The organism is Pelomonas sp. Root1444 (assembly GCF_001426885.1).
Classification (GTDB): Bacteria; Pseudomonadota; Gammaproteobacteria; order Burkholderiales; family Burkholderiaceae_C; genus Pelomonas.
Map to the genome: position 1 here is coordinate 1,037,557 of NZ_LMFP01000003.1, position 55,505 is coordinate 1,093,061.

The window sequence follows — 55,505 nt, forward strand, 5'->3', positions numbered from 1 at the left end:
CTGGCACGGCGGAACTGACGGAGGTGGACGAGAGGCCGAGTTGCAGCACCGGCGCGCCGGGCGACGTGGCACTGACGACCTGCACGGGCTTGCTGTCCGTCGCGGCGATGCCCGCGACCGTCACGTTGGCTCTGACGACATCCGCCCCGTTGGACGTACCGGTCGCCGGCGTGACATTGACGCTGGCAACGCCCGTCGCGTCGGTCACCGCCGTGGACGCATCGAACTTCACCAGGCCGAACTGCGAGCTGAACTGCACGAGCTGCCCCGCTGCCGGATTGCCGCCAACGTCGCGTACCAGCACATTGGCTTTCGACGATGCGCCCAACCCGGAAAGGTTGGAACTGCTCAGCGTCATCGTTGCCGTGGGCGACTCGCCGACGATCTGCACGATGACGTTGCCGACGAGGGCCTGCTCCGCATAAGTGGCGCTCACGCGCAGCGCGTCGGTCGCGGACGTCGTACCCGCGGTGGTCGAGAGTTTCAGTGTGGTGCGTGCGACGCCGTTGGCGTCGGTCGGGGCCGACCCCGGCGTCACGGTCATGTTTCCTGTGGAGACAGGCGCGAAGGTGACGACCTGGTTCGCCACGGGCTGGCCGGCGGCGTTGCGCAGCGTGGCCGTCACTTCCGGCGCCGGCTGTGACAGACGCAGCGTGACGGAAGCCGGGTTGACGGTCAACGTCGGCAGCGCGTTCGTCACCGTGAAGGCCTGTTGCGCGCTGACCGTGGTGGAGCCGATGGCCGCGATCGCGGTCACGTAGTCGGCGCCGGTGACGCCGGACGGGCTGGCGGTCAGCTGGGCGGTCGCCTGGCCGTTGGCGTCGGTGCGCACGGTGGCCACCGACAGGTTGGCCAGGTTGCCACGGCCGGTGGCCAAGCTGACGACCACATCAGGAAGCGCGGCCCCTGTGGACGAGCGCAACTGCACCGTCACGGTCGAGCCCACGGCAGGCGTGATCTGCGTGGCAGAGAGCGCCACGGTCAACGCCGGGCCGGTGGTGTTGCCGGTCGGCGAGGGCGTGACCACCGAGATCTGCGCCGTCTTGGTGATCGAGCCGCTGGCCGCCGTCACCGTGATGGTCCGCTTCGATTCATCCGAGCCGATACGCACCGTGCCGGTCACGACACCGCTGGTGTCGGTCTTGGTGGCGGTCGTGGAGACCAGCGCGTTCTGGTCGACCGAGATCGACACGGGCACGTCGGCAATCGTGTTGCGCTTGGCATCGACCGCATAAACGGTGACGAGAACGGAACCTGTGCCATCGGTCGGCAGCGTCGAGCCGCTGAGCGTCACGACGAGGTCGGCCGCAGTCGGGCCGGTTGTCCCACCGCCGGGGCAGCTGGCCCCGGTACAAGGGAAGGTGGGGTCGCCGGCGCTGCCGCCGCCGCCACCGCAGGCCGACAGAAAGGCCGTCATGCCCAGCCCCAACGCAGCCCGCGCGAGGCGACGCCAGCCCTGCGTGACGATGGTTTGCAACATGCTCAAACTCCTGGATATCTCTGAATGTCTTAGCGCACCGCTGCCCGCTCGCTGACGACCTTGGGTGTCAGGAAGATCAGGAGTTCGGTCTTGGAAGTCGTGCGGGTCTTGTTCTTGAACAGGTTGCCCAGAACAGGCACATCGCCGAGCAAGGGCACCTTGTTGATGGTCTCGCCCTCGTCCTGCGTGTAGATGCCGCCGATCACCACCGTGCCGCCGTTCTCGACGAGAACCTGCGTCTGCACATGCTTGGTGTTGATGGCGTAGCCCTGCGGCGTCAGCGTGCCGCGGCTGTCCTTGTTGACATCGACGCTCAGGATGACGCTGCCCTCGGGCGTGATCTGCGGCGTGACCTCAAGCTTCAGGTTCGCCTTGCGGAAGGCGATCGACGTCGCGCCGCTGGCCGTGGCGACCTGGTAGGGCAACTCCTCACCCTGCTCGATCAGCGCCTTGACCTGGTCGGCGGTGATGACACGCGGGCTGGACACGACCTTGCCCTTGCCGTCGGATTCCAGCGCCGAGAGTTCCAGGTTCAGGAAGCGATTGGCTGTGGCGCTGAACAGCGACACGGCCACCGTCTGCGCCACCGCGCCGGCAAAGCTGTCCGACGAGGTGTTGGCCGGCAGGTTGACGAAGTTGGTGTTGTTGTAGCCGGGGTCGGTGGCCGTCTGACGCGTCTGCCAGCCCACCAGGTTGTAGTTGCTGCCCACGGTGAGGTAGTTGCTGCCGCCAACGTTGTAGCCGGGGATGCCGCCAGCCTGGCCCCGTGCGTCGTAACCGCCCAGCTTGATGCCCAGCGCGCGACCGAAACGGTCGTTGGCCTCGACGATGCGCGCCTCGATCAGCACCTGGCGCACTGGGATGTCGATCTTGGCGATCATGGCTTGGATCTCTTCGAGCTTGCTCGGGATGTCCGACACGAAGAGCTGGTTGGTGCGGGATTCGGAGATCACGCTGCCACGCGGCGAAAGGATGCGCGTGCCGCTGCCGGAGCCGCTGCCGCTGCTGCCACCACTGCCCCCGCTGCTGCTACCGCCGGATGAACTGCCTGAGCCGATGCTCTGGCCCGTCAACCCCTTGGCGATCTCTTCGGCCTTGACATAGTTGAGCTGGAAGGACTGCGTGCGCACCGGCTCGAGCTGGGCGATCGCCGCCTTGGCTTCGAGGTCGAGCTTCTCCTTGGTGGCCAGCTCTTCCTTGGGCGCGATCCACAGCACGTTGCCGGCCTTCTTCAGCCCCAGCCCCTTGGCCTGCATGATGATGTCCAGCGCCTGGTCCCAAGGCACGTCCTTCAGGCGCAGCGTGACGTTGCCGGTCACGGTGTCGCTGGTGACGACGTTGAAGTTGGTGAAGTCGGCGATGACCTGCAGCAACGCCCTCACTTCGATGTTCTGGAAGTTCAGCGACAGCTTGTCACCCGAATAGCCCGGCCCCTGGGTCAGCTTGTTGGGGTCGACCTTCTGCGGCCTGATTTCGAGCACGAACTGGTTGTCGCTCTGGTAGGCGCTGTGCTCCCAGCTGCCCTTGGGCTCGACCACCATGCGCACGCGGTCGCCCGCCTGCGTCGTCGCGATCGTCTGCACCGGCGTGCCGAAATCCGTCACGTCGATCCGGCGGCGCAGGTTGTCCGGCAGGCTGGAGCGCAGGAACTCCACGACGAGACCCTGGCCTTGCTGCTGGATGTCGACGCCGACCTGGTTGCTCGGCAGGTTGACGATGATGCGGCCCGCGCCATCGGCGCCGCGGCGGAAATCGACATCGCGAAGCGCCTGCGGCGCCGCGTTCAGGCTTTGCGCAAAGTGCACCGGCTGGCCGGGTGCCTGCGCCATGGGCGCTGACGCCCCCAGCACGAGGACCAACGCATTGCCCTCCAGCTTGGCGTTGTACGTGGTTGCCTGGCGCAGATTCAGCACGACGCGAGACCGGTCGCCGGCCTGGGCCACGGCCGCCGAGCGCAGGTTGCCCTGGTTGATGTCGACCAGATTGCGGCCAATGCCATTGACGACGCCAGGCAGGTCGATGGCGATGCGAGGCGGTGCCTGCACCGTGAAGCCATTGGGCAGCGCGGCCAGTGGCTCGCTCAACTCGATGCGGACGACATCGACCCCGGCCTGTTGGCTGGTGTTGATGGCACGGATCTGGGTTTGCGCCCAGGCGGCTGGGGCACCCAGCAGCGCGAAGGCGACCCCCAACAACCAGCTACGGCCCATCGGCTTGTTCTCCTGCAATGTCTTCATCGTCCCTTCTCCTGTAGCTGGAGGGTACTGGTGCGTTCAATCCACTCGCCCGCAGCGTCCTGGACGACTTCTCGCAACGTGATTTCGGTCTCGCTGATCTTGGTGATGCGGCCGAAGTTCTGGCCGAGGTAGTCCCCGGCCTTGACCTGGTAGAGCAGGTTGTCGACGCGCAGCAGCGCATAGCGCCGGCCTTCACGCGTCAGGCTGCCGACCATGGACATGGTGTCCAGCGGGTAGGCCTCCAGCGGCTCCTTGCGGCGGTTGATCTCGGCCGTCAGCAGCGAGTTGGGCTGCGCGGCTTCCTGCCTGATGGCGACGCTGAGCTTCTGCGTGCTGAAAGGGTCCACCCCGACGCCCGCTTCATAAGGCTGGGGCAGGAACTTCTTGGGTGGCAGCAACGGCGTGACGGTCGGCTTGGCTTCCTTGCGCTCCTGCTCCATCCACTGGCGCAGCTCGTCAAGGTCGCTGCCGCAGCCGCCCAATGCCAGCGTGGCGGCGATGGGGATCAACAGCCGCCTCATTTCTTGCCTCCGGCCTTGGCTGCGGCCGCAGCCTTGCGCTGCTCGGCCACTTCGGTGGAGTCCAGATAGCGATAGGTGCGCGCCGTGGCTTCCATGCTGAGCGCGGTACTCGCGTCACGACCGGTGGGCGCCTGCACGACAAGGTTGTGCAAGGTGACGATGCGCGACAGGTTGGACACATCGGCAGCAAAGGCCCCGATGTCGTGATAACGGCCCGACACGCGAAGTGCAATCGGCAACTCGGCGTAGTAGTCCTTGACCAATACCTGCCCGGGCCGGAACAGCTCGAACTGCAAGCCGCGCCCGACACCGGCGCTGCTGATGTCGGACAGCAGCGAGTCGATCTCGGCCTTGCCAGGCAGCTGCTTTTCGAGCTGGGTCACATACTCCTCGACCTGGCTCTTCTGCCTGCGCAGCTCCGGCAGGTTGACGGCCTGGGCGAGCTTGGCTCGGTAGTCCTGGCGAAGCTGGGGTTCGCGGTTCTGTTCGGCCTCCAGGGCGGCCTGTTCATCGGCCAGCAGCACGAAGTAGCCGACGATTACCACCAGCAGCATCACGCCGAACGACGCTGCGAGCTTGGGGGCCATCGGCCACTGGCCGGGCTCCTTGGGATTGAGCCCCTGGAACTGGCCGACGAGGTCCTGGAACCAGGCATTCAGGTCGATCTTTCGCATAGAAGTGGCCATGGTTCGATCAGCCCTTCTGCGGGGCAGAAGCGCCCGATGCGGTCTCGCGCGGCGGCGCCTTGATCGAGACCTTCATCGAGAAGTCCAGCAGCCGGCGCTGGTCGCGGCTGTTGGTGCTGACGTTCGCCAGCTTGACTTCGATGAGGTCCGGTTTTTCCAGCCATTCGGAGTTGCGCGAGACGTTGCGCAGAAACTCGGAAACGCGTTCGTTGGTCTGGGCGATGCCGCTGATGGTGACAACCTTGTTGTCCTGACGGATCGCCGTCAGGTAAACGCCTTCCGGCGACAGCCGGGCCAGGTCGTTCAGCAATTGCACCGGCGTGTTGCGATCGGTCTGCAGATCCTCCACCGCACGCTGGCGCGATTTCAGCGACTCGATCTCGGCCTTCAGGTTGGCAATGTCCTTGATCTGCGCCTCAAGCCGCGAGATCTCGTTCTGGACGTACTGGTTGCGCGATTGCTGCTCCGACGTGAGGAACTGCAGCAGCAAGTAAGCCGCAACGACCAACCCGGCGCCAAGCAGGCCCGCCAGGCCCAGGCCGGCAAAGAAGGCGGCCTTGCGCCGCTTGCGCCTTTCCTCGCGGTAAGGCAGCAGATTGATCAGGATCACTGGAAGAACCTCCGCATCGCGAGGCCGCAGGCGGTCAGGTAAGACGGTGCCTCACGCTGCAGCTTGGACTCGCGCACCGAGGAGCCCATGGCCATGTTTTCGAAGGGGTTCACCACCATGCAGGCGAAGCCCGTCAAGTCGGTCACGCGCTCCTTGAGGCCGGGCAGCGTCGCCGTCCCACCGGCCAGCATCACGTAGTGCACCTTGTGATGCGGCGTGCTGGTGAAGAAGTACTGCAGGGCACGGCCGATCTCCTGCGACAGGCTGTCGACGAAGGGATTCAGCACACCGGTCTCGTAGTCCTCGGGCAGCTCGTTGGAGAGCTTCTTCTGCTCGGCCTCCTCGAAGGAGAAGCCGTACTGGCGCGAAATGAGCTGCGTCAACTGGGAGCCGCCGAAGGACTGGTCACGGTCGTAAAGCAGTTCGTCGTCGCGCAACACCTTGAGGCTGGTCGTGTCGGCGCCGATCTCGAACAGCGCAACCAGCGCATCCTTGCCTTCGTTGGGCAGGGCCGCAACCAGGCGGCCCATGGCCATGCGCGAGGCATGCGATTCGATATCGAGCACGACCGGGCGCAGGCCGGCCGCCTCCGCCAGGCCCTGACGGTCCTGCACGCGGTCTTTGCGGGAGGCGGCGATCAACACCTCGACGTCGCCGACGGAGGTCGGGCTCGGGCCGATGACGCAGAAGTCCAGGCTGACCTCGTCCAGCGAGAAGGGGATGTACTGGTTGGCCTCGGCCTCGACCTGCAGTTCGAGTTCTTCCTCGCGCAGGCCTGCGGGCAACATGATCTTCTTGGTGATGACGGCCGACTGCGGCATCGCCAGCGCGGCGTCACGGGTCTTGCTGCCGCTGCGCGCGACAACGCGGCGCACGGCGTCGGCCACTTCGTCGAACTTCTCGATCTGGCCGTCGGCGATCCAGCCCTTTTCGAACGGTTCGCTGGCGAAACGCTCCAGCACGAATTCGCCGCTCGCGGTCTGGCTCAATTCCACCAGCTTGACGCTCGATGAACTGATATCCAGGCCAATCAAGGCTGGGTGCTTGCGACCCAAAAGTGCGTCGAGTATTCCCATGCCCTTTGTCTCCCGACACGTCGGCTTACGTATCGGACTATTAATAAGTTACTTGAATGCTAGCAGCAAAGCCGTTGACGCCGAACGCAAATCCGCCGCGAGCGCGTAACGCCACGTTGCTAAACATACACGAACCTACGAACTTGCAAGCTCCTGAAAAACACAGGGGAAGCGTTCATTTGACACGTCGTTTACAACCTCGCTTCGTATAAAAGATGGAATGCCGCGCTTCCTATAATCAACCGCCTCATCCCCTCGCGCCCTCACGGGCTTGCTCCGCCGGTACATGACAGACAAGCTCCGATCCGCTGCGTCCAGCCCTTCCACCGCAGCCGGCGCCGGCCCCGCCCCTCGCACCAAAGCTATCGCGCCCCGTCTGGGTCATCTGGCGCTGTGGGCGCTCGGCCTGCTGGCCGGCGGCGTCGCAGCTGCGGCGTTGCTGCTGGCGCTGGGCCTGGCCCTCGCCTACCCCAACCTGCCGGACATCAGCGGGCTGACGGACTACCGCCCCAAGCTGCCCATGCGGGTGCTGTCCAGCGACGGCGTGCTGCTTGGCGAGTTCGGCGAGGAGCGTCGCAGCTACCGGCCCATCCAGGAGATCCCCAAGGTCATGCAGGAAGCCGTGCTTGCCATCGAGGACGCGCGCTTCTACCAGCACGGCGGCGTGGACTACCTGGGCGTCATCCGCGCCGGCCTCGCCAACGTCGGCGAGTCGCGCAGCCAGGGCGCCTCGACGATCACGATGCAGGTGGCGCGCAACTTCTACCTGTCCACGGAGAAGACCTTCACACGCAAGATCTACGAGATCCTGCTCGCGCTGAAGATCGAGGCGGCCCTGCCCAAGGAGAAGATCCTCGAGATCTACATGAACCAGATCTTCCTGGGCCACCGCGCACACGGCTTCGCGGCCGCCAGCGAGATCTATTTCGGCAAGCCGCTGGACAAGATCAGCATCGCCGAGGCCGCGATGCTGGCCGGCCTGCCGAAGGCGCCGTCGGCCTACAACCCCATCAACAACCCCAAGCGCGCGACCATCCGCCAGCAGTACATCATCGAGCGGATGTACGAGACGGGCTACATCACCGAGGAGCAGCGCGACGAGGCCAAGGCCGAGAAGCTGCGCATCCGCCCGGTGCCGGAGTCGGTCTCGCATGCCGAATTCGTCGCCGAGGCAGCGCGCCAGTTGATCTTCAGCCAGTACGGCGACGAGGCCTACTCACGCGGCCTGAACGTCTACCTGACGCTGAACAGCGCCGAGCAGAACGTGGCCTACCGCGCGCTGCGCCGCGGCATCCTCGACTACGAGAAGCGCCAGGTCTACCGCGGCCCGGAGGCCTACGCCGACCTGCCCGGCGACGCCAAGGCGCTGGACACGCGCATCGCGGAAGCACTGGCTGACCACCCGGCCAACGACGAACTGCTGGCCGCCGTCGTGCTCGAAGCGGACCCGAAAAAAGTGACGGCCGTGTTGCAAAGCGGCGACGCCATCACCATCACCAGCGAAGGCCTCAAGCCCGCGACCTCGGGCCTGGCCGAGAAGGGCAACCCCAAGACACGCATCCGCCGCGGCGCCGTCATCCGCGTCGTCAAGGGCCCCAAGCAGAAGGACGGCGGCGAATGGACCATCACCCAGTTGCCCGAGGTCGAAGGCGCGTTCGTGTCGCTGGACCCGCACAACGGCCAGGTGCGCGCCATGGTCGGCGGCTTCGACTATGCGAAGAACAAGTTCAACCATGTGATTCAGGCCTGGCGGCAGCCGGGCTCCAGCTTCAAGCCTTTCATCTATTCGGCCGCACTGGAAAAGGGCTTCACGCCGGCCACGGTCGTCAACGACGCGCCGCTGTTCTTCGACGCCGGCACGACCGGCAGCCAGCCGTGGGAGCCGAAGAACTACGACGGCAAGTTCGAGGGCCCGATGCCGCTGCGCACGGCGCTGGCCAAGTCCAAGAACATGGTGTCCATCCGCGTGCTGCACTCCATCGGCGTGCGCTATGCGCAGGACTGGCTGACCCGCTTCGGCTTCGAGGCCGAAAAGCATCCGGCCTATCTGACGATGGCACTGGGCGCCGGCTCGGTGACGCCGATGCAGATGGCGCAGGGCTACGCGGTGTTCGCCAACGGCGGCTACCGCGTCAGCCCGCAGCTGATCAGCCGCATCACCGACAACAAGGGGCGGCTGCTCTACGAGGCTCTGCCGGTCGCACTGGCGGACAACGCCCGCGCCATCGAGCCACGCAATGCCTTCCTGATGAGCAGCCTGCTGCAGGAGGTCACGCGCAGCGGCACCGCCGCGCGCGCGCAAGCCACGCTGAAGCGCCCGGACATCTATGGCAAGACAGGCACCACCAACGACTCGATGGACGCCTGGTTCGCCGGCTACCAGAAGGATGTGGTTGCCATCGTCTGGATCGGCTACGACCAGCCCCGCAAGCTCGGCGACCGCGAAACCGGTGGCGGCTTGAGCCTGCCGGTCTGGATCGAATACATGCAGTTCGCGCTGCGCGGCAAGCCGGTCGACGAGATGACGCCGCCCGAAGGCATCACCAACATCAATGGTGAGTGGTTCTACGAGGAATACACCTCGGGCAGCGGCGTGCGCGAGTTGTCGAATGAACCGACCGTCCCCGGCACGACGACCGAGGATGAGAAGAAGTCCATCCTGGACCTCTTCAAACGCTGAGCCACCCTCAGCAGGCGCTGAACTTCAGCGCCTGCCCCGCCTGTTCGCTCGCGCTGCGCGACAGCCGTGCGCAGAACTCCTGGCCCTCGCGGTCCACCCACTGCGCGCCATCCCACTTGAAGTGGTAGCCGCCCGAGCGCGCGGCCAGCCAGATCTCCTGCAGCGGCGGCTGCGTGTTGATGACGATCTTGCTGCCGCCCGGCATGCTGAGTTCCAGCAGGCCGCCGGTGCGGTGGCTGTCGATGTCGACCACGTCCTCTTCCAGCCATGCATCCACTTGCGCCTCGATGCGGGCGAGCAGGGCGTGGGCCTTGGCGTGATAGTCGGCGTCGGACAGGGACATAAACTGGGCGGATGAAGAAGACTCCCGTCAGTGTAGGCGCGCCTACCCTAGCAAAGATCATCGCCTTGGCCATCACCCTTACCGCTCTCGCGGGTTGTGGCCAGAAAGGGCCGCTCACGCTGGCCAAGCCGGCCGACGCGGCGTCGGCGCCCGCCTCCGCACCGACGCGTTAGGCGCGCCCCTCCTCCACCGCGTGGCAGGCCACGCGCACACCACGAAGTTCGAGCAGCGCCGGCCGCTCGACCTTGCAGCGTTCATTGGACAACGGGCAGCGCGGATGAAAGCTGCAGCCGCTCGGCGGGTTGAGCGGGTTGGGCACCTCGCCTTGCACTGGCGTGCGAGCGCGGCCGCTCATGTGGATGTCGGGGATCGCGTCCAGCAGCATGCGCGTGTAGGGGTGCTGTGGGCGCGCGAACAGCGTGGCCTTGTCCGCCACCTCGACAAGCCGGCCGAGGTACATGACGCCGACCTGGTCGGCCACATGACGCACGACGGCAAGGTTGTGCGAAATGAAGAGGTAAGTCAGGCCGCGCTCGCGCTGCAGGTCCTTCATGATGTTGAGCACCTGCGCCTGCACCGACACATCCAGCGCCGAGGTCGGCTCGTCGCAGACGAGGAACTCGGGCTGGGTCGCGAGCGCGCGAGCGATGGAGATGCGCTGGCGCTGCCCACCGGAGAACTGGTGCGGGAACTTCTCCGCATCGGCCGGATTCAGCCCCACCGAACTCAGCAGCTCGCCGACCCGCTGGCGCGCATCGGCGTCGCCCTTCACCAGGCCATGCTCGCGCAGCGGCTCGGCGACGATGTCCAACACCGTCCAGCGTGGATTCAAGGACGCATACGGATCCTGGAAGATCATCTGCATGCGCCGGCGCAGCGGGCCAGCGCCCGGGCCGGCGAGCGTCTTTGCGATGTCTTCGCCGTCAAAACTGACGCTGCCGCGCGTCGGCCCGTAGAGGCCGACCAGCAGGCGCGCCACCGTGCTCTTGCCACAGCCGCTCTCGCCCACCAGCGCCAGCGTCTTGCCGCGCTCGATGGCGAACGACACGCCGTCGACCGCATGCACGAAGGCCCTGGGCTTGCGCTCCACGACCCGGTTCAGCCACGGCGGCGACACGTCGAAGACCTTGGCGAGGTCATGGACCTCCACGAGAGGCTTGCTCATCGCGCCACCTCCACGGTCACCGGGCGCCAGCAGGCGGCGCGCGTGGCATTGACGTCGAACAAGTCGGGCCGATCGATGCGGCAGCGGTCGACGACGCGCGGGCAGCGCGGGTTGAACGCGCAGCCGGGCGGGATGGCGGTCAGCCGCGGCATCGAGCCGTCGATCTGCAGCAGCCGTTCACGGTCCTCGTCCATGGCCGGGATGGAGCCCATCAGACCCACCGTATACGGGTGGGCGGGCCTGTGGATGATGTCGGCGACCGGCCCGATCTCGGCGACGCGGCCGGCGTACATGACGGCCACGCGGTCGCAGGTCTCGGCGATGACGCCCATGTCGTGCGTGACCAGCATGACGGCCGCGCCCTGCTCTTTGCAGACCTTCTTCAGCAGCGCAATGATCTGCGCCTGGATGGACACGTCCAGCGCGGTCGTCGGCTCGTCGGCCACGATGAGCTTGGGATTGGCTGCGAGGGCCAGCGCAATGACCACGCGCTGGCGCATGCCGCCGGAGAACTGGTGCGGGTAGTGGTCGATGCGGGCCGCGGGGGCCGGGATGCCGGTGGAGGCGAGCAACTCGATGGCGCGAACGCGTGCCTGCGAAGCCGACAGGTCCAGGTGCGTCGTGATGGTCTCGACGAGTTGCTGGCCCACCGTGTAAAGCGGATTCAACGACGTCAGCGGATCCTGGAAGACGGCACCGATCTCGCGCCCACGCACCCGGCGCATCTGCTCGTAAGGCAGGTTGTCGATGCGCCGGCCGGCCAGCTTGATCTCGCCCGCGGCAATGCGGCCCGGCGGGTCCAGCAGACCGATGATGGCCGCGCCGGTGAGCGACTTGCCGGCGCCGGATTCGCCGACGACACCCAGAATCTCGCCCGGGGCGATGGAGAAGGAGATGTCATCCAGCGCCAGCAGCGTGCCGCGGCGGGTCGGGAACTCCACCCGTAGGTGGCTGACTTCGAGCAAGGGAGCGGTCATCGCAGACGGGGGTTGAGCGCGTCGCGCAGCCAGTCGCCCAGCAGGTTCACGCTGAGCGTGATCAGCACCAGCGTCAGGCTGGGCCAGGCGGTGATCCACCATTCGCCCGAGAACAGGTAGTCGTTGCCGTTGCGGATCAAGGTGCCCAGCGACGGGCTGGTGGCCGGCACGCCGACGCCGAGGAATGACAGCGTCGCCTCGGTGATGATGGCCGAGGCGATCTGGATGGTGGCCAGCACAAGCACGGGGCCGAGCACATTGGGCAGCACATGGCGGCGCATGATGCGCAGCGACCCGACGCCAATCACGCGGGCAGCCTGAACGTATTCCTTGTTGCGCTCCACCAGCGTGGAGCCGCGCACCGTGCGTGCGTACTGCACCCAGCCGGTCAGCGAGATGGCCAGCACGAGCACGACGAAGGCCAGCATGTCGTGCGCATTCGGGAACAGGCTGCGGCCGATGCCGCTGATCATCAGCGCGACAAGGATGGACGGGAAGGACAGCATCACGTCGCAGATGCGCATGATGAAGGCGTCGACCCGCCCGCCGACAAAACCGGCCAGCAGGCCGAGCGTGACGCCGATCAGGATGGACAACAGCACGGACGCGAAACCGACCAGCAGCGAGATGCGCGCGCCATACATCAACGCGGACAGGATGTCACGGCCCTGGCCGTCTGTGCCGAGCAGGTACTTGGGCTCGCCCCCCTCCACCCAGGCCGGCGGCTTCAGTGAATCCATCAGCTCCAGCGTCGCGAGATCGAATGGGTTGTGCGGCGCAACCCCTTCGGCAAACAACGCGCAGACGAAACAGACCAGCGTGATGACGGCTGCCAGCACGGCAACCGGCGAGTTGCGGAAGGAATGCCAGACGTCGCCGTCGAAAAAGCCACGCAGAGCCGAAGCCGAAGCGGTGGGGTTGGAGTTGGCGTCAACGGCCATGGTCAATGCGCCTTGCCTTCGATCCGCAGGCGCGGGTCGACGGCGAAATAGAGCAGATCGACGCCGAGGTTGATGACGACGAAGATCAGCGAGATCAGGCACAGGTAGGCGGCCATCACCGGGATGTCGGCGAACTGCACGGCCTGGATGAAGAGCAGGCCCATGCCGGGCCACTGGAAGACCTGCTCGGTGATGATGGCGAACGCGATCAGCGAACCCAGCTGCAGGCCGGTGATGGTGATGACGGGCACCAGCGTGTTCTTCAGCGCATGGCCGAAGTAGACGCTGCGGTCCGTCAGGCCGCGGGCGCGGGCAAAGCGGATGTAGTCGGTGCGGAGCACCTCCAGCATCTCGGCGCGCACCAGCCGCATGATCAGCGTGAGCTGGAAGGCGGACAGCGTGAACGCCGGCAGGATGAGGTGCAGCAGGCCGTCGCGGGTCAGCAGGCCCGAGGTCCAGCCGCCGAAATCGACGACCTCGCCGCGGCCGAAGCTGGGCAGCCATTTCAGCTCGACGGCAAAGACCCAGATCAGCACGATGCCGATGACGAAGTTGGGCAGGCTGACGCCGAATAACGTGCCGGTCATCAGCAGCTGCGCACTGGCCTTGCCGCGGCGCAGCGCGGCATAGACGCCCAGGGGTATGCCGAGGCCCAATGCAATCAGGCCAGCGACGAGGGAAAGCTCCAGCGTCGCAGGGAAGCGCTCGACGATCAGCGTCGAGACCTTGCGGCCCTGGCGCAGGCTGATGCCGAACTCCCCCTGGGCTGCGTTGCCGGCAAAGCGCGCGAACTGCACGGGGAAGGGTTGGTCCAGGCCGAGGTCCTTGCGCAGCGCGATGCGCTGCTCCTCGGTCGCGTCCTGGCCCAGCAGATTGGTGACCGGGTCGCCGACGTACTGGAACAGCATGAAGGCGATGAAAGCCACCGACAGCATGACTACAACGGCCTGAGCCAGGCGGCGGAGAATGAAAACCAGCATGAAGATTCGAAAGCGTGCGGCCGCGTCTCTGCGCCGCACGAAGGCGCGATCATGGCGAAGGCGGGAGCCTTGAGAGCCCCGGGAAACCCCTAGCCTTCAAGTCGGGCGCCAATGAAAACGGGCCGCTGACGCGGCCCGTTGCAAGCACGGCAGGCCCAGCCTGCCGGGTCGATCAGAAGCGGTGACGCAGGCCCAGCATCGCGCCGCCACGCTTGGTGGCGCCGTTCAGGAAGCTCACTTCGCCGCGGGTCTTCGTGTAGTCGAATTCCAGGTAGGCGTCGGTGCGCTTCGAGAACGCGTAATCCAGCACCACTGCGAAGAAGTCGGCCTTCGACTTGGTGTTGGCGTTGGTGCTGAAGCCCGAGGCGCTTGCGCCGAAAGCCGCTGCAAACGGAGCGGCCAGGTTCTGCACGGTGCCGTAATGGGTCTGCTCGCTCAACCAGACATTGCCGCCGATGTTCAGCTGCGGGGTCAGCTGATACGTGGCGCCGAACATCAGCATCGTGCGCTTGTTGATGTCGAATGCATCGTTGTTGAAGATGCTGGCGCCAAGCAAGCCGGACGTGTAGGCACCGCGGGTGCCCAGGGCAACGGCGAACGGACCATTGGCAGCGGCCGATGCAGCGAATGCCGGGGCGCTCGTCTGGTTCAGCAGGCCGAAGGGGTTCTCGAACTTGTTCTGACCCCAGGACGCATGCACGTACAGCGGACCGGACGTGTACGACGCGCCGAGCACGGTGGCCTTGATCTTGCGGCCGGTCTGCTCGGTGGCTTGCAGATAGGCACCGCCCGCACCGAAGGTGCCGTCGCTGTAGCGCAGCAGGCCGCCGATGGTCTTGTTGGGCAGCTGTGCAGCCGCACCCGACTGGCCCTCGCCTGCGCTGACCTGAATCTCGCCATAGACATTACCCAGCTGAACCAGGTACTTGACCATGTTGTCCTGGCGCGCAGCCATGGACATGCCGATCTCGGGCTTGTAAGCCTCGATGTACGGCGAGTAACGGAAGGAGGCGAAGGTCGACGTGTAGAGGTCGAACAGGATGTTGTATTGGCGGCCGAGGCGGATCTGGCCGAATTCATTTGACTGGATGCCGACCCAGACCTGGCGCCAGAAATCCGCAGCGGCGACGGCGCCCGTATCGGAACTCAGGCGATGCTCCATGTTGGCCAAGGCCTTCAGGCCGCCACCGAGGTCCTCGGTGACATTGATGCCCAGACGGCTCTGCGACATACCGCCCGGAACAAGCTGCTTCTGTGCGACGCCCGGATTTGAATTCGTCGTGTAGCGCACGGCTGCGTCCACGATGCCATACAGGGTGACGCTGGACTGAGCCCATGCGGCGGAAGTGCTGGCTGCCAGAATGGCGACGGCCAAGGTTGCTTTTTTCATCAACGTTGTCTCCTGCGAAGAAAGGTGAACCGGACCATTCTCAGCGAACTGCCCTGCCATAACGCAGGGGCTGTTGTTCCTAGTACACAGCGATTCCCCTGTCCCGGACAGGACAAATAAAAAGCCGCCCGAAGGCGGCTTTGCTGATTGCAAGCGGCTGGGCCGCCGGGATCAGAAGCTGTGGCGGATGCCGACGTCGAAGCCGCTGGACTTCTGGCCGTTGGCAGTCGCGGCAGGAGCGCCACCGATGATGAAGCGTGCAGCACCGTCGTTCTTGAGTTGCGAGAACGTCGTGTACAGAGCGGTGCGCTTGGACACGCTGTGGATGTAGCCCACGGCGTAGAGCTTGGCATCGCCGATCGGGGTGTAGCCCGCGGCGGCCGTCTCGGCGACGCCATTGGCCTTGGCATCCGTGAAGGAGCCCCACAGTTGGCCCTGCTGGCCCAGCGGCACGGTGACGGCGGCCGTCCAGATCTTCTGCTCGCGCGACAGGTACTTGGTTTGGGTATAGGACAGCGACGGGCGAACCACGCCGAAGTCATACGCGCCGCCGAGCGAAGCCAGCTTGAACTTGCTGCTGTCAGCCGCATTGGACGTGCTGGCATAGGCGCCAGACACGTGCAGGGGGCCCTGCTTGTAGCCCAGACGGACCGACTGGCCCTTGTTGGTGCTCGTGCCTTCGCCGGCCGAGACGTCCACGCCGCCGTAGAAGCCGCCCAGATTGGTGGGCAGGGAATACGACGCCAGATTGTCGGCGCGACCGTAGGACGTGCTGTTGCCGCTGCCGAGGTTGCTGTACAGGACGCTGACGCTGCCCAGACCGGTGAATGAGGTCGGGTCGAAGTCCTCGAGGTGCAGACGCGAGACCGTCTTGTTGCGGCCCAGGCGCACTTCACCGAAGTCGCCCGACAGGCTCACGGTGGCGCGGCGGCCCCAGAAAGCGCCGGTGCCAGTTGTGCCGGTGTCGGTGTCGACTTGGGTTTCCAGCCAGAAGCCGGCCTTCAGGCCGCCGCCGAGGTCTTCCGTGCCACGCACGCCCAGACGGCTGGTGTTCAGGCCACCGGAGTCCAGCTTCTTCATCGTGAGGTCGCCGGTCTTGACGTACTTCAGGTCAGCATCGAGGACGCCGAAGAGGGTGACGGAGGATTGCGCCACAGCGGCGCCACCGGTCAGACCGAGGACGGCCAGGGCAATCAGAGCTTTCTTCATTCGATACTCCTAGGTATTCATCCGAGTCGCTGTCCCGAACAGACTGTCGACTCACCTCCTATGAGGAAGTGCGCGTATTCCACTACAGGTTGGACCCCCTGGGGAATTCACGGATATGAAATTGTGTGTTGCCGTTGCCTGACCACAACGGCGTCGCGGTTCATCATTTCTTCATGGAAACACTGCTTAACTGAATGCATCCGAACGCAAGCACACCTCTTCGGCGCTCCGTGAGTTTTGGAGACCGCTGCCTCGGCGCCCTCGATTCCGGATTGCGTACCGTCTTTGCTTCGCCCCACGCTGGGCGTCCTTCGCCAGCAACGGGCATGGCACGCCCCGTTTTGAAAGCCGCAGAAGCCGGCGAGGCCGGCGCTCTGATGCGCGTCAACCATGTCGGCGAAATCTGCGCCCAGGCGCTCTACCAATCCCAGGCGTTGTTCAGCCGGACCGATGAACAGCGCTGGCATTTCGAGCAAGCTGCTGAGGAAGAACTGGATCACCTGGCCTGGACGGCAGCCCGAGTGACCGAGCTGGGCACGCACACCAGCCATCTGGTGCCGCTGTGGTGGGCAGGCGCCTTCGCCTGCGGCAGTCTGGCCGGCTTGGCAGGCGACCGCTGGAGCCTGGGCTTCGTCGTCGAAACCGAGCGCCAGGTCGAAGCCCATCTCGCCTCTCACCTGGACCGCCTGCCCGAAACCGACGCGCCGTCGCGCGCCATCGTCGATCAGATGAAACGCGAAGAAGCGGCGCATGCCGATGCGGCACTCGCCGCCGGCGCCCTGCCCCTGCCGGCGCCGATCCGGCGGCTGATGCGCGCGGCCGCCAAGGTCATGACGACCGTGGCCCACCGGGTGTGATCAGACCTCGACGACCTCGAAGGAGGTCGTGATGGCCGAAGTCCTGGCCAGCATGGCAGTGGCCGAGCAGTACTTCTCGTGCGACAACGCGACGGCACGCTCGACGATTTCGGGCTTCAGCGCCTTGCCGCTGACGACGAAATGAAAATGGATGGCCGTGAAGACCTTGGGGTCGCTCGTCGCCCGTTCGGCCTTCAGCGCCACCTTGCAACCGCGCACATCGTGCCGGCCGCGCTTGAGGATCAGCACGACGTCATAGGCCGTGCAGCCTCCGGTGCCCGCCAGCACCGTTTCCATCGGCCGCGGTGCCAGATTGCGACCGCCACCGTCCGGGGCGCCGTCCATCGTCAATACATGACCACTGCCGGTCTCGGCAGCGAAGCTCATGCCACTCGGGCCGTCCGGGCCCAACCAACTGACGGTGCATTCCATGGTCATTAGGGGCAAAGCTCCAATTCGTTCACAGAAAAATATTGCAGCGCAGCATAACTCGGCGCTAAACTGTCAACCAAGCGAAAACGTTTTCGCACCGATTGTCTCCTCCACCGCCTCCATGGTGGATTCAACCCGAGCTTGCAAGAGCTCGGGTTTTTTTTGCCCTCATCACGGGCGCCGCGCCGCAAGACAGGCCTCCCCTATCATGCGGCGCCGCAACAAAATGCCATGGAGACCTGATGAGCGCCCCCTCGCGCCGACGCACCGCTGCCGCCAAGGGGTCGGCCCCCGTGCCTTCCCAGGTGCCCGCCATGCTGCCGCCGGGCGGCAGCTACCTGCAGCGCATCCTGAACGCCCGGGTCTATGAAGTCGCTCGTGAGACCGACCTGAGCGCCGCGACCAAGCTGTCCAAGCGCCTGGGCAACAAGGTCTGGCTCAAGCGCGAGGACGAGCAGGACGTCTTCAGCTTCAAGCTGCGCGGTGCCTACAACAAGATGGCCCACCTGACGCCCGAGCAACGCGCGGCGGGCGTCATCTGCGCCTCGGCGGGCAACCACGCGCAAGGCGTCGCGCTGTCGGCCAAGAAACTGGGCTGCCGCGCCGTCATCGTGATGCCGTTGACGACGCCGCAGGTCAAGGTCGACGCCGTCAAGGCGCTCGGCGGCGAGGCCGTGCTGTTCGGCGAGAGCTTCACGGACGCCTATGGCCATGCGCTGGAGCTCGAGAAGGCCCAGGGGCTGACCTTCGTCCACCCCTTCGACGACCCCGACGTCATCGCCGGCCAGGGCACCATCGCGATGGAGCTGCTGCGCCAGCATCCCGGCCCCATCGACGCCATCTTCGTGGCCATCGGCGGGGGCGGCCTCATCTCCGGCGTGGCGGCCTATGTCAAGGCGTTGCGGCCCGAGATCAAGATCATCGGCGTGCAGACGACGGACTCCGACGCGATGCTGCGCTCGGTCAGGGCCGGCCGCCGCGTTCAGCTGCAGGACGTGGGGCTGTTTGCCGACGGCACGGCCGTCAAGCTGGTCGGCGAAGAGACCTTCCGCATCGCCCGCGAGCTGGTCGACGACTTCATCGTGGTCGACACCGACGCCGTCTGCGCGGCGATCAAGGACGTCTTCGAAGACACCCGCTCCATCCTCGAGCCCTCGGGCGCGATGAGCGTCGCGGCCGTCAAGCAATACGTGGCGGCCACCGGCGCCAAGGGCCAGAGCTTGGTGGCCATCACCTGCGGCGCCAACATGAACTTCGACCGCCTGCGCTTCGTCGCCGAGCGGGCCGAAGTCGGCGAGCACCGCGAGGCGCTGTTCGCCGTCACCATTCCCGAGGCGCGCGGCAGCTTCAAGCGTTTCTGCGAGCTGCTCGGGCCGCGCAGCGTCACCGAGTTCAACTATCGCATCGCCGACGCCGATGTCGCCCACATCTTCGTCGGCATCGCCATCTCCAAGCCCGAAGAGGCCGCCAAACTGGCCCGTACCTTCAGCAAGGCCGGGTTCGAGACGCTGGACCTGACGACCAACGAGATGGCCAAGCAGCATCTCCGCCACATGGTCGGCGGCCGCAGCGAGCTGGCACGCGACGAGCGCCTGTACCGCTTCGTCTTCCCCGAGCGTCCCGGCGCCCTGATGAAGTTCCTGTCCAGCATGCATCCGGACTGGAACATCAGCCTGTTCCACTACCGCAACCAGGGCGCCGACCACGGTCGCATCCTTGTCGGCATCCAGGTGCCACGCGGTGATGCCGCGGCCTTGCGGGAGTTTCTTGCCAGCCTGAATTACCCGTTTGAAGACGAATCGGCGAACCCCGCCTATCGCTTGTTCCTGGCTTGAGTTGAAATCCGGGGGCCTGACAACGCCTGCGCCATGACCGTCGCCCAACAGTCGCTGATTTCCCCCACCGCCAATCCAGAACTGGAACGGGCGCTTCGCGACCGTGTCGACCGACGCTCGGCCATCGCTGGCGGGCTGGGCGAACTGGAGCCGCTGGCCGTCCGCCTGGGCCTCGTGCAGAACAGCCTGACGCCCCGCTTCCGTGACCCCGTGCTCGCGCTGTTCGCGGCCGACCACGGCATCGTCGTCGACGGCGTCGGCGCGCAATGGGGCCGGGCCACCAAGGACCAGGTCCAGATGGCCTTGCACGCGCAGCTGCCGGTGTCCGTCTTTGCGCGGCTGCAGGGCATGCACCTGACGGTCGTCGATTGCGGCGTCGCCGAGAACCTGCCGCCCCATGCGCGGCTGCTTGCCCGCAAGGTCGCACACGGCACGCGCAACGCGCGCACGGCCCAGGCCATGAGCCTGGAACAGGCCCACGCCGGCGTGCGCGTCGGCATGGAGATCGCCGACAACCTGCCCGGCAACGTGCTGGCCTGCGCCAGCATGGGCCAGGGCTCGGCGGAATGCGCAGCCCTCGTGCTGTCGCGCCTGGCCGACCAGCCGGTGCGCGACTTCGTCGTGTCCGGCCCGGCCATGCGCCAGGACGACCTCACCCACCTGCTCGACGTGCTGCACGGCGCTCTGGCCCGGCACCGTGACGCCAAGGAACCGATGGACCTGCTGGCGGCCTTCGGCGGCTACGAGCTGGCCGTCATGGTGGGCGCCATGCTGGTGGCGGCCAGCAAGCGCAGCCTCATCATCGTGGACGGCATCGCCGCTTGCGCCGCGCTCAAGCTCGCGTCGCTGATCTGCGCGCCCGTCACCGACTACGCGGTGTTCTGCCGCAGCCACGTGCACCGCGGCCTGGACGAGGCGCTGACCTTGTTCCATGCCTCGGCGCTGCTGGAGCTGGGCATGGACAGCGCCGACGGCACCGGCGCAGCGCTGGCCTGGCCCATGATCCGCGCGGCGGCCGCGCTGCTGACCGACTTGCACGAGGTCGCGGAAGCCCGCCTCGCCACGCGGCCCGAGCCCGGCGCACAGGTGCCGACCCTCGGCGCCTGAAGATCAGCGCTGCTGCAACATCTGGGGCTGGTTCGGCGCAGACGCAGCCAAGGGCACGCCACCGTACATCGGGGGCCTCATCGTCTGACCCTGCGGGGGTTGAACCGGCGGCTGCATCTGCTCGGCGGCGGCGGGCGGATTGCCGCCAAGCACGACGGGCGACGGCGCGGCCGGCGGCAGCGAGCCGGTCATCGGCGCAGCGGGCGGGCTGATCTCCAGCACCTGCGTGGGTGCCTGCCCGACCAGGCCGAGGCTGGCGCTCCGGGTATCGACGCGCAGCAGGCGCAGCTCGCCATCGACAACCGCACCGACGCGCACCGTGCGCGGCACGCCGTCCACTTCGATCAGCGCCACGCCCTCGCCCGCGTCCGCGGCACGGGCGCTCTTTGGCGCCACGACACCCAGCAGGCGCAGGCGGGTTGACGGCGCGACCTCGGGGGCAGCGACCGGTTCCGGCGGAGCCACACCGAGCAGCCGGCCGAGGTCGACCTGCGTGGCGCGGGCCTCGCCAGCCGGCACCGCCGACGGCGGCATGGCCAGCGGCCGCGCGAACAACTGCAGGCCCCAGTAAGCCACCGAGCCGCCAAGCAGCAGCCACACCGAAAACGCCGTGAATCGAGCAAGCATCAGGCCATTATGATGGCCCGCTCACCCCAGCTTCTGCGCTTCCACGCCTCCGCCATGCGCCGTTCCTTTCTCGCCCGCGGCTTCACGCTGATCGAACTGCTGGTCGTGCTCGTCATCATCGGCGTGCTCGCAGCCCTTGTCGTGCCCAATGTGCTGGACCGCGCCGAGGACGCACGGGTCACCGCCGCGCGCACCGATGTCAACAACCTGATGCAGGCACTGAAGCTCTACAAGCTCGACAACCAGCGCTACCCCAGCGCCGAGCAAGGCTTGAATGCCCTGGTGCAGAAGCCCACGGCCGGCACGCCGCCGCCGAACTGGAAGCCCTATCTGGAAAAGCTGCCCAACGACCCCTGGGGCCACCCCTACCAATTCGCCAACCCCGGCGTGAAGGGCGAGGTCGATGTCTACAGCTTTGGCGCCGACGGCCGCGCCGGCGGCGAGGGCCGTGACGCGGACATCGGCTCCTGGCAGTGAGCGCGGCAGGGCCGGCGGCTTCACCCTCATCGAGCTGCTGGTCGTCGTCGCGCTGATCGCCATCACCAGCGCCACCATCTCCCTGGCGCTGCGCGACCCGGGCGAGCTGCAGTTGCAGCGCGAGGCCCAACGCCTGGCCGCATTGCTCGAGGCGGCGCGCGCCGAAAGCCGTGCCTCGGGGCTGGCCGTGCGCTGGATCCCGCGAGGCAGCAAGGCCGGCGAGGATTTCCAGTTCACCGGGCTGCCGCGCACGCTGCAGCTGCCGTCACGCTGGCTCGGCGATCCGGTGGCCGTGCAGATCGAGAACGCCAGCGTGGCCAACCCCGGCCTCGTGCTCGGGCCCGAGCCGGTCATCCCGGCCCAGCGCCTGCGCCTGCAACTGGGCAGCCAGCAGGTGGTGCTGGCCACCGACGGCCTCGCGGCTTTCGACGTCGTCACGCCGCAATGAGGTCGCGCCAGCACGGCTTCACGCTGATCGAGGTGCTGGTGGCCCTGGTCATCGTCGCCATCGCGCTGGGCGCTGGCATCAAGGCCGCAGGCGCGCTGGCCACCAACGCCGAACGGCTGGCCCTGGTCAGCTCGGGCCAGTGGTGCGCTGAGAACATGCTGACCGAGCTGCGCCTGACGCGGCAATTCCCGGACATCGGCGAAACGCCCTTCGCCTGCGAACAACTCGGCCGCAGCTACGCGGGCAAGCTCAAGGTCAGCCCCACGCCCAATCCGCAGTTCCGGCGCGTCGAGGCCGACATCGCCGACGACCAGGGCCGGCCGGTGCTGACCCTGTCCACCATCATGGGCCGGTGACGATGCGCAGCAGCCGCGGCTTCACCCTCGTCGAAGTGCTGGTCGCCCTCGTCGTCATGGCGACGATGGCCGGCATGGCCTGGCGTGGCATCGACGCACTGATGCGCAGCCGCGAGATCGCGCAGGTGCGGCTGGCGCAGACGGCGCGGCTGCAGACCGTGCTGGCGCAGTGGGAGGTCGACCTGCGCGCCGTACAGAACAGCCACAGCATCGTCGAGCCGGTGTCCTTCGACGGCGGCAACCTGGTACTGACGCGCCAGGCTCCCGCCGGCCTGCAGGTCGTCGTCTGGAGCCTGCGCGAGGGCAGCCTGTGGCGCTGGGAAAGCCCGGCCCTGCGCACCGTGCAGGACCTGGAAGACCAGCGCCAGCGCGGCCTCCAGCAGTTGGCCCAGCGCAATCCGGCGCTGCGCGCCTTCGACGGCGTGGCGGCCTGGCAGTTCCACTGCTTCTGGGGCAACGCCTGGAGCAACTGCCAGTCCACCGGCAACGCATCCAACGCCGGCCCGGTCAACCCCAATGCCGTCTCGCAGCCGCCCTCGGGCCTGCGCATCACCATGCAGTTCGCCGAGGGCAGCGGCATGGTGGGCACGCTGACACGCGAGCTGGAGGTGACCGTGCGATGACCGCCCGCCGTGACCAACAAGGCGCAGCCCTGCTGACCGCGATGATCATCGTCACGCTGATCGCCAGCCTCGCGGCCGGCATGGTCTGGCAGCAGTACCGCGCCGTGCAGACCGAGGCGGCCGACCGCGCCCGTGCGCAAAGCACCTGGATCCTGCAGGGTGCGCTGGACTGGGCGCGGCTCATCCTGCAGGAGGATGCCAAGGGCAACCGCAACAAGCCCGTCGACCACCTCGGCGAGCCGTGGTCCGTGCCGCTGGCCGAGGCGCGGCTGTCGACCTTCCTGGCCGCCGACAACGCCGCCGCGAGCAACGACGAAGGCCCCGAGGCCTTCCTGTCCGGCAGCATCGAGGACGCGCAGAGCCACTACAACCTGCGCGCGCTGCTCGGCGGCGCCCAGGTGCCCGAACAGGAGCAGCGCGTGCTGGAGCGCTTGTGCAACCAGGTCAACGCGCCGCCGGGCACCGCTGCGGTCATCATCAACGGCCTGCGTGCGGCCTTCCCCGCGCCGGCCAGCGGCGCCAGTGCGCCGTCCAGCAGCGCGTCGGACGTCGAGAGCGGCCCACTGCAGCCCGCCGGGCTCGACCAGCTCAGCTGGCTGGGGCTCGATGCGGACACGCTGGCTCGCCTGCAGCCTTATGTCGTGCTGCTGCCCAAACCCACGCCGGTCAACCTGAACACCGCCCCGCGGGAGGTCATCGCGGCGCTGTTCGATGGCGTCACGCTGGCCGACGCCGAGCGCCTGGTGCAAAACCGCAAGGGCCGGCCGCTGCAGAACACGGCGGACGCCGCCGCCTTCCTGCCCGCCACCGTGCAGATCGCCGCCGGCCGCGCCTCGGTGGATTCATCCTTTTTCATCATCACCGGCCGCTTGCGCCTGGACGAACGCCAGCTGGAGCAGCGCTCGCTGATCGAGCGCCAGGGCCTCACGGTGGTCGTGCTGGCGCGCGAGCGCATCAACCAGCTGATCGACCGCTGAAATGACGGCTGCAACAGATCCGCACCGCAAGTCTTTGATTCAAGCCGTCAACGCCTCAGCCCCCTCCTAGAATGCGCCGCGCCTGCCTGCCCCTATGAGTACCCTGCTGCTGTTCCTGCCCCCCCGGACGCGCCTGCGCGCCCTGGGCCGAGCCGCGCCCGCGGCGGCGGACCTGACACGCGCTGGCGCGCCGCGCGAGTACGACTGGGCGCTGACGCCCGACGGCCGCCAGGTCAGCTCGGAAGGCCGCTCGCTCGCCGCCGGCCTGCCGGCCGCGGACAGCGTCATCGCCCTCGTCGCCGAATCGGACATCAGCTGGCGCTGCGTCGACCTGCCCCGCGCTGGCCGGCAGATGCGCGCGGCGCTGGCCGGCAAGCTCGAGGAACTGGTGCTCGACGATCCCGAGCTGCTGCACTTCGCGCTGGAGCCCGACGCGGTCGGGGGCGACACCGCGTGGGTCGCCATCACGTCGCGCGCCTGGCTCGCCGAGCATCTGGCGCACCTTGACGCGGCCCATGTCTTCGTCGACCGCGTCGCGCCGCTGTCGTGGCCGGACGAACTGCCGCGCGGCCATTTCTTCGAAGCGAACGGGCCCGGGGAAGATGGCGTCGCCCTGCGCTGGAGTCACAGCGACGGCGTCGCCACGCTGCCCCTGCAGGGTGGCCTGGCGCGCCAGTTCTTTCCCCCCGGCCTCGTGCACGCGGCGCAGTGGACGGCCACGCCCGGCATTGCCACGACGGCCGAGCGCTGGCTGGGTACGACGGTCAGCGTACAGACGCCGGCCCAGCGCGCACTGGCCGTCATCGACAACGCCTGGAACCTGCGCCAGTTCGACCTCGCGCCGCGCGCCCGCGGTGTGCGCGCCCTGCGGCTCGTCAGCCGCGCGCTGATGCGCAAGCCCTGGCAGCCGGCGCGCTACGGCCTGGCCGCCCTGCTCGTCGTGCAGCTCATCGGCCTGAACCTGTGGGCCTGGCACCAGAACCGCGAGCTGGCCGCGCGCCGCACGGCCATCACGGCCACCTTGACGGGCGCCTTCCCGCAGGTGCGTGCCATCCTGGATGCACCGGTGCAGATGCAAAAGCAGCTCGACCTGCTGCGCGCCAGCGCCGGCAGCGTCGGCGAGCAAGACCTGGAAGCCCTGCTCGGTGCCGCCGCCACCGCCTGGCCGTCGGACCGCCCGCCCGCCGAGGCGCTGGCCTTCGAGCCCGGCCGCCTCACCGTGTCGGCCCAGGGTTGGAGCCAGCCGCAGGTCGACAACTTCCGCACCCAATTGCAGAGCGACGGCTGGCGGCTGGACGCCAGCGAAGGCAAGCTGACCGTCAGCCGCGCCAGCGCCCAAGGAGGCCGCTGATGGTCCGCTTCAACACCTCCACCAGCGGCGACGGCCTGGCCGCCCAGCTGCGCCATGCCCGCGCCCAGGCACTGGGCCAGTGGCAGTCCCTCGGCGAGCGGGAACGCCTGGCCGTCGCCAGCATCGGCGTGCTGCTGGGGCTGACGCTGGCCTGGGCCCTGCTGCTGGGCCCGGCCCTGCGCACGCTGAAGACGGCACCCGCCGAACTCGAGTCCCTGGAGCTGCAACTGCAGCAGATGCAGGCCCAGGCCCAGGAGGCCCGCACGCTGCGGGCCGCGCCGACGGTGCCGCCCGCGCAGGCGCAGGCGGCGCTGAAGGCTTCGGTCGACCATCTCGGCGCAGTCGCCCGCCTGACGCTGACCGGCGACCGTGCCGTCGTCGCACTCAATGGCATCTCGACGCCGGCCCTGCAGGGCTTCCTCGGCGAGGTGCGGTCCGCGGCGCGCGCCCGCCCCATCGAAGCGCAGCTGACCCGTGGCCCCAATGGCTACTCCGGCAGCATCGTCCTCAGCCTGGGAGAGGTCTGATGGCCTGGTTCAAGAAGAAGGCTCCGCCCCCGCTGACGACCGTGCAGGAGTCCGTCTTCGGCGGCGTCCACGGCAGCCGCTCGGTGCGGCACGGGTTGTCGCGGCGCTGGAGCATCGCCGGCGCACTGATCGGCCTCATCGGCGCGTTCATCCTGTTCGCGCCGGCCAGCTGGCTGGCGCGCGCACTGGCCTCGGCGACCAGCGAGCACCTGCTCATCGTCGACACCCGCGGCAGCATCTGGGACGGCTCGGGCATCCTCGTGCTGACCGGGGGCCCGGGCAGCCGCGATGCCGCTGCCCTGCCGGGCCGGCTGCGCTGGCGCATGAGCCTCAAGGGCCTGGGCCTGCAGCTCGCGGCCCGGCAGGACTGCTGCATCAACGGCGACCTGCTGATCGGCATCAAGCCCGGCTTCGGCCAGCTGCAGCTCAGCGTCGACAACCGTGCCGACTGGCTGGCCCGCCTGCCTGCCGGCCTGCTGTCGGGCCTGGGCACACCGTGGAACACGCTCCAGCTCGGCGGCTCCCTGCGCCTGTCGGCGCGTGAGCTGAGGCTGCATTGGGTGCAGGGCCGCTGGCTGCAGTTCGGCGAGCTGCACCTGGACCTGCTCAACCTGTCCTCGCGTGTGTCCACCGTCGCGCCGCTGGGCAGCTACCGCCTCAGCCTGAACGCCGACGCTGCCAACCCTGGCGTCAGCACGCTGCGCCTGTCGACGCTGGAAGGCGCGCTGCAGCTGTCCGGCGTGGGTACGCTCAGCAGCGGCGGCAAGGGCCGCTTCACCGGTGAGGCCGGCGCCGCGCCGGGCCGCGAGGAAGCGCTGAACAACCTGCTGAACATCATCGGACGCCGCCAAGGGGCGCGCTCCGTCTTGACGATCGGATGATCATGAATCTCCAACGCACCGCCACGGCGATCGCCGCGCTGCTGCTCGCCGGCAGCGCGCTCGCGCAGCCCGACAACGCCACCGTGCAACGCGCCCGACCGAACGCCGCCAAGGGCCCGGCCGTGCGGGCCAGCTCACCGGTCACGCTGAACTTCGTCAACGCCGACATCGAGGCCGTCACACGCGCCATCGGCGTCATGCTGAACCGCCAGATCATCATCGACCCGCGCGTCAAGGGCACGATCACGGTCTACAGCGAACAACCGGTTTCGGTGGCCGAGGCCTACCGCAACTACCTGGCCGCGCTGCGCGGCCTGGGCTTCACCGTCGTGGAGACCGCCGGCTTCCTGAAGGTGCTGCCCGAACCCGACGCCAAGCTGCAGGCCGGCTCGGTGGCCGTCGAGACCAGCAATGCGCGCGGCGACCAGATCCTGACCCAGATCTTCCGCATCCAGCACGAGAACGCGAACAACCTCGTCGCCGTGCTGCGCCCGCTGATTAGCCCCAACAACACCATCAACGCCAACCCGGGTAATAACAGCCTGGTCATCACCGACTACGCCGACAACCTGCAGCGCATCGGCAAGATCATCGCGGCGATGGACACGCCGGGCACCAGCGACATCGAGATCGTGCCGCTGAAGCACGCCGTCGCGGCCGACCTCGCACCGCTGGTGCAGCGCCTGGCCGACGGCGGCCAAGCCACCGGCGGCGCCCCCGTGCCGGGCCAGAGCAGCAGCGCCGTCAACGTGCTGGTGGACCCGCGCTCCAACGGCCTCATCCTGCGTGCCAGCAACCCGGCGCGCCTGGCCGCCGTGCGTTCCATGGTCGACAAGCTCGACCAGCCCGGCACCGACGGCGGCAACAACATCCGCGTCGTCTACCTGAAGAACGCCGATGCCACCAAGCTGGCGGCCGTGCTGCGCGCCGCCTTCGGCGCCGGCTCGTCGTCCAGCGCGGGCGGCGGCAGCTCTTCGTCATCGTCCAGCAGCGGCGGCTTCAGCGGCACCGGCAGCACCTTCGGCGCCTCCGGCACGACGCTGGGCAGCAACAGCACGGCCGGCGGCACGGGCAGCACGGCGGGCGGCATCTCCACCGCCGCGACGTCGCCGCTGGCGGCCTCGGCCGGCCCGTCCACCGGCGGTTTCGTGCAGGCCGACCCGACGACCAACTCGCTGATCATCACCGCCGCCGAGCCGCTGTACCGTCAGGTGCGCGCGGTCATCGAGCAGCTGGATGGCCGCCGCGCACAGGTCTACGTCGAGTCGCTGATCGTCAAGATCGACAACAGCAAGTCCGCCCAGTTCGGCATCCAGTGGCAGAACTTGTTCGGCAACAGCGGCGACAGCTCGATCACCGGCGCCGGCACCAATTTCGGTTCCGGCCTGGCCAACATCATCAATGCCACCGGCGCGGTGGCCGGCGGTCGCAGCGGTGTGACATCCGCGCTGAGCAACGGCTCGGCGCCGCAGGGCCTGAACATCGGCGTGCTGAAGAAGTTCGGCAGTTTCTACACACTGGGCGCCGTGGCCAACTTCTTCGAGAGCCAGAGCGGCGCCAACGTGCTGTCCACGCCCAACATCGTGTCGCTGGACAACGAGGAAGCGCGCATCGTCATCGGCCAGAACGTGCCCTTCGTGACCGGCTCCTACGCCGCCACGTCGGCGGCCGGCGGCACCGTCAATCCCTTCCAGACCGTGGACCGCAAGGACGTCGGCCTGACGCTGAAGATCAAGAGCCAGATCGGTGAAGGCGGCACCGTGCGCATGGTGGTCTACCAGGAGAACTCCTCGGTCGTGCCGGGCAGCACCGGCACCAACGGCCCGACGCTGGACAAGAGCGCCATCGAGACCAACGTCGTCGTCGAGGACGGCGACCTGATCGTGCTGGGCGGCCTGCTGAAGGACGAGTACACCGACGGCGGCGACGGCGTGCCGGGCCTGTCCAAGATCCCGCTGCTGGGCAACCTCTTCAAGAGCGAGAACCGCCGCCGCGTGAAGACCAACCTGATGGTCTTCCTCCGTCCGGTCGTCATGCGCAATGCGCAAAGCGGCAATGAACTGACGCTGGACCGCTACCGCAGCATCCGCGCCGTGCAGGAGGCCAGCCAGCCGGAGCAGCGCCTGCTGCTGCCCGACACCGGCGCGCCGGTGCTGCCGGAGCCCACGATCTCGCCGCCCACCAAGGCCTTGCCGCAGCCGTCCCTGCAGCCACCGCCTTCTCCTGCTTCCGCTCCGCAACAACCGCCGCAGTGACGGACCCATGGCCGCCAACCGCCACCCCCTGCCCTATGCCTTTGCCCGGGCGAACCGCGTGCTGCTCGAGGACGACGGCAGTGCGCTGACGCTGTGGGCCTCGCCCGAAGTGGGCTGGGCCACGCTGTCGGAAGTGCAGCGCCTGTACACCGTGGACCGCCTCGAGTCCGAGGCCGCCGACTCGCTGACCGAGCGCATCAACGCCGCCTACGCCGGCAGCGAATCGAGCGCGGCCACGGTCGTCGGCGAGGTCGAGAGCGCCGTGGACCTGTCGCGCATGATGCAGGACCTGCCGGCCGTGGAGGACCTGCTGGAGGCTGCCAACGACGCGCCCATCATCCGCATGCTCAATGCGCTGCTGACGCAGGCGGCCAAGGACGGCGCGAGCGACATCCACATCGAGCCCTACGAGCGGTCGTCGTCGGTGCGCTTCCGCGTCGACGGCACGCTGCGCGAGGTCGTGCAGCCCAACCGCGCATTGCACGCGGCGCTGATCTCACGGCTGAAGATCATGGCCGAGCTCGACATCGCCGAGAAGCGCCTGCCGCAGGACGGTCGCATTTCGCTGCGCATCGGTGGCCGCGCCATCGACGTGCGCGTGTCCACGCTGCCATCGGCCCATGGCGAGCGCGCCGTGCTGCGCCTGCTGGACAAGAGCGAATCGAAGTTCACGCTCGAAGGCCTGGGCATGGACGGCGACGTGCTGGCCGCGTTCAAGAAGCTCGTGCAGCAGCCGCACGGCATCGTGCTGGTCACCGGCCCGACCGGCTCGGGCAAGACGACCTCGCTGTACGCCTCGCTGCAGACCGTCGACACCGCCACGACCAACGTGCTGACCGTTGAGGACCCGATCGAGTACGAGCTGCCCGGCATCGGCCAGACCCAGGTCAACAGCAAGATCGACCTGACCTTCGCCAAGGCGCTGCGCGCCATCCTGCGCCAGGACCCGGACGTCATCATGATCGGCGAGATCCGCGACTACGAGACCGCGCAGATTGCCATCCAGGCGTCGCTGACGGGCCACCTGGTGCTGGCCACGCTGCACACCAACGACGCGCCCAGCGCCGTCACGCGGCTGACCGACATGGGTGTGGAGCCCTTCCTGCTGTCGTCCTCGCTGCTCGGCGTGCTGGCCCAGCGGCTGGTGCGACGCCTGTGCCCCGTCTGCAAGACCCAGGACGACCATGGCCGCTGGCATCCGGTCGGCTGCGACGCCTGCGGCCACACGGGCTACAAGGGTCGCACCGGCGTCTACGAGCTGATGGTGGCCGACGACACGGTGCGCAGCCTCATCCACAACCGTGCGGCCGAAAGCCAGCTGCAGGCTGCGGCCGAGGCCAACGGCCTGCGCTCCATGCGCGAGGATGGCGACCGGCTGATCCAGTCCGGCGTCACATCGCTCGAAGAAGTGCTGCGCGTGACCCGTGAATAGGCGCTGACCCGACGTGCCCGCCTACAAATACGAAGCCCTGTCCGAATCCGGCCGCCAGAGCAGCGGCCTGATCGAAGCCGACAACCCGCGTGCGGCGCGCGCCGCGGTGCGCACGCTGGGCCTGACGCCGCTGTCCATCGAGACGGTGCAGCAGCATGGCGCGCAGGAGGGCAGCCGCTTCACGCGCCGGGTCTTCAACGCCACGGCGCTGGCGGTCTGGACACGCCAGCTCGCCGGCCTGGTGGGCTCGGGCCTGCCCATCGAGCGCGCGCTGACCGCGCTGGCCGACGAGAGCGAGGACACCAAGCAGCGCGAGCTCATCAGCCAGCTCAAGGCGGAGGTCAACGCCGGCTCGGCCTTCGCCCGCGCGCTGGCCACGGCGCCACGCGAGTTCGACGACGTCTACCGCGGCGTGGTCGCTGCCGGTGAGCAAAGCGGCGCGCTGGGCCAGGTGCTGGAGAAGCTGGCCGACGACCTGGAAGAGCGCCAGGACCTCAAGGCCAAGCTCGTCGGCGCCATGGCGTACCCGGCGATCGTGTCTCTCATCTCGGTGTTCATCGTCATCTTCCTCGTCACCTACGTGGTGCCGCAGATCGCGACGGTGTTCACCAGCTCCAAGCGCGCGCTGCCGATGCTGACGGTGGCGATGCTGGCCATCAGCGACTTCGTGCGCACCTGGGGCTGGGCGATGCTCGGCGCGTTGGTGGCCGGCGGGCTGGTGCTGCGCCAGGCACTGAAGGCGCGTGCCTTCCGGCTGCGCTTCGACGCCGCCGTCCTCGGCCTGCCGTTGATCGGGCGCCTCGCCCGCGGCTACAACGCGGCACGCTTCGCCGGCACGCTGGCCATGCTGGCCGGTGCCGGCGTGCCCATCCTGAAGGCGCTGCAGGCAGCGGCCGAGACGCTGTCCAACCGCGCGATGCAGGCCGATGCGCTGGACGCGCTCACGCAGGTGCGCGAAGGGGCGCCGCTGGGCTCGGCGCTGGCCGGCAAGAAGCGCTTCCCGGGCATCCTGGCGATGTTCGCCCGGCTGGGCGAACAGACCGGCCAGCTGCCCGAGATGCTGGGCCGCGCCGCGCGCCAGCTGGCGGTCGAGGTGCAGCGCCGCTCCATGGCGGCGGCCACGCTGCTGGAACCGCTGCTCATCGTCGCGATGGGCGCCGTCGTGCTGCTGATCGTGCTCGCGGTGCTGCTGCCGATCATCCAGTTGAACACCTGGGTGAAATAGACCACCCCCTACCGCAGCACAGCTGCGGCCCCCTCAAGGGGGCACCGCTGGTGGACCGGCAAAGCCGGATCCACGGCGGTCGCTGGGTGTAAGGCACTACGTCGCGGCGATACATCGTTCCAGCAGCTTGGCGATGCGCGTCAGGCCAAAACACATGACGAAGTAGCAGCCGGCCAGCGTCAGGTAGATCTCGACCGGCTTGACCAGCACCTGGGCGTTGATCTGGTTGGCGATGAAGCTCAGTTCCGACAGACCGATGATGGTGCCCAGCGACGTCTCCTTGATGGTCGCCACGAACTGGTTGATCAGCGACGGCAGCATGTGGCGCAGCGCCTGGGGCAGCAGGATGGAACGCAGCGCCTGGCCCCGCGTCAGGCCCAGCGACATCGCCGCCTGCAGTTGCCCGCGCGGCAGCGCCTGCAGGCCGGCGTGCACGATCTCGGCGAGATACGCCGAATCGAAGAGGATGAGCGCGACCAGCATGGTGCTGAACTGGTCGGTCTTGTGGCCGGTCACCGTGGGCAGGAAGAAGTAGGCCCAGAACACCACCATCAGCAGCGGCGTGCCGCGCACCCCCCACACCCAGCCGGTCACCGGCAGGCGCAGCCAGCGGTCGGGGCTGAAGCGGGCGATGCCCAGCAGGATGCCCAGAGGCAGCGCCAGCACCAGGCCCAGCGTGGCCAGCAGCACGGTCAGCGCCAGGCCGCCCAGCGGCCCATGCGGGTACTGGCCGACCAGGACGTAGAGCCAGTAGGTCTCGATCAGCTCCTTCATCGCCGCGCGCCCTGCGGCGAGGCGACGCGCTGGGCCCAGTGCGCCAGCACCGTCAGCACCAGTGACACCGACAGATAAGCCACGGTCACCAGCGCAAACGTCTCGAAGCCACGAAAGCTTGCCGACTCCACACGCTGCGCCTGCGTCATCAGCTCGGCCGCGCCGATGACGGTGGCGATGCTGGTGTTCTTCCACAGGTTCAGCGTCTGCGACAGCAGCGGCGGCAGCGTGATGCGCAGCGCCTGCGGCAGCACGATGAGGCGCAGGGCGGCGAGATGGCTGAAGCCCAGGGCGCGGGCGGCGTCCAGCTGCGCGCCCGGCACCGCGCGCACGCCGGAGCGGATGTCCTCGGACATGTAGGCCGCCGTGTACAGCGTCAGCGCGGCCCAGGCGCTGAAGATCTCGATGTCGCCGGCATAGACGGCCGCCTTGATGCCCGCCGGCAGCAGCTCCGGCACGCCGAAGTACCAGAACAGCATGTGCACCAGCAGCGGCACGCAGCGCACCGCCTCGACATAGCCTTCGCCGGCGGCACGCAGCGGCGCCCAGGGCGACAGGCGCAGCAGCGCCACGGCGATGGCCAGCGGCAGGGCGGTCAGCAGCGTCAGGCCGGTCAGCAGCAGCGACAGCCGCAGGCCGGCGAGCAGCCAGGCGAGGTAATCCCCGTGCAACAACGGGGCAAAGGACAGGACGGGCATGGAGAGTCCGGCAAAAAAGCAGCCGCCGCCCTCGTGAGGCAGCGGCCGCGGTCAGCGCAAACAGCTGTTTAGCTCTCAACCCTGTCGCTGTCGATCTTGAAGGTGCGCTTGGGGAACTTCAGCCGCGTGTCCGGCCCGTACCACTTGACGAACAGCCTGTCGGCCTCGCCCGCCTTCTCCAGGCTGCTGAGCACGCCGTCCACTTCCGCCTTCAGGCGCTTCTCGCCCTTGCGGATGCCGATGGCCAGCGGCTCGACGCTGATGTTCTGCGCCAGGATGCGGTACTGGCTTGCCGCCGCACCGAGCTTGGCGTGCTGGTCCAGCAGCGAGACCTCGTCGTTGACGAACGCGACCCCCTTGCCCTGTTGCAGCGCCTGGAAGGCCTGCGGGCCGGTGTCGAAGGTGACCACGTCGACGCCGGGCACGGCCTTGCGGATGTTGGGCTCCTGGGTACCGCCCTTGATGGTGACGACCTTCTTGCCGGAGAGCGCAGCCAGGTCCTGGATGCCGCTGTCGGCCTTGACCAGCACCTTCTGGCCGGTGACGAAGGTGGTCAGCGAGAAGTCGATGACGGCCTCGCGCTCCTTGTTGTGCGTGAGGGACGCCGCCAGCAGGTCGACATGCCCTTGCTGCAGCTCCGGGATGCGCGCGGCGACGGCGAGCTGCTTGACCTGGAGCTTCACGCCCAGCCGGGTGGCGATGGCGCGGGCCAGGTCGACCTCGTAGCCGATGATTTCGCGCGTCTTAGGGTCGATGAAGCTGTTGGGCTCGTCGGTGCCGAGCACGCCGACGACGAGCTCGCCCTTCTTCTTGATGTCGTCGAGCTGGTCGGCCCGCGCGGCCTGGGTGGCGAAGAGGCTGGAGGCGAGGAGCGCCTGGACGAAGAGGAGGCGGGAAAAGCGCATCGGGGTTCCTGTTGAAACAACGTGGCCGAATGCTAGGAACCGCATAAGGCCGTGGGAACGACGCTTTCCGCATTTGCTTGTGCAGCAACCAATCGCCTGCCCCTACGCCTCACCGGCCAGCGATGGAAGCAGTAGCTCGCCGTGCAAGCCTCGGCGGGCCGTACGCCGCGCCGGTCGACACGCGTTGGATGCGAGTCGGCCCCTATCATCGACGGCCATGCCAGCCACGCTCACCGGTCAACTCGTCGTCGCGATCTCGTCGCGCGCGCTCTTCGATTTCGAGGCCGAGAACCTGATCTTCGAGGCCGGCGACGACCATGCCTACATGGCCTTGCAGCAACAGCGCCTCGACCAGCCCGCCCCGCCCGGCGTGGCCTTCTCGCTGGTGCAGAAGCTGCTGGCCTTCAACGCCGGGGGCGGCGCGCCGCAGGTCGAGGTCGTCGTGCTGTCGCGCAACGACCCGATCTCCGGCATGCGGGTGTTCCGCTCGGCCAAGCATTACGGCCTGGCCATCGAGCGCGGCGTGTTCACGCGCGGCGCTTCGCCCTGGCGCTACCTGAAGCCGCTGGCGGCCCAGCTGTTCCTGTCGGCCAACGAGGCCGATGTGCGCCAGGCGCTGGCGGCCGGCGTGGCCGCAGCGCGCGTGATGCCCGACGCCGCGCGTGCGTCGGCCGCGCACCCGCGGGAGCTGCGCATCGCCTTCGATGGCGACGCGGTGCTGTTCTCGGACGAGGCTGAACAGATCTACCAGCGCGACGGCCTCGCCGCCTTCCGCGAGCACGAGAGCAGCCGCGCGCACCTGCCCCTGCCGGCCGGGCCCTTCAAGCCGGTGCTGGCCGCGCTGCAGCGCCTGCAGCACGCGCCCGGCGGCGGCATGAAGGTGCGCACCGCGCTGGTCACCGCGCGCAGCGCGCCGGCGCATGAGCGCGCCATCCGCACGCTGATGAACTGGCAGATCGAGGTCGACGAGGCGATGTTCCTTGGCGGCTTGGCCAAGGGCGAGTTCCTGCGCGAGTTCGAGCCGGACTTCTTCTTCGACGACCAGGTGGGTCATGTCGAAAGCGCCGCGCTTCACGTGCCAGCCGGCCAGGTGGCGGCGGGCATTGCGGCGCTGTAGCAGATGGCGCCTTGCCCGGGCGTCGCATCGGGCTGAAAGCACACGCATGTTCCTCAGCCAACGCCCCGTCGAACCGCTGGCCGCCTATGTGGACTGCCTCTGGTACAGCGCCCGCGGCGCCCTGCCGCACACGCGCGAGCGCAGCCTGCCCACGGGCTGTGCCGACATCGTCGTGCCGCTGCTGCAGGACTGCCTCGTCCGCTACGACGGCGAGCAGGGCGACGTCGCCCGGCGGCTGCATGGCGCCATCGTGCAGGGCCCGTTCGACCGCTTCGGCCTGCGCGGCACCGAGGGGCCGTCGGCCGTCGTCGGCGTGCACTTCACGCCAGCCGGCGCGGCGGCCTTCTTCGGCGGCGCCTTGCCGGCGCTGCGCAACCGCACCGAGCTGCTGGAAGACCTGTGGGGCCACTCGGCCCGCACGCTGCGCGAGCGCCTGCAGGCTGCCGCATCGCCGCAACAGGCACTGCGCCTGCTGCACGACGGCCTGATGGCGCGTCTGGAGGGCTCCCGGCCCATCGACCCGCTGGCCCGGTTTGCCCTCACGGCGTTCCACGCCGACCCGGCCAGTGCCCGGGTGGCACCGGTGCAGCGCGCCAGCGGCTGCGCGCCGGCGCAGTTCATCCGCCGCTTCGAGCAGGCAGTGGGCCTCACGCCCAAGCGCTACGCCCGCGTGCTGCGCCTGGGCGTGCTGCTACCCACCCTCGCGCGCTGCGGCCCGCGCGACTGGGCGCAGGTCGCCGCCGGCGGCGGCTACGCCGACCAGTCGCACCTCATCCGCGAGTTCCGGCAGCTGACGGGCATGGCGCCGGGCGCCTACCAGCCGGTGCAGGCGGACCAGCCGACCCACGTGGCCGTGCTGGACGCGCCTCGGCCGGTCCGTGGCGGTGCAGAACGCGACTGAAAAAAGTCCAATACAGCCGCCGCCCGGGCGCCCTACGCTGCGGTCACCGCGGCCCGTTGCCGCTTGCCCTCAGGAGCCGTTGCCATGAACGAAATCCACGAGGTGTTCCCGTACCTGATGGTGCGCGACGCCAAGGCCGCCGTCGCCTTCTACCAGCAGGCGTTCGGGGCGACCGAACTGTTCCGCCTCGTCGAGCCCTCGGGCCGCATCGGCCATGTCGAGCTGCAACTCGGCCCCGTCGTGCTGATGGTGTGCGACGAGTTCCCCGAATACGGCATGGTCGGCCCGCAGGGGGACCAGTTCACCGGCTGCACCATCCACCTGCATGTCGACGACGCCGACGCGATGGCGGCGCGGGCGGTGGCCGCGGGGGCGACGATGACGATGCCGCCCACCGACCAGTTCTACGGCGAACGTTCCTGCCGGCTGCGTGACCCTTTCGGCCACGCCTGGCTGCTGGGCCATTCGATCGAAAAGCTGACGCCCGAGGAAATGCAGCGGCGCTACACGGCCCTGATGACCGGCTGACGCGCCCTGCCCTCAGGGCCGGTAGCGTTCCACCGCCTCGACCTGGCCGTCCAGCCGCAGCGGCACCGCGTCGTTCGCCAGCCAGCGCTGGAGGTAGCGCTCGTACGTCGGCGTGCCGGGCTGCTCGCTGAGGCCACCCGGCCAGACGTTCTCCACGCGCGAGGTACCCATGGGCGCGACCTCTGCGACGAGGCGCTGGGACGGACCGTGGCGGAAGATGAAGGCATCCGGCGTGGCGGCCCGCGGGTCGAAGGAGGCGGCGTCCACCGTGTTGAAGCCGCCGTCCACCGGGATGCCGTCCAGCCCCGGCAGCGGTGCCGGCACCGCCCCGCCGCCCGGCGGGATGGTGAAAGGCCCGCCCAGGTTGCTGCTTAGCACGACGCGGTGCAGCTTGCCCCAGCGCCAGTCGGCCTGGGCGGTGGCGCCGCCGAACGCGGGCTTGAAGGCATCGCTCGCAGCCAGGGCCAGCGCGTCGGCCAGGCTTTGCAGCAGCACGAGGTCGCGGCGGTCCTCGGCGGACGCGACGCCGGGCACGGGGAAGAAATCCACGCCCGACACCCCGCGGCCGCCGCGCTGCGGGAAGCTCTCCAGCAGGTGGCGCAGCGCGCTCATCACATGCACGGCATCGGGCACCGGCAGGCCGGCACCGCCGACGACGCGGTCGATGCTGTTGGCGATGAGCCGGCCACGCCACAGCGTGTAGATGGTCGCGGCGACCGACGCGCGCACGCTGGCGGCGCTCGGCGGCGCGCCAGCGGGCTTGCCGGCGTCCCAGCCTTCGGTGAGGCCGGTCGGGCTGCTGAAGTCCCAGCCGCGCAGGCGGGCCTGGGCCTCGGCCACGCCGGGCTGGCTGACGAGGGCGGCCAGCGCCGGCAGCGCGCCGGGGCGGCGGGCGCGGTCGACCGCGTTCAGCAGATGAGGCAGCAGCACCGGCGCGTCACGCAGCGTCGTGTCGGCCTGGATGGCCTGCATGTCCTCGAAGCGCGCACGGCGGCGTGACAGCAGGTCCTTGAGCCGGTCGGTGATCTGCCCGGCGCGCAGGCCGGTGGGATCGTTGAAGGTGTAGGCGAGGTAGAAGATGCCGCCGCCGGGCCTCAGGGTGTTCAGCGGGTTGTTGTCGTGCGTGACGCCGAGCGGCTCGTTGTTCGCGTTGACGAAGAAGCCGGCCGGCGGGTTGACGATCTGCGGCAGCTCCGCGAACGGCAACACCTCGAAGGGCAGCGCCTGCTGCGGCTGCGGGTTGCGCACCGGCGCCCACTCGTTGCCGCCCTGGCCGTTGCGGATGAAGTCCGGCGGCAGGCCGGCCACGCTGCCGGCCTGCAAGTCCTCGCGCACCGGCACCTCGCCGCTGGTGAAGTAGCCGATGTCGCCGCGCCCGTCGGCCACGACCCAGTTCTGCGAGCCCACGTCGAAGAACTGCAGCGCGGCCTTGAAGTCGTCCAGGCTGGTGGCGCGCGCGAAGCGCAAGACCGTGTCCACCTCGCGCGTGGCCGCCGCGCCGGCCCACTGCAGGCTGAGCGCCGTGCCGGTGGCGGCGTCGAACTGCACGATGGGGCCGTGGCGCGGCACGATGAGGGTCGCCGCCGGCAACGCGCCACCCGAGGGCATCGTGACGAGGTTGTCCGGCCGGCCGTCGCCGGGCTGGTTGGCGCGGTAGGTCTCGGGGATGGGGATGACGGGCTCCAGCCGGCCCTGGTAGACGCTGCTCAGCCCGCTGGGCGAGGCGGCGTCGGGCACCAATTGCTCCTGGTAGGTGTCGGTCACGTCGAACAGCGTGTTGGTGCTGCCCCACGCGAGGTGCTGGTTGTAGCCGCCCAGCACGGCTGGCACACCGGCGAAGCTGTCGCCCACCAAGCGCAGCCCGCGCGGGCCGGTGAGGGTCAGGCCGATGGGATACCAGACGCCCGGCGCACTGAGCTGCAGGTGCTTGTCGTTGGCGAGCAGCGGCCGGCCGCTGTCGGTCAGGCGGCCGCTGACGGCCCACAGGTTGGAGCCGGCGCGCTCATGACGGTTCATGACGCCGCGCAGCGCCGGCACCTGGCGCCACTGCTCGCGCCAGCGTTGCGCGAGCCGCAGGGCCACGTCGCCCACGCCGGCCGGCTCGGCGGTGCGTGCAATGCCGGCCCCGGCACCCGGCTGCGGGCGGCGCTGCTGCGCGTCGGGCAGCGTCGCGGCGGTGTCGAAGGGCGCGGCGCGGTTCAGGTCCTCGAAGTACAGCGCGCGGCCGTCGAAGCCGGCCACCGCGCCGGCCTGCTGGTAGGCGCCGAGCGCGAGCGTGCTGTCGATGTCGGTCTGCAGCGAGAGGTCGGCGGCGAACAGCTTGCCGATGACGACGCTGTCCAGCGGCGTCCACGGCGCGAAGCGCGTCAGCTCCAGCGCGCCGTATTGCAGCGGCAGCGGCCGGGTGGCGACATAGGCGTTCACGCCGCGCGCGTAGGCCTCCAGCGCGGCGCGCGCCTCAGGCGACAGCGCGGCCAGCGAGCGCTCCGCCGCGCGGCGCAGGCCGAGGGTGCGGAACTGCACGTCGGATGCCAGCGCGCCGGGGCCCAGCAGCTCGGCCAAGGTGCCGCTGGCGGTGCGGCGGTACTCGTCCATCTGGTAGAGCCGGTCGCGGGCATGCACATAGCCCTGCATGAACCACAGGTCGGCCTCGCTGCGCGCCTGCACATGGACGATGCCGCTGCGGTCGCGCGTGAGCTGCACCGGCGCGCTCAGGCCGGCGAGCTGCTGCGTCGGGTCGCCCGCGCCCTGGGCCTGTGCCAACGAAGCGCCCAGGCAGAGCGCGAAGGCGGTCAGGTGACGATGCATGGGGAACTCCTGTGGGCTGTGACCGGCCCACTATCTGCCTGCGGATGCCATCGGGCATACGGGTAGACACCGAGCCCCCCTAGGATTGGATCGACCTGTCGCCGACACGCGCAGGGCATCGTTCGAGGCCGCACCCACCGCTTCAGGGCGGCAACTGCAGGGCCAGGCTGCGCTCCACGCACCACACCAGCGCCAGCACCGCGATGGCGCCCGACCCGCCGGGCACGACGGCGCGCCGGTAGACCGCGGCCGAGCGCAGCGCCAGTGCCAGCGGCAGCAGCAGCGCCACCACCACCAGCTGGCCGAGCTCGACGCCCACGTTGAAGCCCAGCAGCGGCAGCACCAGTTCCGCGCCGCGCAGGCCCAGGTCCTTCAACGGCCCGGCGAAGCCGATGCCGTGCACCAGGCCGAACAGGCCGACGGTGAGCCAGCGCGGCCCGGGCATGAAGGGGCGGATGTTGTCCAGCGCGGCCAGCAGCACGGTCAGCGCGATCAGGGATTCGACGGCCGCCTCGGGCGGTGCGAGCGCGCCGCTGGCGGCCAGGCCGAGCGTGACCGAGTGGGCCAGCGTGAAGGCGGTGACGAGCTTGAGGGTTTCGGCCAGCGCGCAGCGGGCGCTGCTGCGCGGCGCCCAGCCGTGGCCGTCGCGGCGCCACACGGCCACCAGCAGCAGCGTGACGAGGAAGAGCACATGGTCCAGGCCGCTGGCGATGTGCGCCATGCCTTCGACGACGAAGCCGCCCAGGTCGCGGCTGTCCAGCGCCAGGCGCTGCGGGCCGGCGCCCGGCGTCAGCAGCAGCGGCTCGCCGGCCGAGCCGACGAGCCGGGCCAGGCCGCGGTGCGCCGCGTCGGTGGCGGCGAACAGGCGGTAGTCGATCGCCAGCTCAGCGACGGCGGCCGGGCAGTGCCAGCGACTGACGAGGACGGCGTGCATGCCATCGCTGTGCGGGTCGAGCTGTGGCGGCGTGCGCTCCCCGCGCGAACAGGCGGTGCCATCGGCCGTGAAGCGCACACCGGCGTCGGCCAGCGCCTCGATGTCGGGCCAGCGGCTGCGCACCTCGCCCCAGCTGAGCGTGCCGTCACCGTCGGCATCCAGGCCCAGGTCGCGGTCGAGGTCGAGCAGCGCGATGTCCAGGCGCTGCTCGACGGCGGCACCCTCCACGCGATAGACGAGGTAGGCATCGCTGGCCTGGTGGGCGTGGGCTGCGGCGCCCAGCAGCAGCGACAGCCACAGCAGAAGGCGGATCAAGGCGCAAAGCTCCGGTCGAGAGTGGCGAGGCGCGCATCCTGCCAGCCCTTGTCGCGCAACGTGGCGGCAAGCTCGCGGCGCGTCGCGTCGCCGTCCCTGCCGGCGGCCAGCGCGGCGCGCAGCAGCAGCAGCGCATCGGCCGGCTCGCGTTGCAACGTCCAGTTCAGGCGCGCCAGGCGCAAGGCCTCGCGCGGGTCCGCGGCCACATCGAGCGCGAAGCGGGCCTGCTCGCGCGCATGCCTGCCGGGCTCGCGGCGCTCGACGGCGGCCAGGCGTTCGCGCAGCAGGGCCGTGGGCATGGCGGCATCGCGGCCCAGCTGGCGCAGCGCGATGACACGGCGCAGCAGCAGCGCGTCGGCCTCGGCATCGGGGCTGTCCTCCACGAGGGCCAGCGCCGCGGCCGCACGGCGGCGGGCCAGCAGCCAGTCCGCCAACGCGGCGCGGGTGTAGACCGCGTCCGCGCCGGCCAGCGCGGTGCGGTACAGGCCCGGCGCCGCGGCCTCGTCGCCGAGGCGCTCTGCCAGCTCGGCGCGCATCAGCGCCAGCCACGGCGGGACGGTGCGGCCGGGGCTCAGGCCGGCCAGCGTGCGCGCGGCAGACGTGGCCTTGCCGGACAGGCTGTCCAGCTCCGCCAGGCAGGCCGCGGCCGGCAGCGCAGCCAGCGGCTGCAGGGGCTCGCAGCGCGCCCGTGCCTCGGGCAGCTCGCCGCGCAGCTGGTGCAAGGCCGCGGCATCGAGCAGCGCCTGGGCGCGGTCCTGTGGCGTCAGGTCGCCGCGCGCGAGCAAGCGGCGCAAGTCGGCCTGCGCGGCATCGAACTCGTGGCGCGCCTGCAGCACGCGGGCGCGCAGCAGCACCGCCTCGGCCGGTGCGTCGGCCAGCTGCCACCAAGGTGCCAGCGCCGCCTGCGCCACGCCCAGCTCGCGCGGGTCGCCGTGCACGCGGGCGCGCTGCAGGGCCGCGCGTGCCGTGGCGGCGGCGAGCGGCAGCTGCGCCGGGTCGCGTGCCAGGGCCGCGCGGCGCTGGCGCTCCGCGGCGTCCACGCGATAAGGCAGGCGCTGCACGATCTCGGCGTCGTCCCGCGGCACGAAGGGCCCCGCTGCGACTGCCAGCGGCAGCGTGAGCAGCAACGCGAGAGCGCGCATCACAAGGCTTGCGGCTCTTCGGTCTCGCTGGCCGACACGTCCACGGACGGCAGCGTCAGCGCCTCCGAGGTCTCGTCATCGGCCTGCTGGCCCTTGAGGTAGCCCACCAGCGCGGTGGACGAGGCCACGGCGCTGTCGGGCACTGCGGTGGCCACGGGTGGCGGGGGTGGTGTGTGGGCGTCGTCGTCCCCACCGCCGCAGGCAGCCAGCACGAGGGCAGCGCCGGTGACGAGGGCAGCGGTCTTGCGGCTCTTCATGGCGGCCTCCTTCACTTCGTGCCCGGGATGGGCGTGTTGAGGTAGGGGAAGGCGGCGAGCAGCGGCACGACGGCCTGGTCCACCGCGTCATGCAGCTTGAAGGCGGTGGCGCCCAGCGGCACCGCGCTGGGTTTGCAGGCGGCGCCGAAGCCGAGCTTGTCGGTGTCGCCGTTGGCCACGCACAGCCCGCCCATCACGGCCACCAGCGAGATGTCGACGACGTCGTCCTTGGGTCGGCGGCCGTTGGGGTAGCCGGCGTTGTCGCTGCCGCCGGCGAGGATGTTGCCGACGATGCCCAGACGGTTCTGCTGAGCGAAGGCCACGGGTGCGATCGCCGTGTTCAGCCGCAGCATCTCCGACGGCGTGACGGTGGCCGGTTGGTTGACGCCCTTGATGCCGGTCAGGAAAGTCGTGACCAGGTCGTTGCGCGGGAAGTTGGTGGGCGCCGTGTTGGGCAGGGCCAGCGCGATCTCCAGCAGCGCGGGCAGCGTCGGGTTCGTCACATAGTCGGCGAACTGCGCGTCGTCCTTGGGTTTGGCGCTGTTGAACTTGTCCTTGTCCTTCAGGCCGATGACGACCTCGTTGACCAGCGGCATGCCCAGGCGCGACACCTGCACCCAGGCGCCGCCGGCCTTCTCGGCCGTCTGGTGGCCGCTGGCGGGCTTGGGGTCCAGCAGCCGGCCCTGGCGCAGGCTGGCCGTCGTCCAGCCGCCGATGACGTCGCTGCCCGCCGCCTTCAGGCAGTCCTTGTGGATTTCCAGCGCCAGCGTGGTGACGTTCTTGTCGCCGACGGTGTTGGGCGCGGCATTGATCAGCGCGGGGTCGGTGATGACCGAGACGGGCGCGTTGACGAGGTCGAAGATGGTGCCCAGGTTGACGGCGAACGGGTCCTGCCGCTGGCCGACGAAGACCTTGGCCGGCGTGCTGCAGCCGGGGATGTTGACCGGGTGGACATGCTGGGCCGCATAGGCCGCGTAGTCGGCGATGGTCTTCTTGCCGATGTTGTCGACCGGCTTGTCGAAGGTGGTCGCGCCGCTGGTGGCATGGGCCACGGCCTGCGCCGTGCCGCCGCGGCGGTCGCCGCGCACGACGGTGACGGTGTAGCTCTCGTTGACCTGCAGGTTGGCGTCCTTCACGTTGGACACCGCGCCGCTCTGGATCAGCGGGATGCCGACCTGCTTGCCGCCGATGCTCAAGCTGGTGCCGGCGCCGTTGTTGGACAGCTTGTTCTTGAAGCGGAACTGGAAGCTGATGTCCTCCTTGGCGTCGCCGCTGTTGTCGATGTGGATCTCGTACAGCGCGTTCGGGTCCATCGAGAAGTAGTTGGGGCCGCCGTAGCCGTCCTGCAGCGGCAGGTAGTTGGCAATCAGCGTGACCATGCCGTCGCGGCCGGCCTCGTAGCTGCGGAACATGTAGAAGTCCGTCGCATCGACCTTGGGCACGGTGGTGATGAAGGGCGCTTCGCGATGGCTGGACGCCTGCGCGCCGCAAGCGATGCACAGCAGCGCCACGGCCAGGGCGCTGCGGGTCCGTCGAGCATTCATGGGGGCATCCTGTGAGGCGATGCCGGCTTGGCATCGGTTGGTCTACGGGCCGCCGCCGCCCCTGGATTCACCCGCCCGCCGTGACGAATCGCCCATCACCCCCCTAGCACCACAATGGCGGCCCTTCGAGGAGATCACGCATGCCCCGTCCGAGTCTTGCCGCACTGACCGCGGCCCTGTGCGTCACAAGCGCCTGGGCTGGCACCACCGGCTTCTATCGCCAGCCCGTCATCCAGGGCGAGCAGGTCTACCTGGTTGCCGAGGGCGACCTCTGGCGCGTCGGCCTGGCCGGCGGCGACGCGCAGCGGCTGACCACCCACCCGGGGCTGGAAAGCCAGCCCGCCGTGTCGCCCGACGGCCGCTGGCTGGCCTTCACCGCGCAGTACGACGGCGGCACCGAGATCTACCTGATGCCCGTCACCGGCGGCCCGCCCAAGCGCCTGACGTGGGAAGGCGGCGGCATGCGCGTGTGGGGCTTCAGCGCCGCGGGCGAGGTCATCTACACCAGCCTGGACGCCCGCCCAGGCAGCCAGCTCTTCGCGCTCGACGTGAAGACCGGGCAGCGCCGCCAACTCCCCGTCGGCCAGGCCAGCGACGCCGCGTTGAGCGCGGACGGCAAGACCCTTTACTTCACCCGCAGCGGGCTGCGCGGCGACAACGCGCGCCAGTACCGCGGCGGTGCGATCGCACGGCTGTGGTCGCTGGACCTGGCCGGCAACGCCGAAGCCAGGCCGCTGATCGCCGAAGGCAACAACGACCGTCGCCCCCTGCCCTACCGCGACGGCGCCCAGGCGCGCATCGCCTTCCTGTCCGACCGTGACGGCACGGTCAACCTGTGGTCGGTCGACGCGCAGGGCGGCGACCTGCGCCAGCACACCACGCACAAGGGCTGGGACATCCGCCACGCGGCCATCGACGGCAGCCGCGTCGTCTATGCGCTGGGCGCAGACCTCTACCTGCTGGACCTGGCGCAGGCCGGCGCGCCGCGCAAGCTGGACATCGCGCTGGGCGGCGACTTCGACCAGCAGCGCGAGCGCTGGATCAAGAAGCCGCAGGACTTCCTGACCGACACGGCCTTCGCGCCCAACGGCGAGCGCGTGCTGCTGGCCGCGCGCGGCCGCCTGGCGACCCAGGGGGTCGGCCCGCTGCGCCGCGCCGAGCTGCCGCAGCAACCCGACGGCCGCTGCCGCAAGGGCGAGTTCAGCGCCGACAGCAAGAGCGTCTTTGCCATCTGCGACTTCAGCGGCGAGACCGAGATCTGGCGCTTCGCCGCCAACGGCACCGGCCAGCCCGAACGCCTCACCGGCGGTGCCACCACGCAGCGCCGCGACCTGCTGGCGTCGCCCGATGGCCGCTGGCTGGCGCACACCGACAAGGAAGGCCGCATCTGGCTGACAGACCTCAAGGCACCGGTGGCGGGCAATACCCGCGAGATCGCCCGCAGCGGGCTGGGCGAACCGCCGCAGCTGCAGCGCTGGAGCCCGGACGGCCAGGTGCTGGCCTGGACGCTGTCGCTGCGCCACCCCGACCGCACCCAGCTGCAGCTGCATCAGGTGGCCGAGGGCCGCACGCACACGCTGACGAGCGACCGCTACGACAGCGACGGCGCCGCCTTCAGCCCCGACGGGCAGTGGCTGTACTTCGCCTCCAGCCGCAACTTCGCGACGACCGGCAATGGCAGCCCCTGGGGCGACCGCAACACCGGGCCGTTCTTCGGCTTTCGCAGCAAGCTCTACGCGCTGGCGCTGCAGCCCGGCCTGCGCTCGCCCTTCGCACCCAAGGACGAGCTGGAGTCGCCCACCGAGAAGAAGGCCGAGGAGCAGCGCGCCGAGGACCGCAAGGCCACCGACAAGGAACCGACCGAGCGCAAGCCCGACAAGGACAAGGCGGAGGACAAGAAGCCGCCCGCGCCCAAGCGCAAGCCGGCCATCCAGTTCGAAGGCCTCGCCGGCCGCCTGTACGAACTGCCCGTGCCGGCCGGCAGCTACCGCGCGCTGCGCACCGACGGCAAGCGCCTGTGGTTCCTCGACCAGGACCTGGACCGCAAGAGCCACCTCAAGTCCATCGGCATCGACAACCAGGGCGGCCCGGCGGAGATCCTGGCCCACGACGTGCGCGGCTATGAGCTGAGCGCTGACGGCAAGAAGCTGATGCTGATGCGCAACCAGGGCCAGGGCGCGCCCGAGGTGCTGATCGTCGACGCCGCGCCCAAGCTGCCCGCCGACGTGAGCAAGCAGCAGGTGCGCTGGGCCGACTGGCAGATCGCGACCCAGCCGCGTGCCGAATGGCGGCAGATGTTTGCCGACGCCTGGCGCATGCACCGCGACCACTTCTACGACAAGGACATGCACGGCGTCGACTGGACCGCCGTGCGCGCCAAGTACGAGCCGCTGGTGGACCGCGTGACCGACCGCTTCGAGCTGGCCGAGCTGATGGCGCAGATGGTGTCCGAGCTGGGCGCGCTGCACAGCCAGGTCGCCCCCGGCGACGTCCGCCCCGGCAGCGACGACCCGGCGCTGGGCGGGCTGGGCGGGCGCTTCTCGCGCACGGCCGACGGCTGGCGCATCGACGCCATCTACGCCTTCGACCCCGAGCTGCCTGCCGAGGCACCGCCGCTGGCCGCGCCGGGCCTGGGCCTCAAGGTGGGCGACGTCATCACGGCCATCAATGGCCGCCCGACGGGGCAGGCGCCGCACCTGCTGGAGCTGCTGCGCGGCCAGGCCGGCCGCCAGGTGCTCATCGACGTGAAGCAGGGCGAGCGCAGCGTGCAGCGCATCGTCACGCCGGTGGCGCAGATGCGCGAGAACCAGCTGCGTTACAACGACTGGCGCGTCAGCCGCGCCCGCGCCGTGGAGCGCGCCGGCCAGGGCCGCATCGGCTACGTGCACCTGCGCGCGATGGGCCCGGCCGACATCGCCGACTTCGTGCGCGAGTTCTACGCCGCCAGCGACCGCGACGGCCTCATCATCGACGTGCGCTACAACAACGGCGGCAACATCGACAGCTGGATCCTCGAGAAGCTGCTGCGCCGCGGCTGGGCCTTCTGGCAGCCCCGCTCACCCGGCGGCACGGACGTCTACGCCAACATGCAGAACGTCTACCGCGGCCACACGGTGGTGCTGATGAACGAGGACACCTACAGCGACGGCGAGACCTTCGCCGAAGGCTTCAAGCGCCTGAAGCTCGGGCCCGTGATCGGCAAGCGCAGCTCCGGCGCGGGCGTCTGGCTGTCCGACGGCAACCGCCTCATCGACAACGGCATCATGCGGGCGGCCGAAAGCGGCCAGGTGGATGCCGAAGGGCGCTTCCTCATCGAGGGCGTCGGCGTGACGCCGGACATCGAGGTCGACAACCCGCCCCGCGCGACGGCCATGGGGCAGGACGCACAGCTGGACGCGGCGATTGCCGAGCTGCAGCGGCGCATCGCGGAGCAGCCAGTGCAAAACATCAAGCCCGGCAGCTATCCGCGACCTGTCAGGCCATAAGCAACAAGGGAGGCCTCGGCCTCCCTTTTTTCCGAGCCGGCGTGGCTCAGCCCAGCACGACGCGCGCGAACTTGCGCTTGCCCACCTGCAGCACGTGCTCGCCGGCGTCCAGCTTCAGGCCCTTGTCCGACAGCACCTCCCCCGAACGGCGCACGCCGCCCTGCTCGATCATGCGCAGGCCTTCGCTGGTGGACGCCACCAGGCCGGCCGCCTTCAGCACCTGGGCGATGCCCAGCGGCGCGCCGCTCAAGCGCACTTCGGGAATCTCGTCCGGGATGCCACCCTTGGCGCGGTTGTTGAAGTCGGCCTCGGCTGCGTCCGCCGCCGCCGTGCTGTGGAAGCGCGCCGTGATCTCCTTGGCCAGCGCCACCTTGGCATCCTTCGGGTTGCGCCCGCCTGCCACCTCGGTCTTGAGCTGGGCAATCTCGCCGATCGATTTGAAGGACAGCAGCTCGTACCACTTCCACATCTGCACGTCGCTGATCGACAGGATCTTGGCGAACATGGTGTTGGCCGGCTCCGTGATGCCGATGTAGTTGTTCTTGGACTTGGACATCTTCTCGACGCCGTCCAGGCCCTCCAGCAGCGGCATGGTCAGGATGCACTGCGGCTCCTGGCCGTATTCCTGCTGCAGGTGGCGGCCCATCAGCAGGTTGAACTTCTGGTCCGTGCCGCCCAGCTCCAGGTCGCTCTTCAGCGCCACCGAGTCGTAGCCCTGCATGAGCGGGTAGAGGAACTCGTGCACCGAGATAGGCGTCTGGCTGTGGAAGCGCTTGGTGAAGTCGTCGCGCTCCAGCATGCGCGCCACCGTGTACTTGGCCGCCAGCTGGATCAACCCGGCTGCGCCCAGCGGTTCGCTCCACTCGGAGTTGTAGCGGATCTCGGTGCGCGCCGGGTCCAGCACCAGCTTGGCCTGGGCGTAGTACGTCTCCGCGTTGGCCTTGATCTGCTCGGGCGTCAGCGGCGGGCGGGTGGCGTTGCGGCCGGACGGATCGCCGATCAGCGACGTGAAGTCGCCGATCAGGAAAATGACCTGGTGCCCCAGGTCCTGCAGCTGACGCATCTTGTTGAGCACCACGGTGTGGCCCACGTGGATGTCCGGCGCCGTCGGGTCCAGGCCCAGCTTGATGCGCAGCGGCACACCGGTGGCGGCGGAGCGGGCCAGCTTCTTGACCCATTCGGCTTCGGGCAGCAGTTCGTCGACGCCGCGGCGGGTGATGGCCAGCGCCTCCTGGACGGCATCGGTGATGGGAAATGGGGCGGCGTCGGACATGCGCGTCTCCCGCCTCGCAAAAGGCGGGCGAAATTGTTAAGTTGTTGATCTATCGGGGTTAACCGGCATGTCGAGTAGGACAAAGCCGTTAGAATTCACCCTTCGAATCGGGGGTGTTGCTTCAGCACAACCGATATGGATTTTAGGGCCGCTCCGCATCGCCCACTGCGCGGCCTCTTCGCATGCAACCGGCCTGGCCGGGATTGCCCCAGCGACAACCCCGGGATGCCGAGCGTGACCGCAGTCCAGAAACGTCTCCATCAGCTTCAAACTGCACTCAAAAGCGTAGAAACCTTTGCCGCCAAGCATCCCCGCGCCCTGACCGCGTCTGTCGTCGGCGCCCTGAGCTGCTTCGCCGTGACGGCCTTCGGTATCGCGCCGATGGCGCCTGACGCCGCCGAACTGCCGCGCCGCACGCTGATCCAGACGCTGGCCGCCCCCGACATCGAAGCCCAGCTCGACGAGCTGGCGACGCATGCCATCGGCCTGACCCGCGCCGAGGCCACCCGCTCCAGCGACACCCCTGACAGCCTGCTGCGCCGCGCCGGCGCCTTCGACCCGGCCGCCGCCGCCTTCCTGCGCAACGACCCCATGGGCCGCCGCGTGCTGCAGGGCCGCGCCGGCAAGATGGTCCACCTGACGGCCGACGCCTCGGGTCAGGTGCAGAAGATCGTCGTGCGCTTCCCGGCCGAGAAGGTCGAGCAGCAATCAAGTCATTTCACCCGTCTCACCATCGAACGCGACGGCACGGTCTTCCGCGCTCGCACCGAGGTCGCCCCACTGCAGGCGCAGGTCGCGCTCGGCAGCGGCAGCATCCGCACCTCGCTGTTCGCCGCCACCGACGACGCCAACATCCCCGATGCCATCGCCTCGCAGATGGCCGACATGTTCTCCGGCGACATCGACTTCCACCGCGAACTGCGCAAGGGCGACCGCTTCAGCATCGTCTACGAGACGCTGACGGCCGATGGCGAGCCCATCAACTGGGACGGCGGCGTCGGCCGCCTGCTGGCCGGTGAGTTCACGAACAACGGCAAGACCTACTCGGCCGTCTATTTCAAGGACAGCGCCTCCGGCAAGGCCAGCTTCTACGGCTTCGACGGCCAGAGCAAGCGCCGCGCCTTCCTGGCCAGCCCGATGGAGTTCTCCCGCATCACCAGCGGCTTCGCGATGCGCTTCCACCCCATCCTGAACACCTGGCGCCAGCACAACGGCGTGGACTACGGCGCGCCGACCGGCACGGCGGTGCGCTCGGTCGGCGACGGCGTCGTCGAGATGGCAGGCTGGCAGAACGGCTTCGGCAACGTCGTGCATGTCCGCCACGCGGGCGACCGCACGACCGTCTACGCGCACCTCAGCAAGATCGACGTGAAGAAGGGCCAGCGCATCGAGCAAGGCCAGCGCCTGGGTGCCGTGGGCGCCACCGGCTGGGCCACCGGCCCGCACCTGCACTTCGAGTTCCGCGTCGGCGGCCGCCACATGGACCCGCGCGCCATCGCCCGCGCCTCCGAGGCCATCACGCTGCCCAACTACGCCAAGGCGCAGTTCCAGCAGACCGTCGCCAGCGTGAAGACCCAGCTGGCCGTCGCGGAAACGATGGATGGCGTCTCCGCCGCCGACTGATCCCGATCGTCGGCCCTACATCGGGCTGATGTCGGGCACTTCGCTCGACGGCATCGATGGCGTCCTCTTCGACGCGCAGGCACTGGTCGTCACCGGCCATGTACACGCCCCCTTCTCCCCGGCGCTGCGCGACGAGCTGCTCGCGCTGAACACGCCGGGCGACAACGAACTGCACCGCGCCGCGCTGGCGGCCAACGCCGTCGCGCGCGGCTATGCCGATGTCGTGGCACAGCTGCTCGAAGCGACAGGCACGCGCCGCGACGAGGTGGCCGCAATCGGCGCACACGGCCAGACGGTGCGCCACCGGCCCGGCGGCTTCGACGGCTACACGACGCAGCTGCTGAACGGCGCACTGCTGGCCGAGCAGGCCGGCATCGACGTCGTCTGCGACCTGCGCAGCCGCGACGTGGCCGCCGGCGGCCAGGGCGCGCCGCTGGTGCCGGCCTTCCACCGCGCGGTCTTCGGCGCGCCGGACGCGGACGTCGCCGCCCTCAACCTCGGCGGCATCGGCAATCTCAGCCTGCTGTTCGCGGACGGCCGCACCGGCGGCTTCGACTGCGGCCCGGCCAACTGCCTGATGGACGGCTGGATCGCCAGCCACCGCGGCCTGGCCTACGACACGGGCGGTGCCTGGGCGGCCACCGGCCAGGTCTTGCCGGAGTTGTTGACCGCGCTGCTGGCGGAGCCCTTTTTCACGCTGCCGCCGCCCAAGAGCACCGGGCGCGACCTCTTCCACCCGGCATGGCTGCAGGCGCGGCTGAAGCCCGGCCAGCGCCCCGAGGACGTACAGGCCACGCTGCTCGAGCTGAGCGCCCGCACGGCGGCCGACGCGCTGAAGGCGCAGATGCCGCAAGCGCGCACGCTGATCGCCTGCGGCGGCGGGGCGCGCAACGGCGCGCTGATGCGGCGCCTGGCCGAACTGCTGCCGGGCGTGCAGGTCCAGTCGAGTGCCGACCGCGGGCTGCCCGTCGACCAAGTCGAGGCGGCTGCCTTCGCCTGGCTGGCCCATTGCTTCGTCACGCACCAGCCGGGCAACCTGCCCGCCGTCACCGGCGCCGCCGGGCGGCGTCGCCTGGGCGCCCTGTACCCGGCCTAACCCGGCTCCGGCACGTCCTGCTCGCGGCTCGCCGGCACGGCGCGGCTGTCCTCCGGCGCGAGCTGCCAGAAGATCGCGGCCGAGGCCATCGTGATGAGCGCCATGCAGGCGAAGCTGGCGCGGAAGGCCTGCAGCGTCTGCACGCCGTCCATGCCGTAGTGCGCCGTGAAGGCCGCCAACACGGCACCCGCGGCGGCCACGCCCATGCCCATCGCCAGCATCTGCACCATCGACAGCAGGCTGTTGCCGCTGCTGGCCGTACCGGGCTCCAAGTCCTTCAGCGTCAGCGTGTTCATCGCGGTGAACTGCATGGAGTTGACGGCGCCGAAGAGGGCCAGCTGAGCGATCGTCAACGCCAGTGGCTGCCCGGGCCAGACGAGCGCGAAGGTCGCCATCGCCAGCCCGACGAGCAAGGTGTTGACCACCAGCACGCGGCGGTAGCCATGGCGGACGATGAGCGGCGTCGTCACGCGCTTCATCGACATGCTGGCCAGTGCGATCGGCAGCATCATCATGCCGGCCTGGGCGGGCGAGTAACCCATGGTCACCTGCAGCAGCAACGGGATCAGGAAGGGCATGCAGGAGCTGCCCAGGCGCGAGAACAGGTTGCCCAGCAGCCCGATGCGCAGCGAGCCGACGCGGAACAGCTGCGGCGAGAACAACGGGTCGGGCCGACGCAGCGCGTGCAGCCAATACGCCGTCAGGCTCGCCAGGCCGAAGATCATCAGGAACAGCACCGAGGCCTGGCGCAGGCCCAGCCCCGACAGCCCGTCCAGCGCCAGAGACACCGCCACCATGCCGAAGGCCAGCAGTACATAGCCCGCCAAGTCGAAGCGCTTGAACGCCACGGGCGCCGGTATCGGCATGAATCTCAGCGTGGCGAGCACGCCGATGACGCCGACCGGCACGTTGATCAGGAAGATCCAGTGCCAGGACGCCACCTCGACCAGCCAGCCGCCCAGCGTGGGCCCGAGCAGAGGGCCAACGAGGCCGGGGATGGCCACGAAGCTCATCGCCTGCAGGAAGCGCTCACGCGGGATCGTCCGCAACACCACCAGCCGGCCGACCGGCAGCAGCATCGCGCCACCCGCCCCCTGCACGACACGCGCAGCGACGAGCAGGTTCAGATCCGGCGCCAGCGCGCACAGCACCGAGCCGAGCACGAACAGCACGATGGCCCCGATGTAGACACGGCGCGTGCCGAAGCGGTCCGCCAGCCAGCCGGTGGCCGGAATCAGCATGGCCATCGTCAGCGAATAGGCGACGACGACCGACTGCATGCGCAGCGGGCTTTCGCCCAGGCTGCGCGCCATCGCCGGCAGCGCCGTGTTGACGATGGTGGCGTCCAGCGTCTGCATGAAGAAGCCCAGCGCCACCAGCCACAGGAGCATGCGCTCCGTGCGCGCCAGTCGAGGGTCCGGCATGGGCAAGGCAGAGGCCATGGTCAGAAAAGCAGAAAGCCGCCCAAGGGCGGCTTCTCAACGAAGGGCAGGACGCACGCTCAGGCTGAAAAGCTGGAGCCGCATCCGCAGGTCGTCGTGGCGTTCGGGTTCTTGATGACGAACTGCGCGCCCTGCAGATCTTCCTTGTAGTCGATCTCGGCGCCCATCAGGTACTGCAGGCTCATCGAGTCGATCAGCAGCGTCACGCCGTTCTTCTGCATCTGCGTGTCGTCGTCGTTGACCGCCTCGTCGAAGGTGAAGCCGTACTGGAAGCCGGAGCAGCCGCCGCCCTGCACGAACACGCGCAGCTTCAGGTCGGGGTTGCCTTCCTCGGCCACCAGGTCACGCACCTTGTCGGCGGCGCTGTCGGTGAAGACCAGGGGCACGGGAATGTCGGTGACGGGGGTATCAAGCACGGCGCTCATGGCGAGGCTCCTGTGAATCTGTCCAGAGACGAATATGGGGATTGTCCGCGCAAAAACAAAAGGCCGCTCGAAGCGGCCTTTTGTATCCAAGCGCAGAAATTAACGCTTGCTGAACTGCTTGCGACGACGGGCGCCGTGCAGGCCGACCTTCTTACGCTCGACTTCACGCGCGTCACGCGTGACGAAGCCGGCGCGGCTCAGTTCGGGCTTCAGCGTTGCGTCGTAGTCGATCAGCGCGCGGGTGATGCCCAGGCGCAGCGCGCCGGCTTGACCCGACTCGCCACCGCCATGCACGTTCACCTTGATGTCGAACGCTTCACCGTTGTTCGTCAGCAGCAGGGGCTGCTTGGCGATCATGATGGAGGTCTGACGACCGAAGTAAGCGTCGATGGCCTTGCCATTGACGATGATCTGGCCCGTGCCCTTCTTCATGAAGACGCGAGCGACCGACGACTTGCGACGGCCCGTACCGTAATTCCAGTTTCCGATCATGGCCGTTCCTTAGATCTCGAGAGCCTTGGGCTGCTGGGCGGTATGCGGGTGCGTCGGGCCGGCATAGACCTTCAGCTTCTTGACCATCGCGTAGCCGAGCGGGCCCTTGGGCAGCATGCCCTTGACGGCCTTCTCCAGCGCGCGGCCGGGGTGCTTGGCTTGCATGTCCTTGAACTTCGTGGCGTAGATGCCACCGGGGAAGCCGCTGTGACGGTAGTACACCTTGTCGGTGGCCTTGTTGCCGGTCACACGGAGCTTTTCCGCGTTGACGATGACGATGAAATCACCGGTGTCCACGTGAGGCGTGTAAATGGCCTTGTGCTTGCCGCGCAAACGGAGTGCCACTTCGCTGGCAACACGTCCGAGCACCTTGTCGGTGGCGTCAATCACAAACCACTCGTGCGTCACCTCGGCCGGCTTGGCGCTGAAGGTCTTCATGAGTTGCTTTCGCTGTGCCGGCTCTCAAGAACCGGCAATGGATGGCTGAATTTCGACTGGCTTCGGTGCTGTGTCATGGATGCACAACCTCTCGGCGCAGCCCGCTCGTTTTCTCGACTCGTTTGCACGGCGACGCGGGCCTCAGTTTCTTTCCCGCAGCCTTTTGACGGAAAAGCCCGCGAGTGTAGCAGCTTGGATTCTGGTTTGAAAGGGCACGACCAGCTACGCTCGACACATCCCGCTTGCGTCCTGCCATGCCCTCCAAACCGCCCTCCGCCCCAGCAGCGCCGCCCGCCGATCCGGCAACGGACTGGGATCACGAGCTGTCGGCCTTCGGCCCGGACCCCCATCCGCCGGCCACCGAGCCCAGCGGCGGCGCGCTGGCCAGCGCCCGCGCTGCGCTCGGGCGGCTGGCGACCTGGGTGCCCATCCGCTCGCTGGCCAGGCGCCACCGCCATCGCATCATCGACCACCTGCTGGCGCTGGAGGACCGCGACCGCTACCTGCGCTTCGGCTACCCGGCCTCGGACGAGCAGATCCGCAAGTACGCGCTCAGCATCGACTTCGCCCGCGACGAGGTGCTGGGCATCTTCAGCCGCCGCCTGCAGCTGGTCGCCATGGCGCATCTGGCGTACGGCCAGCCGGTGCCGGGCGACCCCAACCGAACGATGGCCGAGTTCGGCGTTTCGGTGCTGCCGCAGTCACGTGGTCGCGGCCTCGGCCGGCGGCTGTTCGACGCCGCCGCGCTGCACGCCCGCAACCGCGGCATCGACACCCTCTTCATCCATGCGCTGAGCGAGAACCGCCCGATGTTGCGCATCGCGACCGCGGCCGGCGCCATCGTCGAGCGGGACGGTGGCGAGTCCGCGGCCTGGCTGCGCCTGCCGCCGGAGACCTTCGGCTCCCAGGTCGAACAGGCGCTGGAGCGGCACCTCAGCGAACTGGACTTCCAGTTCAAGCGCCAGGCGCAGGTGTTGAGCGGCTTCGTCGACAGCGTGGCCGAGGTGAAAGCCCATTTCGATGCGTCCGGGCGCGCTGCCAAGGAGTGAAATCGAGCGCGGCGCGGCACCCGCCCCCTCAGACTGGGGGAATCGGGAATAGCGAGTAATTACCTGTCACCTGATTACGCTACATTGAACTCCTAATGCGCCGCGCATCCGTCGGCGACGACGTCCAACTCCCCGAGGACATGCCGTACGCCATCTATTGGATCGCAGCGCTGGCTGCATGCGTGTTGGGCCTGGCAATCAGCTTGGTCTGGGCGCTGCGTCGGCCGGCGTACGCCAACAAAGGCCTGCCCGCGGAGTGGTCACTCACGGCCCGGCCGGTTTTCACCACCGATGAGCGGCGCATCTTCCGCCTGCTGCGCGAGGCGCTGCCGCATCACGTCGTGCTGTCCAAGCTGCCGCTGGTGCGCTTTTGCCAGCCGACCGAGGCCAAGGAAGTGCGCTACTGGTTCGACCTGCTCGGCGCCTCCCATGTGACCTTTGCGGTCTGCAGCCCCAACGGCCGCGTGCTGGCCGCCATCGACCTGGAAGGCGAGCGCGGCGTCACACCGCGCAGCCTGCAGATCAAGCATGCGGTGCTGTCCGCCTGCCGGGTG

General features: G+C 68.9%; 52 protein-coding genes (2 of these 52 only partly in view). 24 read left to right on the top strand and 28 right to left on the bottom strand.

The window, feature by feature from the left end; translation table 11 throughout:
* The 6 genes in view from ASD35_RS07550 to ASD35_RS07575 are tightly spaced (at most 29 nt apart) and all read right to left on the bottom strand, a layout consistent with a single transcriptional unit that may run on beyond the window.
* Positions 1–1,480: the beginning of an Ig-like domain-containing protein gene (locus ASD35_RS07550; protein WP_056874248.1), read on the bottom strand. It extends 1,967 nt beyond the left edge of the window; only the first 1,480 of its 3,447 coding nucleotides appear in the window; the start codon lies at positions 1,478–1,480; its stop codon lies beyond the left edge, outside the window.
* Between the two features lie 29 nt (positions 1,481–1,509).
* Positions 1,510–3,717, bottom strand: coding sequence for a type IV pilus secretin PilQ (gene pilQ, locus ASD35_RS07555; RefSeq protein WP_082579976.1), 2,208 nt, complete (start codon positions 3,715–3,717; stop codon positions 1,510–1,512).
* Positions 3,714–4,238, bottom strand: coding sequence for a pilus assembly protein PilP (locus tag ASD35_RS07560; protein ID WP_056874249.1), 525 nt, complete (start codon positions 4,236–4,238; stop codon positions 3,714–3,716). The genes pilQ and ASD35_RS07560 overlap by 4 nt, the downstream gene beginning before the upstream one ends.
* On the bottom strand, positions 4,235–4,912 hold the full coding sequence (locus ASD35_RS07565) for a type 4a pilus biogenesis protein PilO (RefSeq protein WP_369819193.1): 678 nt from the start codon (positions 4,910–4,912) through the stop codon (positions 4,235–4,237). The genes ASD35_RS07560 and ASD35_RS07565 overlap by 4 nt, the downstream gene beginning before the upstream one ends.
* A gap of 19 nt (positions 4,913–4,931) precedes the next feature.
* Positions 4,932–5,534, bottom strand: a complete 603-nt coding sequence (locus ASD35_RS07570) for a PilN domain-containing protein (RefSeq protein ID WP_056874251.1) — start codon at positions 5,532–5,534, stop codon at positions 4,932–4,934.
* Complete coding sequence (locus ASD35_RS07575) at positions 5,531–6,610, bottom strand: pilus assembly protein PilM (RefSeq protein ID WP_056874252.1); 1,080 nt, start codon at positions 6,608–6,610, stop codon at positions 5,531–5,533. Before ASD35_RS07575 ends, ASD35_RS07570 begins: the two co-directional genes overlap by 4 nt.
* Positions 6,611–6,896: 286 nt before the next feature.
* Between ASD35_RS07575 and ASD35_RS07580 the strand changes: the two genes are divergently transcribed.
* A complete protein-coding gene (locus ASD35_RS07580; RefSeq protein ID WP_082579977.1) occupies positions 6,897–9,290 on the top strand; it encodes a penicillin-binding protein 1A in 2,394 nt (797 codons plus the stop codon).
* 7 nt (positions 9,291–9,297) lie between these two features.
* Here ASD35_RS07580 and cyaY read toward each other — a convergent pair whose 3' ends face one another.
* A complete protein-coding gene (gene cyaY / locus ASD35_RS07585; RefSeq protein ID WP_056874253.1) occupies positions 9,298–9,633 on the bottom strand; it encodes an iron donor protein CyaY in 336 nt (111 codons plus the stop codon).
* A gap of 11 nt (positions 9,634–9,644) precedes the next feature.
* On the opposite strand from cyaY, the gene ASD35_RS26500 reads away from it, so the two are divergent.
* Complete coding sequence (locus tag ASD35_RS26500; protein WP_082579978.1) at positions 9,645–9,806, top strand: lipoprotein; 162 nt, start codon at positions 9,645–9,647, stop codon at positions 9,804–9,806.
* Here ASD35_RS26500 and ASD35_RS07590 read toward each other — a convergent pair.
* From ASD35_RS07590 to ASD35_RS07615, 6 genes are all read right to left on the bottom strand, one after another.
* On the bottom strand, positions 9,803–10,798 hold the full coding sequence (locus tag ASD35_RS07590) for an ABC transporter ATP-binding protein (protein WP_056874254.1): 996 nt from the start codon (positions 10,796–10,798) through the stop codon (positions 9,803–9,805). The genes ASD35_RS26500 and ASD35_RS07590 overlap by 4 nt on opposite strands.
* Entirely contained in the window at positions 10,795–11,775 is a 981-nt protein-coding gene (locus ASD35_RS07595) for an ABC transporter ATP-binding protein (protein ID WP_056874255.1), read from the bottom strand. Before ASD35_RS07595 ends, ASD35_RS07590 begins: the two co-directional genes overlap by 4 nt.
* Positions 11,772–12,716 carry an ABC transporter permease gene (locus ASD35_RS07600; protein ID WP_056874256.1) on the bottom strand — a complete coding sequence of 315 codons (945 nt, stop codon included), beginning with the start codon at positions 12,714–12,716 and terminating at the stop codon, positions 11,772–11,774. The genes ASD35_RS07595 and ASD35_RS07600 overlap by 4 nt, the downstream gene beginning before the upstream one ends.
* Before the next feature lie 2 nt (positions 12,717–12,718).
* Positions 12,719–13,696, bottom strand: a complete 978-nt coding sequence (locus ASD35_RS07605; RefSeq protein WP_056874257.1) for an ABC transporter permease — start codon at positions 13,694–13,696, stop codon at positions 12,719–12,721.
* 172 nt (positions 13,697–13,868) lie between these two features.
* Positions 13,869–15,146: a porin gene (locus ASD35_RS07610; RefSeq protein WP_235538265.1), complete on the bottom strand. Its 1,278-nt coding sequence runs from the start codon at positions 15,144–15,146 to the stop codon at positions 13,869–13,871.
* A 111-nt stretch (positions 15,147–15,257) separates the two neighbouring features.
* Complete coding sequence (locus tag ASD35_RS07615) at positions 15,258–16,295, bottom strand: porin (protein ID WP_056874259.1); 1,038 nt, start codon at positions 16,293–16,295, stop codon at positions 15,258–15,260.
* Between the two features lie 194 nt (positions 16,296–16,489).
* Between ASD35_RS07615 and coq7 the strand changes: the two genes are divergently transcribed.
* Complete coding sequence (gene coq7, locus ASD35_RS07620) at positions 16,490–17,152, top strand: 2-polyprenyl-3-methyl-6-methoxy-1,4-benzoquinone monooxygenase (RefSeq protein WP_056874260.1); 663 nt, start codon at positions 16,490–16,492, stop codon at positions 17,150–17,152.
* On the opposite strand, the gene ASD35_RS07625 is transcribed toward coq7, so the two are convergent.
* Positions 17,153–17,584 (bottom strand): OsmC family protein, encoded by a 432-nt coding sequence (locus ASD35_RS07625; RefSeq protein ID WP_056874635.1) that lies wholly within the window; start codon positions 17,582–17,584, stop codon positions 17,153–17,155. It lies immediately after the preceding gene.
* Positions 17,585–17,898: 314 nt separating this feature from the next.
* Between ASD35_RS07625 and ilvA the strand changes: the two genes are divergently transcribed.
* The gene (gene ilvA, locus ASD35_RS07630) at positions 17,899–19,419 is read left to right on the top strand and encodes a threonine ammonia-lyase, biosynthetic (RefSeq protein ID WP_157275458.1); all 1,521 of its coding nucleotides are present in this window, start codon (positions 17,899–17,901) and stop codon (positions 19,417–19,419) included.
* Positions 19,420–19,452: 33 nt separating this feature from the next.
* The gene (locus ASD35_RS07635; RefSeq protein ID WP_056874262.1) at positions 19,453–20,526 is read left to right on the top strand and encodes a nicotinate-nucleotide--dimethylbenzimidazole phosphoribosyltransferase; all 1,074 of its coding nucleotides are present in this window, start codon (positions 19,453–19,455) and stop codon (positions 20,524–20,526) included.
* A gap of 3 nt (positions 20,527–20,529) precedes the next feature.
* Here the strand turns inward: ASD35_RS07635 and ASD35_RS07640 are convergent, their stop codons facing one another.
* Positions 20,530–21,153 carry a hypothetical protein gene (locus ASD35_RS07640; RefSeq protein WP_157275423.1) on the bottom strand — a complete coding sequence of 208 codons (624 nt, stop codon included), beginning with the start codon at positions 21,151–21,153 and terminating at the stop codon, positions 20,530–20,532.
* Positions 21,154–21,207: 54 nt separating this feature from the next.
* On the opposite strand from ASD35_RS07640, the gene gspG reads away from it, so the two are divergent.
* The 11 genes from gspG to gspF all read left to right on the top strand — a co-directional run bounded on the left by gspG (position 21,208) and on the right by gspF (position 31,705).
* On the top strand, positions 21,208–21,630 hold the full coding sequence (gene gspG / locus ASD35_RS07645) for a type II secretion system major pseudopilin GspG (RefSeq protein ID WP_056874636.1): 423 nt from the start codon (positions 21,208–21,210) through the stop codon (positions 21,628–21,630).
* Positions 21,602–22,078 (top strand): type II secretion system protein, encoded by a 477-nt coding sequence (locus ASD35_RS07650; protein WP_235538266.1) that lies wholly within the window; start codon positions 21,602–21,604, stop codon positions 22,076–22,078. The genes gspG and ASD35_RS07650 overlap by 29 nt, the downstream gene beginning before the upstream one ends.
* The gene (gene gspI / locus ASD35_RS07655; RefSeq protein ID WP_056874265.1) at positions 22,075–22,434 is read left to right on the top strand and encodes a type II secretion system minor pseudopilin GspI; all 360 of its coding nucleotides are present in this window, start codon (positions 22,075–22,077) and stop codon (positions 22,432–22,434) included. Before ASD35_RS07650 ends, gspI begins: the two co-directional genes overlap by 4 nt.
* Positions 22,435–22,436: 2 nt before the next feature.
* A complete protein-coding gene (locus ASD35_RS07660) occupies positions 22,437–23,057 on the top strand; it encodes a prepilin-type N-terminal cleavage/methylation domain-containing protein (RefSeq protein ID WP_056874266.1) in 621 nt (206 codons plus the stop codon).
* Positions 23,054–24,034 (top strand): type II secretion system minor pseudopilin GspK, encoded by a 981-nt coding sequence (gene gspK, locus ASD35_RS07665; RefSeq protein WP_056874267.1) that lies wholly within the window; start codon positions 23,054–23,056, stop codon positions 24,032–24,034. The genes ASD35_RS07660 and gspK overlap by 4 nt, the downstream gene beginning before the upstream one ends.
* A gap of 94 nt (positions 24,035–24,128) precedes the next feature.
* Positions 24,129–25,385, top strand: coding sequence for a type II secretion system protein GspL (gspL, locus tag ASD35_RS07670; RefSeq protein WP_056874268.1), 1,257 nt, complete (start codon positions 24,129–24,131; stop codon positions 25,383–25,385).
* Complete coding sequence (gene gspM, locus ASD35_RS07675) at positions 25,385–25,912, top strand: type II secretion system protein GspM (RefSeq protein WP_082579980.1); 528 nt, start codon at positions 25,385–25,387, stop codon at positions 25,910–25,912. The genes gspL and gspM overlap by 1 nt, the downstream gene beginning before the upstream one ends.
* The gene (gspN, locus tag ASD35_RS07680) at positions 25,912–26,793 is read left to right on the top strand and encodes a type II secretion system protein N (protein WP_082579981.1); all 882 of its coding nucleotides are present in this window, start codon (positions 25,912–25,914) and stop codon (positions 26,791–26,793) included. Before gspM ends, gspN begins: the two co-directional genes overlap by 1 nt.
* A gap of 2 nt (positions 26,794–26,795) precedes the next feature.
* Positions 26,796–29,048 carry a type II secretion system secretin GspD gene (gene gspD, locus ASD35_RS07685; protein WP_157275425.1) on the top strand — a complete coding sequence of 751 codons (2,253 nt, stop codon included), beginning with the start codon at positions 26,796–26,798 and terminating at the stop codon, positions 29,046–29,048.
* Between the two features lie 7 nt (positions 29,049–29,055).
* A complete protein-coding gene (gene gspE, locus ASD35_RS07690) occupies positions 29,056–30,480 on the top strand; it encodes a type II secretion system ATPase GspE (RefSeq protein WP_056874270.1) in 1,425 nt (474 codons plus the stop codon).
* Between the two features lie 13 nt (positions 30,481–30,493).
* On the top strand, positions 30,494–31,705 hold the full coding sequence (gspF, locus tag ASD35_RS07695; protein WP_056874271.1) for a type II secretion system inner membrane protein GspF: 1,212 nt from the start codon (positions 30,494–30,496) through the stop codon (positions 31,703–31,705).
* 96 nt (positions 31,706–31,801) lie between these two features.
* Here the strand turns inward: gspF and ASD35_RS07700 are convergent, their stop codons facing one another.
* The 3 genes from ASD35_RS07700 to ASD35_RS07710 form a co-directional block, all read right to left on the bottom strand.
* A complete protein-coding gene (locus ASD35_RS07700) occupies positions 31,802–32,479 on the bottom strand; it encodes an amino acid ABC transporter permease (protein WP_056874272.1) in 678 nt (225 codons plus the stop codon).
* Positions 32,476–33,177: an amino acid ABC transporter permease gene (locus tag ASD35_RS07705; RefSeq protein WP_056874273.1), complete on the bottom strand. Its 702-nt coding sequence runs from the start codon at positions 33,175–33,177 to the stop codon at positions 32,476–32,478. Before ASD35_RS07705 ends, ASD35_RS07700 begins: the two co-directional genes overlap by 4 nt.
* Positions 33,178–33,245: 68 nt before the next feature.
* Positions 33,246–34,082 carry an ABC transporter substrate-binding protein gene (locus ASD35_RS07710; protein ID WP_056874274.1) on the bottom strand — a complete coding sequence of 279 codons (837 nt, stop codon included), beginning with the start codon at positions 34,080–34,082 and terminating at the stop codon, positions 33,246–33,248.
* Between the two features lie 217 nt (positions 34,083–34,299).
* Here ASD35_RS07710 and ASD35_RS07715 point away from each other — a divergent pair, with 217 nt between their 5' ends.
* The 3 genes from ASD35_RS07715 (at position 34,300) to ASD35_RS07725 (ending at position 36,628) form a co-directional block, all read left to right on the top strand.
* Positions 34,300–35,199: a 5'-nucleotidase gene (locus ASD35_RS07715; RefSeq protein ID WP_056874275.1), complete on the top strand. Its 900-nt coding sequence runs from the start codon at positions 34,300–34,302 to the stop codon at positions 35,197–35,199.
* A gap of 46 nt (positions 35,200–35,245) precedes the next feature.
* Complete coding sequence (locus ASD35_RS07720) at positions 35,246–36,100, top strand: AraC family transcriptional regulator (RefSeq protein WP_056874276.1); 855 nt, start codon at positions 35,246–35,248, stop codon at positions 36,098–36,100.
* Positions 36,101–36,184: 84 nt separating this feature from the next.
* Positions 36,185–36,628 (top strand): VOC family protein, encoded by a 444-nt coding sequence (locus ASD35_RS07725; RefSeq protein ID WP_056874277.1) that lies wholly within the window; start codon positions 36,185–36,187, stop codon positions 36,626–36,628.
* Between the two features lie 12 nt (positions 36,629–36,640).
* On the opposite strand, the gene ASD35_RS07730 is transcribed toward ASD35_RS07725, so the two are convergent.
* The 5 genes from ASD35_RS07730 to ASD35_RS07750 all read right to left on the bottom strand — a co-directional run bounded on the left by ASD35_RS07730 (position 36,641) and on the right by ASD35_RS07750 (position 43,628).
* Entirely contained in the window at positions 36,641–39,436 is a 2,796-nt protein-coding gene (locus ASD35_RS07730; protein ID WP_056874278.1) for a penicillin acylase family protein, read from the bottom strand.
* Between the two features lie 142 nt (positions 39,437–39,578).
* The gene (locus ASD35_RS07735) at positions 39,579–40,685 is read right to left on the bottom strand and encodes a HupE/UreJ family protein (protein WP_056874279.1); all 1,107 of its coding nucleotides are present in this window, start codon (positions 40,683–40,685) and stop codon (positions 39,579–39,581) included.
* On the bottom strand, positions 40,682–41,827 hold the full coding sequence (locus ASD35_RS07740; protein WP_056874280.1) for a hypothetical protein: 1,146 nt from the start codon (positions 41,825–41,827) through the stop codon (positions 40,682–40,684). Before ASD35_RS07740 ends, ASD35_RS07735 begins: the two co-directional genes overlap by 4 nt.
* Positions 41,827–42,084: a hypothetical protein gene (locus tag ASD35_RS07745; RefSeq protein ID WP_157275426.1), complete on the bottom strand. Its 258-nt coding sequence runs from the start codon at positions 42,082–42,084 to the stop codon at positions 41,827–41,829. Before ASD35_RS07745 ends, ASD35_RS07740 begins: the two co-directional genes overlap by 1 nt.
* 11 nt (positions 42,085–42,095) lie before the next feature.
* Positions 42,096–43,628, bottom strand: coding sequence for a DUF4331 domain-containing protein (locus ASD35_RS07750; RefSeq protein ID WP_056874282.1), 1,533 nt, complete (start codon positions 43,626–43,628; stop codon positions 42,096–42,098).
* A 140-nt stretch (positions 43,629–43,768) separates the two neighbouring features.
* Between ASD35_RS07750 and ASD35_RS07755 the strand changes: the two genes are divergently transcribed.
* Positions 43,769–47,113 (top strand): S41 family peptidase, encoded by a 3,345-nt coding sequence (locus ASD35_RS07755; RefSeq protein WP_056874283.1) that lies wholly within the window; start codon positions 43,769–43,771, stop codon positions 47,111–47,113.
* A 46-nt stretch (positions 47,114–47,159) separates the two neighbouring features.
* Here ASD35_RS07755 and tyrS read toward each other — a convergent pair whose 3' ends face one another.
* Complete coding sequence (gene tyrS, locus ASD35_RS07760) at positions 47,160–48,386, bottom strand: tyrosine--tRNA ligase (RefSeq protein WP_056874284.1); 1,227 nt, start codon at positions 48,384–48,386, stop codon at positions 47,160–47,162.
* 357 nt (positions 48,387–48,743) lie between these two features.
* Here tyrS and ASD35_RS07765 point away from each other — a divergent pair, with 357 nt between their 5' ends.
* Together ASD35_RS07765 and ASD35_RS07770 are read left to right on the top strand one after the other, a co-directional pair.
* Positions 48,744–50,009: a M23 family metallopeptidase gene (locus ASD35_RS07765; protein ID WP_235538267.1), complete on the top strand. Its 1,266-nt coding sequence runs from the start codon at positions 48,744–48,746 to the stop codon at positions 50,007–50,009.
* Entirely contained in the window at positions 49,987–51,105 is a 1,119-nt protein-coding gene (locus ASD35_RS07770) for an anhydro-N-acetylmuramic acid kinase (RefSeq protein ID WP_056874286.1), read from the top strand. The genes ASD35_RS07765 and ASD35_RS07770 overlap by 23 nt, the downstream gene beginning before the upstream one ends.
* On the opposite strand, the gene mdtD is transcribed toward ASD35_RS07770, so the two are convergent.
* The 4 genes from mdtD to rplM all read right to left on the bottom strand — a co-directional run bounded on the left by mdtD (position 51,102) and on the right by rplM (position 53,902).
* Positions 51,102–52,529, bottom strand: a complete 1,428-nt coding sequence (mdtD, locus tag ASD35_RS07775) for a multidrug transporter subunit MdtD (protein ID WP_200956011.1) — start codon at positions 52,527–52,529, stop codon at positions 51,102–51,104. The genes ASD35_RS07770 and mdtD overlap by 4 nt on opposite strands.
* A gap of 77 nt (positions 52,530–52,606) precedes the next feature.
* Positions 52,607–52,972: an iron-sulfur cluster insertion protein ErpA gene (gene erpA / locus ASD35_RS07780; protein ID WP_056874288.1), complete on the bottom strand. Its 366-nt coding sequence runs from the start codon at positions 52,970–52,972 to the stop codon at positions 52,607–52,609.
* Between the two features lie 99 nt (positions 52,973–53,071).
* On the bottom strand, positions 53,072–53,464 hold the full coding sequence (gene rpsI, locus ASD35_RS07785) for a 30S ribosomal protein S9 (RefSeq protein ID WP_056874289.1): 393 nt from the start codon (positions 53,462–53,464) through the stop codon (positions 53,072–53,074).
* Between the two features lie 9 nt (positions 53,465–53,473).
* Positions 53,474–53,902: a 50S ribosomal protein L13 gene (gene rplM, locus ASD35_RS07790; protein WP_056203159.1), complete on the bottom strand. Its 429-nt coding sequence runs from the start codon at positions 53,900–53,902 to the stop codon at positions 53,474–53,476.
* 254 nt (positions 53,903–54,156) lie between these two features.
* On the opposite strand from rplM, the gene ASD35_RS07795 reads away from it, so the two are divergent.
* Positions 54,157–54,951, top strand: coding sequence for a GNAT family N-acetyltransferase (locus ASD35_RS07795; RefSeq protein WP_082579983.1), 795 nt, complete (start codon positions 54,157–54,159; stop codon positions 54,949–54,951).
* Positions 54,952–55,046: 95 nt separating this feature from the next.
* Positions 55,047–55,505, top strand: the 5' portion of a protein-coding gene (locus ASD35_RS07800) for a DUF2726 domain-containing protein (protein ID WP_056874290.1). It continues 447 nt past the right edge of the window; 459 of the gene's 906 nt are visible here — the first part of the coding sequence; the start codon lies at positions 55,047–55,049; its stop codon lies off the right edge, out of view.

Excerpts from the sequence above, each read along its gene's own strand:
- pilQ (WP_082579976.1), bottom strand. The coding sequence starts at position 3,717 with ATGAAGACATTGCAGGAGAACAAGCCGATGGGCCGTAGCTGGTTGTTG.
- ASD35_RS07560 (WP_056874249.1), bottom strand. The coding sequence starts at position 4,238 with ATGAGGCGGCTGTTGATCCCCATCGCCGCCACGCTGGCATTGGGCGGC.
- ASD35_RS07565 (WP_369819193.1), bottom strand. The coding sequence starts at position 4,912 with ATGCGAAAGATCGACCTGAATGCCTGGTTCCAGGACCTCGTCGGCCAG.
- ASD35_RS07575 (WP_056874252.1), bottom strand. The coding sequence starts at position 6,610 with ATGGGAATACTCGACGCACTTTTGGGTCGCAAGCACCCAGCCTTGATT.
- ASD35_RS07580 (WP_082579977.1), top strand. The coding sequence starts at position 6,897 with ATGACAGACAAGCTCCGATCCGCTGCGTCCAGCCCTTCCACCGCAGCC.
- cyaY (WP_056874253.1), bottom strand. The coding sequence starts at position 9,633 with ATGTCCCTGTCCGACGCCGACTATCACGCCAAGGCCCACGCCCTGCTC.
- ASD35_RS26500 (WP_082579978.1), top strand. The coding sequence starts at position 9,645 with ATGAAGAAGACTCCCGTCAGTGTAGGCGCGCCTACCCTAGCAAAGATC.
- ASD35_RS07590 (WP_056874254.1), bottom strand. The coding sequence starts at position 10,798 with ATGAGCAAGCCTCTCGTGGAGGTCCATGACCTCGCCAAGGTCTTCGAC.
- ASD35_RS07595 (WP_056874255.1), bottom strand. The coding sequence starts at position 11,775 with ATGACCGCTCCCTTGCTCGAAGTCAGCCACCTACGGGTGGAGTTCCCG.
- ASD35_RS07600 (WP_056874256.1), bottom strand. The coding sequence starts at position 12,716 with ATGGCCGTTGACGCCAACTCCAACCCCACCGCTTCGGCTTCGGCTCTG.
- ASD35_RS07605 (WP_056874257.1), bottom strand. The coding sequence starts at position 13,696 with ATGCTGGTTTTCATTCTCCGCCGCCTGGCTCAGGCCGTTGTAGTCATG.
- ASD35_RS07610 (WP_235538265.1), bottom strand. The coding sequence starts at position 15,146 with ATGGCAGGGCAGTTCGCTGAGAATGGTCCGGTTCACCTTTCTTCGCAG.
- ASD35_RS07615 (WP_056874259.1), bottom strand. The coding sequence starts at position 16,295 with ATGAAGAAAGCTCTGATTGCCCTGGCCGTCCTCGGTCTGACCGGTGGC.
- coq7 (WP_056874260.1), top strand. The coding sequence starts at position 16,490 with ATGCATCCGAACGCAAGCACACCTCTTCGGCGCTCCGTGAGTTTTGGA.
- ASD35_RS07625 (WP_056874635.1), bottom strand. The coding sequence starts at position 17,584 with ATGGAATGCACCGTCAGTTGGTTGGGCCCGGACGGCCCGAGTGGCATG.
- ilvA (WP_157275458.1), top strand. The coding sequence starts at position 17,899 with ATGCTGCCGCCGGGCGGCAGCTACCTGCAGCGCATCCTGAACGCCCGG.
- ASD35_RS07635 (WP_056874262.1), top strand. The coding sequence starts at position 19,453 with ATGACCGTCGCCCAACAGTCGCTGATTTCCCCCACCGCCAATCCAGAA.
- ASD35_RS07640 (WP_157275423.1), bottom strand. The coding sequence starts at position 21,153 with ATGCTTGCTCGATTCACGGCGTTTTCGGTGTGGCTGCTGCTTGGCGGC.
- gspG (WP_056874636.1), top strand. The coding sequence starts at position 21,208 with ATGCGCCGTTCCTTTCTCGCCCGCGGCTTCACGCTGATCGAACTGCTG.
- gspI (WP_056874265.1), top strand. The coding sequence starts at position 22,075 with ATGAGGTCGCGCCAGCACGGCTTCACGCTGATCGAGGTGCTGGTGGCC.
- ASD35_RS07660 (WP_056874266.1), top strand. The coding sequence starts at position 22,437 with ATGCGCAGCAGCCGCGGCTTCACCCTCGTCGAAGTGCTGGTCGCCCTC.
- gspK (WP_056874267.1), top strand. The coding sequence starts at position 23,054 with ATGACCGCCCGCCGTGACCAACAAGGCGCAGCCCTGCTGACCGCGATG.
- gspL (WP_056874268.1), top strand. The coding sequence starts at position 24,129 with ATGAGTACCCTGCTGCTGTTCCTGCCCCCCCGGACGCGCCTGCGCGCC.
- gspM (WP_082579980.1), top strand. The coding sequence starts at position 25,385 with ATGGTCCGCTTCAACACCTCCACCAGCGGCGACGGCCTGGCCGCCCAG.
- gspN (WP_082579981.1), top strand. The coding sequence starts at position 25,912 with ATGGCCTGGTTCAAGAAGAAGGCTCCGCCCCCGCTGACGACCGTGCAG.
- gspD (WP_157275425.1), top strand. The coding sequence starts at position 26,796 with ATGAATCTCCAACGCACCGCCACGGCGATCGCCGCGCTGCTGCTCGCC.
- gspE (WP_056874270.1), top strand. The coding sequence starts at position 29,056 with ATGGCCGCCAACCGCCACCCCCTGCCCTATGCCTTTGCCCGGGCGAAC.
- ASD35_RS07700 (WP_056874272.1), bottom strand. The coding sequence starts at position 32,479 with ATGAAGGAGCTGATCGAGACCTACTGGCTCTACGTCCTGGTCGGCCAG.
- ASD35_RS07705 (WP_056874273.1), bottom strand. The coding sequence starts at position 33,177 with ATGCCCGTCCTGTCCTTTGCCCCGTTGTTGCACGGGGATTACCTCGCC.
- ASD35_RS07710 (WP_056874274.1), bottom strand. The coding sequence starts at position 34,082 with ATGCGCTTTTCCCGCCTCCTCTTCGTCCAGGCGCTCCTCGCCTCCAGC.
- ASD35_RS07715 (WP_056874275.1), top strand. The coding sequence starts at position 34,300 with ATGCCAGCCACGCTCACCGGTCAACTCGTCGTCGCGATCTCGTCGCGC.
- ASD35_RS07720 (WP_056874276.1), top strand. The coding sequence starts at position 35,246 with ATGTTCCTCAGCCAACGCCCCGTCGAACCGCTGGCCGCCTATGTGGAC.
- ASD35_RS07725 (WP_056874277.1), top strand. The coding sequence starts at position 36,185 with ATGAACGAAATCCACGAGGTGTTCCCGTACCTGATGGTGCGCGACGCC.
- ASD35_RS07730 (WP_056874278.1), bottom strand. The coding sequence starts at position 39,436 with ATGCATCGTCACCTGACCGCCTTCGCGCTCTGCCTGGGCGCTTCGTTG.
- ASD35_RS07740 (WP_056874280.1), bottom strand. The coding sequence starts at position 41,827 with ATGCGCGCTCTCGCGTTGCTGCTCACGCTGCCGCTGGCAGTCGCAGCG.
- ASD35_RS07745 (WP_157275426.1), bottom strand. The coding sequence starts at position 42,084 with ATGAAGAGCCGCAAGACCGCTGCCCTCGTCACCGGCGCTGCCCTCGTG.
- ASD35_RS07750 (WP_056874282.1), bottom strand. The coding sequence starts at position 43,628 with ATGAATGCTCGACGGACCCGCAGCGCCCTGGCCGTGGCGCTGCTGTGC.
- ASD35_RS07755 (WP_056874283.1), top strand. The coding sequence starts at position 43,769 with ATGCCCCGTCCGAGTCTTGCCGCACTGACCGCGGCCCTGTGCGTCACA.
- tyrS (WP_056874284.1), bottom strand. The coding sequence starts at position 48,386 with ATGTCCGACGCCGCCCCATTTCCCATCACCGATGCCGTCCAGGAGGCG.
- ASD35_RS07770 (WP_056874286.1), top strand. The coding sequence starts at position 49,987 with ATGGCGTCTCCGCCGCCGACTGATCCCGATCGTCGGCCCTACATCGGG.
- mdtD (WP_200956011.1), bottom strand. The coding sequence starts at position 52,529 with ATGCCGGACCCTCGACTGGCGCGCACGGAGCGCATGCTCCTGTGGCTG.
- erpA (WP_056874288.1), bottom strand. The coding sequence starts at position 52,972 with ATGAGCGCCGTGCTTGATACCCCCGTCACCGACATTCCCGTGCCCCTG.
- rpsI (WP_056874289.1), bottom strand. The coding sequence starts at position 53,464 with ATGATCGGAAACTGGAATTACGGTACGGGCCGTCGCAAGTCGTCGGTC.
- rplM (WP_056203159.1), bottom strand. The coding sequence starts at position 53,902 with ATGAAGACCTTCAGCGCCAAGCCGGCCGAGGTGACGCACGAGTGGTTT.
- ASD35_RS07795 (WP_082579983.1), top strand. The coding sequence starts at position 54,157 with ATGCCCTCCAAACCGCCCTCCGCCCCAGCAGCGCCGCCCGCCGATCCG.